Annotated in this window: 55 protein-coding genes, 3 tRNA genes and 2 pseudogenes (1 of these 60 only partly in view); 29 read left to right on the top strand and 31 right to left on the bottom strand. The window is 68.2% G+C overall.

Going from position 1 to position 55,989, the window contains the following annotated elements; all coding sequences use genetic code 11:
• Window positions 1-317: pseudogene (locus HQ312_RS20450) on the top strand (GDP-mannose 4,6-dehydratase); the annotation flags it as partial.
• Here HQ312_RS20450 and HQ312_RS20455 read toward each other — a convergent pair.
• The 5 genes from HQ312_RS20455 to HQ312_RS20475 are packed head-to-tail and all read right to left on the bottom strand — an operon-like array spanning window position 318 to window position 5,950.
• Entirely contained in the window at window positions 318-1,166 is an 849-nt protein-coding gene (locus tag HQ312_RS20455; protein WP_027506551.1) for a glycosyltransferase, read from the bottom strand.
• A gap of 1 nt (window position 1,167) precedes the next feature.
• Window positions 1,168-1,641, bottom strand: coding sequence for a GtrA family protein (locus HQ312_RS20460; RefSeq protein ID WP_231476428.1), 474 nt, complete (start codon window positions 1,639-1,641; stop codon window positions 1,168-1,170).
• Window positions 1,642-1,701: 60 nt separating this feature from the next.
• On the bottom strand, window positions 1,702-2,643 hold the full coding sequence (locus tag HQ312_RS20465; protein WP_222641187.1) for an NAD(P)-dependent oxidoreductase: 942 nt from the start codon (window positions 2,641-2,643) through the stop codon (window positions 1,702-1,704).
• Entirely contained in the window at window positions 2,640-3,665 is a 1,026-nt protein-coding gene (locus HQ312_RS20470; RefSeq protein ID WP_222641277.1) for a glycosyltransferase, read from the bottom strand. The genes HQ312_RS20465 and HQ312_RS20470 overlap by 4 nt, the downstream gene beginning before the upstream one ends.
• 38 nt (window positions 3,666-3,703) lie before the next feature.
• Window positions 3,704-5,950 carry a YfhO family protein gene (locus HQ312_RS20475; protein ID WP_222641189.1) on the bottom strand — a complete coding sequence of 749 codons (2,247 nt, stop codon included), beginning with the start codon at window positions 5,948-5,950 and terminating at the stop codon, window positions 3,704-3,706.
• 153 nt (window positions 5,951-6,103) lie between these two features.
• Here HQ312_RS20475 and HQ312_RS20480 point away from each other — a divergent pair, with 153 nt between their 5' ends.
• Window positions 6,104-7,978, top strand: coding sequence for a glycosyltransferase (locus HQ312_RS20480; protein WP_222641197.1), 1,875 nt, complete (start codon window positions 6,104-6,106; stop codon window positions 7,976-7,978).
• Here HQ312_RS20480 and HQ312_RS20485 read toward each other — a convergent pair.
• The 5 genes from HQ312_RS20485 to HQ312_RS20505 are packed head-to-tail and all read right to left on the bottom strand — an operon-like array spanning window position 7,971 to window position 12,051.
• The gene (locus HQ312_RS20485) at window positions 7,971-8,777 is read right to left on the bottom strand and encodes a class I SAM-dependent methyltransferase (RefSeq protein ID WP_222641199.1); all 807 of its coding nucleotides are present in this window, start codon (window positions 8,775-8,777) and stop codon (window positions 7,971-7,973) included. The two genes, HQ312_RS20480 and HQ312_RS20485, sit on opposite strands and share 8 nt — an antisense overlap.
• Before the next feature lie 39 nt (window positions 8,778-8,816).
• Window positions 8,817-9,704, bottom strand: a complete 888-nt coding sequence (locus HQ312_RS20490) for a glycosyltransferase (RefSeq protein ID WP_222641201.1) — start codon at window positions 9,702-9,704, stop codon at window positions 8,817-8,819.
• On the bottom strand, window positions 9,697-10,521 hold the full coding sequence (locus HQ312_RS20495) for an ABC transporter ATP-binding protein (RefSeq protein WP_056443150.1): 825 nt from the start codon (window positions 10,519-10,521) through the stop codon (window positions 9,697-9,699). Before HQ312_RS20495 ends, HQ312_RS20490 begins: the two co-directional genes overlap by 8 nt.
• A gap of 15 nt (window positions 10,522-10,536) precedes the next feature.
• A complete protein-coding gene (locus tag HQ312_RS20500; RefSeq protein ID WP_027506560.1) occupies window positions 10,537-11,412 on the bottom strand; it encodes an ABC transporter permease in 876 nt (291 codons plus the stop codon).
• A gap of 27 nt (window positions 11,413-11,439) precedes the next feature.
• On the bottom strand, window positions 11,440-12,051 hold the full coding sequence (locus HQ312_RS20505; RefSeq protein WP_051613544.1) for a bacterial proteasome activator family protein: 612 nt from the start codon (window positions 12,049-12,051) through the stop codon (window positions 11,440-11,442).
• Window positions 12,052-12,145: 94 nt separating this feature from the next.
• On the opposite strand from HQ312_RS20505, the gene HQ312_RS20510 reads away from it, so the two are divergent.
• Window positions 12,146-13,348, top strand: coding sequence for a cysteine desulfurase-like protein (locus HQ312_RS20510; protein WP_222641203.1), 1,203 nt, complete (start codon window positions 12,146-12,148; stop codon window positions 13,346-13,348).
• 10 nt (window positions 13,349-13,358) lie between these two features.
• Here the strand turns inward: HQ312_RS20510 and HQ312_RS20515 are convergent, their stop codons facing one another.
• Window positions 13,359-14,348, bottom strand: coding sequence for an NAD(P)H-quinone oxidoreductase (locus tag HQ312_RS20515; protein WP_222641205.1), 990 nt, complete (start codon window positions 14,346-14,348; stop codon window positions 13,359-13,361).
• A gap of 57 nt (window positions 14,349-14,405) precedes the next feature.
• Here HQ312_RS20515 and HQ312_RS20520 point away from each other — a divergent pair, with 57 nt between their 5' ends.
• On the top strand, window positions 14,406-17,654 hold the full coding sequence (locus HQ312_RS20520) for a BTAD domain-containing putative transcriptional regulator (protein ID WP_222641207.1): 3,249 nt from the start codon (window positions 14,406-14,408) through the stop codon (window positions 17,652-17,654).
• On the opposite strand, the gene HQ312_RS20525 is transcribed toward HQ312_RS20520, so the two are convergent.
• The 3 genes from HQ312_RS20525 to mgrA all read right to left on the bottom strand — a co-directional run bounded on the left by HQ312_RS20525 (window position 17,636) and on the right by mgrA (window position 20,538).
• On the bottom strand, window positions 17,636-18,463 hold the full coding sequence (locus tag HQ312_RS20525) for an ABC transporter permease (RefSeq protein WP_027506565.1): 828 nt from the start codon (window positions 18,461-18,463) through the stop codon (window positions 17,636-17,638). The two genes, HQ312_RS20520 and HQ312_RS20525, sit on opposite strands and share 19 nt — an antisense overlap.
• Window positions 18,460-19,428 (bottom strand): daunorubicin resistance protein DrrA family ABC transporter ATP-binding protein, encoded by a 969-nt coding sequence (locus HQ312_RS20530; RefSeq protein ID WP_037186508.1) that lies wholly within the window; start codon window positions 19,426-19,428, stop codon window positions 18,460-18,462. Before HQ312_RS20530 ends, HQ312_RS20525 begins: the two co-directional genes overlap by 4 nt.
• Before the next feature lie 63 nt (window positions 19,429-19,491).
• Window positions 19,492-20,538 carry an L-glyceraldehyde 3-phosphate reductase gene (gene mgrA, locus HQ312_RS20535; RefSeq protein ID WP_027506567.1) on the bottom strand — a complete coding sequence of 349 codons (1,047 nt, stop codon included), beginning with the start codon at window positions 20,536-20,538 and terminating at the stop codon, window positions 19,492-19,494.
• Between the two features lie 79 nt (window positions 20,539-20,617).
• Here mgrA and HQ312_RS20540 point away from each other — a divergent pair, with 79 nt between their 5' ends.
• The 3 genes from HQ312_RS20540 (at window position 20,618) to HQ312_RS20550 (ending at window position 22,450) form a co-directional block, all read left to right on the top strand.
• Window positions 20,618-21,793 carry an alpha-hydroxy-acid oxidizing protein gene (locus HQ312_RS20540; protein WP_308123949.1) on the top strand — a complete coding sequence of 392 codons (1,176 nt, stop codon included), beginning with the start codon at window positions 20,618-20,620 and terminating at the stop codon, window positions 21,791-21,793.
• Window positions 21,794-21,843: 50 nt separating this feature from the next.
• On the top strand, window positions 21,844-22,350 hold the full coding sequence (locus HQ312_RS20545; protein ID WP_051613546.1) for a MarR family winged helix-turn-helix transcriptional regulator: 507 nt from the start codon (window positions 21,844-21,846) through the stop codon (window positions 22,348-22,350).
• A 10-nt stretch (window positions 22,351-22,360) separates the two neighbouring features.
• A tRNA-Ser gene (locus HQ312_RS20550) sits at window positions 22,361-22,450 on the top strand.
• A 67-nt stretch (window positions 22,451-22,517) separates the two neighbouring features.
• Here HQ312_RS20550 and HQ312_RS20555 read toward each other — a convergent pair.
• Window positions 22,518-23,687 carry a CdaR family transcriptional regulator gene (locus HQ312_RS20555; protein WP_261770345.1) on the bottom strand — a complete coding sequence of 390 codons (1,170 nt, stop codon included), beginning with the start codon at window positions 23,685-23,687 and terminating at the stop codon, window positions 22,518-22,520.
• A gap of 631 nt (window positions 23,688-24,318) precedes the next feature.
• On the opposite strand from HQ312_RS20555, the gene HQ312_RS20560 reads away from it, so the two are divergent.
• A complete protein-coding gene (locus HQ312_RS20560; protein ID WP_222641215.1) occupies window positions 24,319-25,335 on the top strand; it encodes an alpha/beta hydrolase family protein in 1,017 nt (338 codons plus the stop codon).
• A gap of 254 nt (window positions 25,336-25,589) precedes the next feature.
• Here the strand turns inward: HQ312_RS20560 and hisC are convergent, their stop codons facing one another.
• Complete coding sequence (gene hisC / locus HQ312_RS20565) at window positions 25,590-26,654, bottom strand: histidinol-phosphate transaminase (RefSeq protein WP_222641217.1); 1,065 nt, start codon at window positions 26,652-26,654, stop codon at window positions 25,590-25,592.
• A gap of 92 nt (window positions 26,655-26,746) precedes the next feature.
• Between hisC and HQ312_RS20570 the strand changes: the two genes are divergently transcribed.
• The 7 genes and pseudogenes from HQ312_RS20570 to HQ312_RS20600 all read left to right on the top strand — a co-directional run bounded on the left by HQ312_RS20570 (window position 26,747) and on the right by HQ312_RS20600 (window position 30,908).
• A complete protein-coding gene (locus HQ312_RS20570; protein ID WP_027506573.1) occupies window positions 26,747-27,460 on the top strand; it encodes a dienelactone hydrolase family protein in 714 nt (237 codons plus the stop codon).
• Between the two features lie 94 nt (window positions 27,461-27,554).
• Window positions 27,555-27,644 (top strand) — tRNA-Ser (locus HQ312_RS20575).
• 43 nt (window positions 27,645-27,687) lie between these two features.
• Window positions 27,688-27,763, top strand: a tRNA-Arg gene (locus HQ312_RS20580).
• A 109-nt stretch (window positions 27,764-27,872) separates the two neighbouring features.
• Window positions 27,873-28,346: pseudogene (locus tag HQ312_RS20585) on the top strand (enoyl-CoA hydratase-related protein); the annotation flags it as partial.
• Window positions 28,347-28,380: 34 nt separating this feature from the next.
• Complete coding sequence (locus HQ312_RS20590) at window positions 28,381-28,719, top strand: DUF2834 domain-containing protein (protein WP_037186452.1); 339 nt, start codon at window positions 28,381-28,383, stop codon at window positions 28,717-28,719.
• Between the two features lie 34 nt (window positions 28,720-28,753).
• Window positions 28,754-29,392, top strand: a complete 639-nt coding sequence (locus HQ312_RS20595; protein ID WP_027506576.1) for a TetR/AcrR family transcriptional regulator — start codon at window positions 28,754-28,756, stop codon at window positions 29,390-29,392.
• 145 nt (window positions 29,393-29,537) lie between these two features.
• On the top strand, window positions 29,538-30,908 hold the full coding sequence (locus HQ312_RS20600; protein ID WP_222641222.1) for a lipase family protein: 1,371 nt from the start codon (window positions 29,538-29,540) through the stop codon (window positions 30,906-30,908).
• 31 nt (window positions 30,909-30,939) lie between these two features.
• On the opposite strand, the gene HQ312_RS20605 is transcribed toward HQ312_RS20600, so the two are convergent.
• The 3 genes from HQ312_RS20605 to HQ312_RS20615 all read right to left on the bottom strand — a co-directional run bounded on the left by HQ312_RS20605 (window position 30,940) and on the right by HQ312_RS20615 (window position 33,495).
• Complete coding sequence (locus HQ312_RS20605) at window positions 30,940-31,572, bottom strand: dihydrofolate reductase family protein (RefSeq protein WP_222641224.1); 633 nt, start codon at window positions 31,570-31,572, stop codon at window positions 30,940-30,942.
• Window positions 31,573-31,651: 79 nt separating this feature from the next.
• On the bottom strand, window positions 31,652-32,506 hold the full coding sequence (locus tag HQ312_RS20610) for an LLM class flavin-dependent oxidoreductase (protein ID WP_222641225.1): 855 nt from the start codon (window positions 32,504-32,506) through the stop codon (window positions 31,652-31,654).
• Complete coding sequence (locus HQ312_RS20615; RefSeq protein ID WP_222641227.1) at window positions 32,503-33,495, bottom strand: YafY family protein; 993 nt, start codon at window positions 33,493-33,495, stop codon at window positions 32,503-32,505. The genes HQ312_RS20610 and HQ312_RS20615 overlap by 4 nt, the downstream gene beginning before the upstream one ends.
• A 110-nt stretch (window positions 33,496-33,605) precedes the next feature.
• Between HQ312_RS20615 and HQ312_RS20620 the strand changes: the two genes are divergently transcribed.
• Window positions 33,606-34,016 (top strand): VOC family protein, encoded by a 411-nt coding sequence (locus HQ312_RS20620; RefSeq protein ID WP_027506581.1) that lies wholly within the window; start codon window positions 33,606-33,608, stop codon window positions 34,014-34,016.
• On the opposite strand, the gene HQ312_RS20625 is transcribed toward HQ312_RS20620, so the two are convergent.
• The gene (locus tag HQ312_RS20625) at window positions 33,994-34,887 is read right to left on the bottom strand and encodes an amidohydrolase family protein (protein ID WP_285189636.1); all 894 of its coding nucleotides are present in this window, start codon (window positions 34,885-34,887) and stop codon (window positions 33,994-33,996) included. The two genes, HQ312_RS20620 and HQ312_RS20625, sit on opposite strands and share 23 nt — an antisense overlap.
• Before the next feature lie 85 nt (window positions 34,888-34,972).
• On the opposite strand from HQ312_RS20625, the gene HQ312_RS20630 reads away from it, so the two are divergent.
• Entirely contained in the window at window positions 34,973-35,824 is an 852-nt protein-coding gene (locus HQ312_RS20630; RefSeq protein WP_222626243.1) for an SDR family oxidoreductase, read from the top strand.
• Here HQ312_RS20630 and HQ312_RS20635 read toward each other — a convergent pair.
• Complete coding sequence (locus HQ312_RS20635; protein ID WP_222626244.1) at window positions 35,821-36,432, bottom strand: TetR/AcrR family transcriptional regulator; 612 nt, start codon at window positions 36,430-36,432, stop codon at window positions 35,821-35,823. The genes HQ312_RS20630 and HQ312_RS20635 overlap by 4 nt on opposite strands.
• A 44-nt stretch (window positions 36,433-36,476) precedes the next feature.
• Here HQ312_RS20635 and HQ312_RS20640 point away from each other — a divergent pair, with 44 nt between their 5' ends.
• Genes HQ312_RS20640 through HQ312_RS20650 form a run of 3 tightly spaced genes read left to right on the top strand, consistent with a single transcriptional unit; the run spans window position 36,477 to window position 39,384 of the window.
• Complete coding sequence (locus HQ312_RS20640) at window positions 36,477-38,030, top strand: acetyl-CoA acetyltransferase (protein ID WP_222641231.1); 1,554 nt, start codon at window positions 36,477-36,479, stop codon at window positions 38,028-38,030.
• Complete coding sequence (locus tag HQ312_RS20645) at window positions 38,027-38,824, top strand: enoyl-CoA hydratase-related protein (protein WP_222641233.1); 798 nt, start codon at window positions 38,027-38,029, stop codon at window positions 38,822-38,824. Before HQ312_RS20640 ends, HQ312_RS20645 begins: the two co-directional genes overlap by 4 nt.
• Window positions 38,809-39,384: a DUF6518 family protein gene (locus tag HQ312_RS20650; protein ID WP_222641234.1), complete on the top strand. Its 576-nt coding sequence runs from the start codon at window positions 38,809-38,811 to the stop codon at window positions 39,382-39,384. Before HQ312_RS20645 ends, HQ312_RS20650 begins: the two co-directional genes overlap by 16 nt.
• 6 nt (window positions 39,385-39,390) lie before the next feature.
• Here HQ312_RS20650 and HQ312_RS20655 read toward each other — a convergent pair whose 3' ends face one another.
• From HQ312_RS20655 to HQ312_RS20670, 4 genes are all read right to left on the bottom strand, one after another.
• Window positions 39,391-40,089, bottom strand: coding sequence for an NADPH-dependent F420 reductase (locus tag HQ312_RS20655; protein ID WP_222641287.1), 699 nt, complete (start codon window positions 40,087-40,089; stop codon window positions 39,391-39,393).
• A 64-nt stretch (window positions 40,090-40,153) separates the two neighbouring features.
• The gene (modA, locus tag HQ312_RS20660) at window positions 40,154-40,912 is read right to left on the bottom strand and encodes a molybdate ABC transporter substrate-binding protein (RefSeq protein ID WP_222626248.1); all 759 of its coding nucleotides are present in this window, start codon (window positions 40,910-40,912) and stop codon (window positions 40,154-40,156) included.
• A gap of 66 nt (window positions 40,913-40,978) precedes the next feature.
• Complete coding sequence (locus tag HQ312_RS20665) at window positions 40,979-41,518, bottom strand: thioesterase family protein (RefSeq protein WP_051613550.1); 540 nt, start codon at window positions 41,516-41,518, stop codon at window positions 40,979-40,981.
• A 37-nt stretch (window positions 41,519-41,555) separates the two neighbouring features.
• A complete protein-coding gene (locus HQ312_RS20670) occupies window positions 41,556-41,996 on the bottom strand; it encodes a MarR family winged helix-turn-helix transcriptional regulator (RefSeq protein WP_027506590.1) in 441 nt (146 codons plus the stop codon).
• A gap of 77 nt (window positions 41,997-42,073) precedes the next feature.
• Here HQ312_RS20670 and HQ312_RS20675 point away from each other — a divergent pair, with 77 nt between their 5' ends.
• A complete protein-coding gene (locus tag HQ312_RS20675) occupies window positions 42,074-43,321 on the top strand; it encodes a multidrug effflux MFS transporter (protein WP_082544391.1) in 1,248 nt (415 codons plus the stop codon).
• Here HQ312_RS20675 and HQ312_RS20680 read toward each other — a convergent pair.
• Together HQ312_RS20680 and HQ312_RS22275 are read right to left on the bottom strand one after the other, a co-directional pair.
• Window positions 43,305-44,681 (bottom strand): ATP-binding protein, encoded by a 1,377-nt coding sequence (locus HQ312_RS20680; RefSeq protein WP_027506591.1) that lies wholly within the window; start codon window positions 44,679-44,681, stop codon window positions 43,305-43,307. The two genes, HQ312_RS20675 and HQ312_RS20680, sit on opposite strands and share 17 nt — an antisense overlap.
• Window positions 44,678-45,382 (bottom strand): response regulator transcription factor, encoded by a 705-nt coding sequence (locus tag HQ312_RS22275; protein WP_308123950.1) that lies wholly within the window; start codon window positions 45,380-45,382, stop codon window positions 44,678-44,680. Before HQ312_RS22275 ends, HQ312_RS20680 begins: the two co-directional genes overlap by 4 nt.
• 1,299 nt (window positions 45,383-46,681) lie before the next feature.
• Between HQ312_RS22275 and HQ312_RS20690 the strand changes: the two genes are divergently transcribed.
• From HQ312_RS20690 to HQ312_RS20720, 7 genes are all read left to right on the top strand, one after another.
• Entirely contained in the window at window positions 46,682-47,152 is a 471-nt protein-coding gene (locus HQ312_RS20690; RefSeq protein ID WP_027506593.1) for a MarR family winged helix-turn-helix transcriptional regulator, read from the top strand.
• The gene (locus tag HQ312_RS20695; protein ID WP_204869587.1) at window positions 47,149-47,526 is read left to right on the top strand and encodes a DUF5313 family protein; all 378 of its coding nucleotides are present in this window, start codon (window positions 47,149-47,151) and stop codon (window positions 47,524-47,526) included. Before HQ312_RS20690 ends, HQ312_RS20695 begins: the two co-directional genes overlap by 4 nt.
• A 45-nt stretch (window positions 47,527-47,571) precedes the next feature.
• Window positions 47,572-47,925: a YidH family protein gene (locus HQ312_RS20700; protein ID WP_231476430.1), complete on the top strand. Its 354-nt coding sequence runs from the start codon at window positions 47,572-47,574 to the stop codon at window positions 47,923-47,925.
• A complete protein-coding gene (locus tag HQ312_RS20705) occupies window positions 47,922-48,221 on the top strand; it encodes a DUF202 domain-containing protein (RefSeq protein WP_222641237.1) in 300 nt (99 codons plus the stop codon). Before HQ312_RS20700 ends, HQ312_RS20705 begins: the two co-directional genes overlap by 4 nt.
• 67 nt (window positions 48,222-48,288) lie before the next feature.
• Window positions 48,289-48,978 (top strand): ZIP family metal transporter, encoded by a 690-nt coding sequence (locus HQ312_RS20710; RefSeq protein ID WP_027506597.1) that lies wholly within the window; start codon window positions 48,289-48,291, stop codon window positions 48,976-48,978.
• Between the two features lie 108 nt (window positions 48,979-49,086).
• The gene (locus HQ312_RS20715; protein ID WP_027506598.1) at window positions 49,087-49,257 is read left to right on the top strand and encodes a CsbD family protein; all 171 of its coding nucleotides are present in this window, start codon (window positions 49,087-49,089) and stop codon (window positions 49,255-49,257) included.
• A 211-nt stretch (window positions 49,258-49,468) separates the two neighbouring features.
• Complete coding sequence (locus tag HQ312_RS20720) at window positions 49,469-49,732, top strand: lipopolysaccharide assembly protein LapA domain-containing protein (protein WP_222626254.1); 264 nt, start codon at window positions 49,469-49,471, stop codon at window positions 49,730-49,732.
• Between the two features lie 4 nt (window positions 49,733-49,736).
• Here HQ312_RS20720 and HQ312_RS20725 read toward each other — a convergent pair whose 3' ends face one another.
• The 3 genes from HQ312_RS20725 to HQ312_RS20735 all read right to left on the bottom strand — a co-directional run bounded on the left by HQ312_RS20725 (window position 49,737) and on the right by HQ312_RS20735 (window position 54,605).
• Window positions 49,737-51,932: an EAL domain-containing protein gene (locus HQ312_RS20725; RefSeq protein WP_222641246.1), complete on the bottom strand. Its 2,196-nt coding sequence runs from the start codon at window positions 51,930-51,932 to the stop codon at window positions 49,737-49,739.
• A gap of 121 nt (window positions 51,933-52,053) precedes the next feature.
• Window positions 52,054-53,469 (bottom strand): acyl-CoA desaturase, encoded by a 1,416-nt coding sequence (locus HQ312_RS20730; RefSeq protein ID WP_037186465.1) that lies wholly within the window; start codon window positions 53,467-53,469, stop codon window positions 52,054-52,056.
• Window positions 53,470-53,507: 38 nt separating this feature from the next.
• Window positions 53,508-54,605, bottom strand: coding sequence for a ferredoxin reductase (locus HQ312_RS20735; RefSeq protein WP_222641248.1), 1,098 nt, complete (start codon window positions 54,603-54,605; stop codon window positions 53,508-53,510).
• Between the two features lie 178 nt (window positions 54,606-54,783).
• Between HQ312_RS20735 and corA the strand changes: the two genes are divergently transcribed.
• Window positions 54,784-55,800: a magnesium/cobalt transporter CorA gene (gene corA, locus HQ312_RS20740; protein ID WP_056443220.1), complete on the top strand. Its 1,017-nt coding sequence runs from the start codon at window positions 54,784-54,786 to the stop codon at window positions 55,798-55,800.
• 11 nt (window positions 55,801-55,811) lie between these two features.
• On the opposite strand, the gene HQ312_RS20745 is transcribed toward corA, so the two are convergent.
• Window positions 55,812-55,989 carry the end of an FAD-binding oxidoreductase gene (locus HQ312_RS20745; RefSeq protein ID WP_222641250.1) on the bottom strand. The gene runs 965 nt beyond the window's last position, so only the last 178 of its 1,143 coding nucleotides appear in the window; its start codon lies beyond the right edge, outside the window; its stop codon occupies window positions 55,812-55,814.

Here is a 55,989-nt window from a genome sequence, read left to right on the forward strand (position 1 = left end):
GCGCCCTCGGCCAGACCTACCTCATCGGCGCCGACGGCGAGGTCGACAACCGCACCGTCGTCGAGACCATCCTCGAACTCTGCGGCCACGACAAGGCCGACTTCGACTTCGTCACCGACCGCCCCGGCCACGACCTGCGCTACGCCATCGACAGCACCCGCCTGCGCACCGAACTCGGCTGGACACCCCGCTACTCCGACTTCCGCAGCGGACTCGCCGCCACCATCGACTGGTACCGCGACAACGAATCCTGGTGGGCGCCGCAGAAAGCCGCGACCGAAGCGGCCTACGCATCGGCCGGCGAACGGACGCTCTGATCAGACGGGTTCCGGCGGCTGGTGCGTGATGCGCCGCCGCAGCAGCACGTACACCGCGCGGCGCAGGAACGACGTCACGAGCGCGCGAGCATTACCGATACGAACGTCGTTCTCGGACAGTAGGTCCGGGTAGGCCGCGCGCAGTTTCCGATGGAATCCCGCGGCCTGCCCCGCCTGTTCCCGCGCCAGGCGCACGCTCCACTGCCCGGCATTGATGCGGAACGCCGCGAGCGACGAGCGGATGGCCACCACGTCACCTTTGAGTGCGACCTCCGTGAAGGTCGCCTGATCGATGAGGAACGGGTGGTCGTTGTCCCACCAGCCGATGTCGGCGAGGGCGTCTCGTCGCATCAGGACGCATCCCGGCTCACCGAAGATGTTGGAGCCGGCGAGCACCGCGGTGCGTGCGGCCGTGCGTCCGTCGACGAGGCCGGACAACTTTCCCAGTCCACGCGTGGCGATGATGGTCTTGCCGGCGGCGTCGACGAGCGTGCGTTGCGACGCCACCAGGACGGCCGACGGGTGCGCGTCGAACGCGGCGACCTGGTCGGCGATCGACGTCTCGGTGATCGTGTCGTCGCCGCACACGAGTTTGATCAGTTCGCCCGTGGCCAGTCGACTCACTCTGTCCCAGTTGCGTTTCGCTCCGCCGCCGGCCTCGGTGTGCTCGACGCGGATGCGATCGTCGTCGTAGCGGGCGATGACGTCGAGGGTGGAGTCGGTCGACGCGTGATCGGCGATCACCAGCTCGAAGTCTCGGTAGGTCTGACTCAGGATCGACTCGATGGTCTCGCCGATGAAGTCGGCGTTGTTGTACGCCGGGACCACGATCGACACGCGGGGTGCCATGTCAGGAACCTTTCACCGAGGACGAGCGCTTGAACGAGAAGTCGCGGTAGCCGAAGAAGCTGATGCAGGCGGTGAGCAAGGTGATGACCAGCTGGGACGGGATGGGCGCGAATCCGAGTACCGAGACGGCCACGGTCATCGCGGCGAGGTTCACCGCGAAGGCCCCGGAGTTGACCACCACGAAGCGCCAGAAGTCGCGGAGCACGTGTCCCCGCACCCGGAAGACGAGGTAGCGATTCGTGCAGAAGGCAGTCAGCACGTTGCACAGGTAGCCGAGCACGATCGCGGCGTGATAGCCGAGCGTGTCACCGATCGCGAGCTGCCAGACGATGAACCAGACGGTGCCGAGCACCGTGTTGAAGCCGCCCACCAGGAGAAAGACGAGTCCTTGGTTGCCCATCAGGCGGAGGAGCGGGCCGACCGGCTGCGCGTCCACGACGACACGGTCGTCGTCGGCAGGTTGATCGGCGGTCACCACGGCAGTGTCTCAGCAGCGTTCACCGTGGCACAAACTCGCGGACCGGCTCCAGGTTCGTCACCCGCGGTGGCCGGCGAGGAGCGAGGACCGGATGGACTCCAGCGTCGAGGCGATGCCGGCGGGCAGCGTGCGGTGAGTCCTGCGATCGATCTCGGGCCAGACGGTGGATCGAAGACGCAGGTCACGGCCCTGGAGCGAGGACAACGGGGAGGCGGCCTGGACGACGAGCGGTCGCCGACGGAAGACGGACCTGCACGCGCCGAGAATGGCGCCGATGGTGACGGCATTCCCCGAGGCGAAGATCTTGGTGACGGGCTCCGTGCGCTCCCGCGCGGCGACGTCCAGGGCGTCGGCCACCATCTCTGCCGCATCGGAGATGTAGAGGTAGTCGCGCAGGGTGTCGATGGGCACGTAGATCGAGATGGGTGATGCCAGCAGGTACCCGCGGCACAGGTGGGAGATGAGTCCCTGCGGCTTCGACAGGTTCTGTCCCGGTCCGTACAGGTTGGCGAAGCGGCCGACCACCACCGACGCATCGGTGCGTCGACCGAAGTCCACCGCTCTCTGCTCGGCGCGTAGCTTCGCGTGGCCGTACTCGCCCAGCGGCGCGACCGCGCTCGACTCGTCGTGCGGTGCGTCGGGCGTGCCCGCGTAGACCCCACCGGCGGACGACGCATGGAAGACGGTGACAGGCTCCGGCCTCGGGACCGCATACGACTCGAGCTGTGCCAACGCGTGCGCGAACAGGTCGTTCTCCCGGTCGAAGGCCGCGCGCGGCGTGCCGTTGACGCCTGCGCCCGCACACCACACGACATTGACGCGACGTGCGTCGGAGGTGGCCACCGCTCGCGCGCGAGAGGTGATCACGATGCGCGCCGCGTCCTCGTCGAGCCACGGGATCGTCTCGGTCACCACCCGGTGCCCACGACGGGCGAGTTCGGCGGAGACGGCCGAGCCGAGAAGTCCGCCACTCCCGACGACCCAGGACAACGTCGTCACGAGAGGTCGGGGTTCTCGGCGTCCCGGTTCTCGGCGTCCGGGCTCGGGGACACCCGGTCGGCCCGACCCAGTGGCCCGGCAGCCGGATCGCCCACGATCAGATAGGGAGGCTTTCCCATCGCGGTCTTCACGTTGACGCCGACGTACTCGGCGACGACGCCGAGAGAGAACAGGGTGGCCCCGAATCCGAACAGCAGGACGACCATGGTGGACGCCCAGCCGCGGACCTCGGTGTCCGGGTCGAAGAACGTGTACACGACGAGGAGATAGGCGACCAGGACGAGACCGAGAACGGCGAACACCACCCCCAGCACGCTGACCAGACGCAAACCCTTGGTGCCGCTGGAGAGAACCATGCGCCAGAAGTGGGACAGCAGGGTCCGCAGGTTGTAGCCGGAAAGCCGTCCCTGTTCCTCGCGCAGCGTCACCGGGCTGGTGGTCACACTGCCGGCGATCCACCCGAGTGCGACGTCGAGGTACGCCTCGGATCCGGCGTAGGCGGCCACCGACCGTCCGACCTCGCCCACGACCATGCGGAAGCTGCTGTACTGCACGGTGTTCTCACCGGCCAACGCCTTGGCGATGAGCCACTTCGAACCCTTGCTCGTCGCGTTGCGCCACAGTCCGTGCGGGGCGGCGTTGGTACCGCGGGCGTAGACGACCGAGGCCTGCTCGTCGAGTGCGGTGTCGAGAAGTCCGCCGATGTCGGCGGGATCGTGCTGCCCGTCCTCGTCCATCGTGACGATCCACTCGCCGCCACTCGAGGCCATGCCCGCGAGCGTCGCGGGGTGCTGCCCGAAGTTGCGACTGAGCCAGATTCCGCGGACGAACGAGTGACGGTCCGCCAGGTCTCGGATGACGGCCGCGGATCCGTCCGGGCCGTGGTCGAACACCAACAGGACCTCCTCGACCACCGCGAGTCGGCGACCGGGGGTCAGAAAGGGCCGGGTGAGGGTCTCGAGCTCGTCGGTCAACGGGCCGAGGGTCCTCTCACCCTGGTAGACGGGAACGATGACCGAGATCCGGTGCGGAAGCTGATCGTCAGTCACGAGAGCCGACCCTATAACGCAGAGGGGCCGGTTGCCGACGAGCGAGCGGCCGACGACTGCGGTCGCGCGGAGAACCGTCGTCGGACGTCGAGCACGACGAGGCCCAGCAGAACGACGATTCCAGCGCCCATGGCAGCCAGTCCGAGCCGAAACCCGGGCGGGCGGAAAGTCAGCTCGAGATCGGCGTCGGTGGTACCCGGGGGCAGGTCGACGTAGAGGAAGGTGTCGCCCAGCCCCTTGGTCTGCAACGGCTGTCCGTTCAGCGTGGCCGTGTATCCGGGCCAGGCGAGCCTGGCGAAGACCACGCTGCCGCCGGCGGCGGAGCTCACCCGCAGGCTCTCGTCGACGTCGCTCGAGCGCACCGGCTCGACGTCGGCGTTCACCGTCGCGGACACGGTGCCCTCCTGCGTCGACACCGGCCCGTCGACCCGTTCGAGGACGGCGACCTGGTCGGACTGCGGTCGTGGGACGTCGACCCAGCGCCATCCGGGAGGAACCGGAAGCTGCCGCCACATCGGGTACTGCGCCTTCTGGACGACGACGCGGTCGAGCAACATCAGATCCGCCGTGGTCCGCCCGGTGTAGACGTCGGGACGGAACACGTTGCGGTACGCATCGGGGCAGGTGGTGCCCTCGTAGGCGACGCACAACAGTTCCGAGAACGCCTGGTGGCCGACCGGCGTGTAGGCGCTGACGTAGTTCAGGTCGAGCACCTTGGCGTAGTTGCCGTACACCTGCGCACGCCAGCGATCCGTGGCGTCCTCGGGCGATCTGTCGGACAGTGCCCGATCGCCCAGTTGCAGCGTGGTCCCGGTCCAGTCCGGGAACTCCGCACGCGCCTCCTGCTGGGACGACGGGAAGTTCCACTCGCTCAGAACGGGCCGGTAGTTGTGGATCTGGTACAGCGCGACGGGAATGACAGACACCATGAGCAGCGCGGTGGCGGCGGTCGCCCTGCGCGCGCGGAAGACGGCGACGACGAGCCCGCCGAGAACGACGACGAAGAGGACGGACAGCAGGTGTCGGCCGGCCAGTTGCGGTCCGGACGACAGCGCGCGGATCAGCAGGACGCCCGTGATGACGCCGGCGGCGGTCAGTCGGCCGCGCAGAGAGCGCAGGGTTCCGAAACGGCTCAGCAGAACTGCGGCGATGATGAGCAGGGCGGCAGCGACGAAGGGCAGCAGTCGTCCGGGCCAACGGATCGGCCCGATGTCGGACGGCCCCGCGGTGTACAGGAGCAGGGCGCCGAGAACGATGAGGGGACCGGACAGTTCGCGCACGACCGTCGGCACACGGCGCCAGTCGACGAATGCCACAGCCGGGACGAGGAACCAGGCGATGTAGGTGACCGGGGCCATGGTGGTCTCGCCACTCCACGACTCCATGCTGGTCACCGCCGACGGCAGGCTCGCGCTGAAGGTCTCCGACCAGGGGACCACGAGGAAGTTGTCGTTGAGGGTTCCCTCGGCGCCCGAGCGCCAGGTGACGCCCGAGGTGAGGACGCCGGGGAGGAACGTGACGGCGCCGCACAGGGCGGCGGCGATCGATACGGCCCCGAGTCGGATCACCGGCATCAGGACGCGCGCACGCAGGTACTCGCCGATCATCACCGCGCCCGCGGCGACTCCGGCCATGAGGGCCGCGTGGACGTACCCCACGCTGATGGCGAGGTAGAGAAACGCGAAGACCGGTAGCGGACCGGAGGTGCCGCGGGCATAGCGCACGGCACTCGCCCAGGCATTGATCACCCAGGCCATGCCGATCAGCGACGTCACCCAGGACGGCTGCTCGAAGAAGAGGGTGAATCCCGCGAACGGCGTGGCAGTCGCAGCGACCGCCGCCCAGGAGGGCCTGGATCCGTATTCGAGAGCCACGCGGTAGACGCCGATCGCCAGCACCACGGCGAAGAAGATCTTGACGACGGCAGCGAGCAGTGCCAGGTCGTCCACCGACGGTGAGATGAGGTTGACGATCATCTGCACGGGATTCCAGAGCCCACCCTGGCCCTCGACCGGGTAGTTGCCGGCCATCCACTGGGTGGTGACGAGGGGGAGGAACTGCCCTTCACGCAGCAGTCGGCCCAGAGCCAGCCAGTTGCCCACCGCGCCGGACTCGGTGTCGTCGAGGTAGAAGAAGCGATGGTCGCTCACGAGGATCGCGACGAACCCCAGCACCACCACCACACCGGATCCGAGACCCCAGGACCAGCGCTCTCGACGGGACGTCTCGACCGAGGTCACGACAGGCGTGTGCGTCACACCGTCCTCGCTTCCTGACCGACACGTCGTTCCCCGCAAGTGTCATGGACGCGACGGAACCCTCCCGGTTGTTATCGTAGGTCACAGACCGGTCTCATTTGTTACGGGGTGCGACGAGCACGCCTGTCTCTACTGTCAGGAGTTGGACAACCGATGCAGTCGACCGCGCCCGCGACGATTCCGCACAGCGGCCACGACAGGTTGGTCCTCCAGCGAGGCGTCTTCCTCGGCCCCTCCACCAGAGTGAATCCCGATCTGTACGTGCAGATCGAGAAGGGCAGCGGGGATCGCAGGCGCCACGACATGACGCTCGCGAAGAACTCTTTCGCTCACACCAACACGTACTTCGGGCGCTTCGCGGCGTCCTACTGGCAGCGGTGGACCACGGTCGGCGCGGTCACGGCGTCTCTGCGCATCGCGACGAGCGGCCGTGTCCGAGTGCGACTGCTGGCCTCGGACATCGCCGGTCACCGCCGCATCGTGTCGGTGCAGGAGACGCGGAGCGACGCCGTGCTGACATTCGAGGCTCCGCTCGACAAGTTCGTCGACGGGGGTGCCCTCTGGCTGGAGTTCGAGACGTTCGGCGAGTCCGCCGTCGTCGACTGCCTCGAGTGGACCCACGCCACCACGGTGCCGAGACGTCCGGTGGCCATCGCCATCTGCACGTTCAACCGCGCCACGGACTGTGCGCACACGGTGGCCGCACTGGCGTCCGACGACGTGGTGTTGTCGCTGATCGACACCGTGCACGTCGTGGATCAGGGCACCGACCTCGTGCAGGATCAGCCCGAGTTCGCCGATGCGCGGGCGCGGATGGGCGACACCCTGGTGTACCTCCGGCAGCCCAATCTCGGTGGTGCGGGCGGCTTCACACGCGGACTGTACGAGGTGACCGCGTCTCGGAGCGGTGTCGACGTCATCCTCATGGACGACGACATCCTGTGTGAGCCGGAGACGGTGCTGCGTCTGAGCGCCTTCGCCAACGTCACGGCGCAGCCGACCCTGGTCGGCGCGCAGATGCTGTTCCTGCTCAATCCCGACTACCTCAACGTCGGCGCGGAGGAGGTGGACTTCCTGCACCTGCAGCACGGCCGCACCGTCGGAAAGGCGTTGTCCAACAAGAGCATGATCAAGAAGAACCAGGAGCGCCGGGTCGATGCCGGCTACAACGCCTGGTGGACGTGCCTGATCCCGTCCGAGGTGGTCGAGGAGATCGGCCTCCCACTTCCCATGTTCTTCCAGTGGGACGACGTGGAGTACGGCGTACGCGCCGGTCGTGCTGGGTTCCCGACCGTGACGCTGCCCAACGCCGCCGTGTGGCACGCCGACTTCTACTGGAAGGATTTCGACGACTGGGCGCGGTACTTCAGTACGCGTAACTCGCTGATCGTCGGGTCTCTGCACAGCGACCTGAACACGACGGTGTTGTCGCGAATGTTCCTGCGCCACATCGCCGAGTACGTCGTCGGAATGCAGTACGGTCTCGCCCACACCACGTTGAAGGGTATCGAGGACTGGCTGTCGGGGCCGGACCATCTGGCCGACGGCGGCATGGCGGCGATGGCTCGTATCCGAGCCGACCGCAAGGAGTACCCGGAGACGATCATGCACCCGGCGGCCACCGCGCCGGTGCCCTCCGCGGAGGTGCGGGTCTCGCGAGCGGGCGGGGAGCCGAGCGCGATGCGAGCGGTGTTGGCCAAGCGCGGTGTCGACCAGTTCCTCGGACGCACGATCGGCGGTCTCGTCGGCGTCACGCGCGAGGACGCGCACTGGTGGCACATCGCCAGGTTCGACCACGTCGTGGTCACCGACGCATCGCAGGGCGGCGTTCGAATCCGCAAGCGGGACAAGGCACGCGGGGTCGCGCTGATGGTGCGTGCCGTCAAGGTGATGCGGCGTCTGCGGCGGGAGGCTCCTGCTCTGCAGGAGCAGTACCGCGCGGCCGGTGCCGAGCTCATCGCACGCGAGAACTGGGCCCGGCTCTACGGGATCGACGCCGACGCTCCGACCACCGAATCGGTCAGGTGAGCCGGACCGCCACCTGCTCGTTGTTGGACGTGTAGGCGAGGTACTCGAACGTCACCCCGGTGCGGTGGACGAACTCGGTCCACGCCTTGTACTCGTGCAGGGCCCAGCCAGGGAAGTTGAAGAACTCGTCGAACACGATGACGGTGCCCGGCACCAGTCGTGACTCGAGACGTCGCAGGACGAAGTCGGTCGACGAGTACAGGTCGGCGTCGAGGTGCAGGAACGCGACCGGGCCGCGGTTCTTCGACAGGAACGGCCCGAGGGTCTGCTGGAACATGCCCTTCACCAGGTGCGCTCCCGGAACGTCCGGTAGAGCATCCTGAGCGAAGGTCCCGGCCTCGAAGCCGGTGCGCCAGTCCTCCGGCAGGCCCTCGAAGGTGTCGAAGCCGGCGATGACTCCGACGTTGGCGGCGCGGCGCCACTCGTCGACGATGGTGCCGAGGGTGGTCCCGGTGGCGACCCCGAACTCGAGTGCCATGCCGTCGATGGAGACGGCTCTGAGCGCGTGTCGGAGCGTGAGGTCGGGGTGGGTGAAGGACGGCGTCATCGGGAGATGTGTCTCGGCGAAGTCGGCACTCGAGGCGGTGGCCTCGAGGTCCGAGGCGAACGGGATGTCGCGGCGCATCCGGAACTCCAGCGTGGTGATGGATTCCTGGAGGTCGGCGATCGTCTTCGCCTGACCCGTGATCAGGTCTATCAACTCACTGTGACGACGGTCGGCCTCGGGTGCCACGGCGTCCTGGACTGCCTGCACGACCTTGCCCCGCGCCGAGGCTCTGACGCGTCGGCTCCACCGCATCACCCGCACCGTCCACTCGTCATGGGGACATACCGTAGTTCAGGGTTTGCGGAAGTACTCATCCCGGCCGAGCTTGCGCAGACGCAACCACTCGCGCAGGCCGCGGAGGTCCCGTCGTGTGACCACGAAGTACCACCCGAAGCGCACCCATTCCTGCGGGAGAAGCTTGCGCATGCCGGGTTGAGCCATCAGGTATCCGCGGTTGCGGTAGGTGAAGTAGCGCTTGGTGGCGTCGTCCGGATACTGCGTGTGCATCCGGCCGCCGAGGATCGGCTTGAACTCGTCGGCGCCGTTCGGATGCAGGTACGCGGTCTGCAGGCACGTGCCGAAAGCCAGCCCCGAGCGTGTGAGGCGACGGTGGATCTCGACCTCGTCGCCGCGGACGAAGAGCCGGAGGTCGGGGACACCGACGGCGTCGATCGCAGCGGCCGAGAACAGCGCACCGTTGAACAACGACGCGTAGGACGGCAACAACTCGTCGTCACCGAGTTCGGACCGCCAGCGTCGCCACGCGGTGCCGCGTCGCAGCGGGAACGCGAGGTGATCGGGATCGTCGATGTCGCACACGACGGGGGAGACCTCGTCGAGGCCGTGTCGCACCGCGCAGTCGAGGAGCGTGGCGAGGACGTCCGGCCCCTCCGGCCTGCCGTCGTCGTCGGCGAGCCACACCCGCTCGGCACCGAGGGACAGCGCGTGCAGCATCCCCAGCGCGAAGCCGCCGGCCCCACCGAGGTTGTGCTTGCTCCCGAGGTAGGTGGTCGGCACGGCCGCGCTCTCGACGAGCTCGCGGACCGCGGTCTCGTTCGCGTTGTCCACCACGATCAGATGGTCGAGCGGACGGGTCTGCGACGTCAGGACGGCGAGGGACTGGGCCAGCAGCTCGCGGCGCCGGTGGGTGACCACCACGCCGACGATGAACTCAGGCATGCGGGTCGTGATCGGCCTGGCCACGATCCGCGGCCTCCAGCTCACGAATGACGTGCGCGACGTGGTCTCCCGCGTCGTCGCCCTCGTACGACCGCACGACCTCCTCGATACCGCCCTGCTGCCGCACGTGGCCGTGATCGATCCACATCGCCGAATCGCAGAGCTGGGCGAGGAACTCGTTGGAGTGCGAGGCGAAGACGAGGATGCCCGAGCGCTGCACGAGCTTCTGCAGACGAGTGCGCGCCTTCTTCATGAACTCGGCGTCGACCGCGCCGATGCCCTCGTCGAGCAGCAGGATCTCGGGGTCGATGCTCGTGACGACGCCCATGGCGATGCGCACGCGCATTCCCGTCGAGTAGGTGCGCAGCGGCATGTCGAGGTACTCGCCGAGCTCGGTGAAGTCGGCGATCTCGTCGATCTTCGACATCATCTGCTTGCGTGTCTGGCCGAGGAACAGGCCGCGGATGATGATGTTCTCGTAGCCGGAGATCTCCGGGTCCATGCCGACGCCCAGGTCGAAGACCGGCGCGACGCGACCCCGCACGACGGCACTGCCGCGGGTGGGTTCGTAGATGCCCGCCAGCAGGCGCAGGAGCGTCGACTTGCCCGCACCGTTGTGGCCGACCAGTCCGACGCGGTCGCCCTCCTTCAGTGAGAGCGTGATGTCGCGCAGCGCCTCCACGACGACGACGTCACTGCTGTTGCGTCCGATGGTGCCGCCGGCCTTGCCGAGGAACGCCTTCTTCAGCGACCGGGTCTTGGCGTCGAAGATGGGGAAGTCGACGCACGCGCCGTGCGTCTCGATGCTGACTGTCATGTGTGTCTCGTCCGATCAGACCCAGTAGGGCACGCGGGCCCGGAACGTACGCATCGCCACCATGGTGACGGCCAGGCCGACCACGGTGAACGCCAGCACGATGTACCAGTGGTACGCCTGCTGGTCCTCGCCGATCAGGGGCGCGCGCAGGATGTCGAGGTAGTGGAACAGCGGATTGATCTCCACCAGCCGCGCGCGGTCCGCCGCGGCCCCGCCCATCTTCTGCAGATTCGCCGTGGTCCACACGATCGGCGTCATGAAGAACAGCAGCGTGACGACGCTGCCGAGGATCGGGGCCAGGTCGCGGTAGCGGGTGGCGATGATGCCGAAGAGCAGTGACACCCACACCATGTTGACGACGATCAGACCGAACGCCGGGATCGCCATGACGATGGTCCAGTGCAGCTCTGGACGGAACACCGCGAGCATGATCAGGTAGATCAGCATGTTGTGGCCGAGGAGCAGCACCTGGCGCCACACGAGCCGATAGATGTGCACGCTCAGTGCCGACGGCAACTGCTTGATCAGGCCCTCGTTGGCCACGAAGACGTCGGCGCCCTCGAGGATCGACGCGCTGATGAGGTTCCAGATGATGAGCCCGACGGTGACGTGGGGCAGGAACGACTTCAGGTCGATGTCGAGGAGGACCGAGTACAGCAGACCCATCGCGACGGCCTGCACACCCGTGGCGATGGTGATCCAGAACGGGCCGATGACGGAACGCCGGTACCGCTGCTTGATGTCCTGCCACCCGAGGCTCAGCCACAGCTCACGCTGGGCGTAGCCCTGCCGGAGATCGCGGACGGCCCGGCGGAACGTCTGCGAATCGGACGCGGGTGCATCCCCGGAGTTCGAGTCCCCGGTGTTCGAGTCGATCGCTGGTGCTGCCACGACCGACGACCCTACAGACGAGAACCGTCAGAGGTACTGGCCGGTGCCCTGCCCGTGCTGGCCCTGACCGCCGCCGCCGATGGACACACCGGGCGGAAGTGCACCCTGGCGCATCTGCTCGAGCTGGGCGCGCGCCGCCATCTGCTGAGCGAAGAGTGCCGTCTGGATGCCGTGGAACAGTCCCTCCAGCCAGCCCACCAGTTGTGCCTGGGCGATGCGGAGCTCGGCGTCGGACGGCACCGCGTCCTCGCCGAAGGGCAACGCCAGGCGCTGGAGCTCGTCGCGCAACTCCGGCGCGAGTCCCTGCTCGAGCTCACGGATGGAGGAGGTGTGGATCTCCTTGAGGCGGGTGCGGCTGGCGTCGTCCAGCGGTGCCGCGCGCACCTCCTCGAGGAGCTGCTTGATCATGGTGCCGATGCGCATGACCTTGGCGGGTTGCTCGACCATGTCCGCCAGCGATTCCTGGTCGTCGCCGTCCGACGAGTCGCCGGCCCCGGTGACGTTCGCGCGGGCCGCGGCGGCCGCCGCCTCGCGGGGACTGAGCGCGATCGGCTGCCCGTCCGGACCGATGACGACGACGTGGTCGGCGCTGTCGTCCGCGCGGCCGCCGTCCGAGTTCTGCTCGTGTGAAGACGTCATGTCTCCATCTTGACCCGGGTCGCTCACCAGGGTGGGGTCCGGGGCGTGCCCGTGCGTGCCCGCCCTGTCGCCGTCGGCGCCTAGAGTGTGCGGCATGACCTACGACGTCGCCCGCGTACGAGGGCTGTTTCCCTCGCTCGGCGACGGCTGGATCCACCTCGATCCGCAGCTGGGCATGCAGATCCCCGACCGGGTGGCCACGGCCGTGTCCACCACCTTCCGCGGGACCGCATCGACGCACATCGGTCGGCACCCCTACGCGCAGCGCAGCGCGAAGGTCGCCGACGATGCTCGGCAGGCCGTCGCAGATCTGGTCGGTGGATCCCCCGAGGGCGTGGTCCTCGGTCCGGACCACGGCATCCTCCTGACCGCTCTCGCGGAAGCCCTCAGCACGCGTCTCGGCCTCGGTACGGGCATCGTCCTGTCCCGGCTGGACGACGAGGCGAACGTGGCACCGTGGCTGCGCATCGCCAATCGGTACGGCGCCCAGGTGCAGTGGGCCGAGGTGGACATCGAGACGTGCGAGCTCCCCAGTTGGCAGTTCGGGGAACTCATCGCGGCGAACACTCGGCTCGTCGCGCTGACCGCGGCGTCGACGGTGGTGGGGTCGGCCCCCGACGTCCGTGTCGCCGCCGACCTCGTGCACGACGCCGGCGGGTTGCTGGTCGTCGACGCGGTGGGTGCGGCCCCCTACGCGGTGCTCGACATCGAGGAACTCCGGGCGGACGTCGTCGCCGTCAACGCCGCGGCCTGGGGTGGGCCTCGCGTCGGAGCGCTGGTGTTCCGGGACCCCGAGCTGCTCGACCGGTTGCCGTCGCAGGCGCTCGACACCGATGCGAAGGGTCCGGCGCGGCTCGAGGTCGCCGGTCTGCACTACTCACTGCTCGCGGGGATGACCGCGTCCGTCGACTGTCTCGCCGCCCTCGACGAGAACGCGAGCGGGACACGCCGACAGCGTCTCGAGATGTCCATCGGCTCGCTGCAGGACTATCAGGATCGGCTCTTCGCGTACCTGCAGGAGCGCGTGGCGGCACTGACGCACGTCATGGCCATCGGTCAGGCGTCCAGCCGCATCCCGTGCCTGAGCATCAGCGTGGACGGCGTCGACTCCGACAAGGTGGCGGCGCGTCTGGCGGACAACAGGATCGACGTGGTCGGTGGCCTGCACGGCGGCAGCCGCCTGCTCGAGTCGCTGGGTGTCGCCGATGCCGGTGGCGCGATCACGGTGGGGCTGGCCCCGTACACGACGCGGCACGAGATCGACCAGCTCGTCACGGTTCTCGAGACGCTGACCTGATCCGCGCCCGTCAGCGGACGCGCAGGATCACCTTGCCCACCGTGGCGTGGTCGTCCAGCATGCGATGAGCCTGCGGTGCGTCCGACACCGGCACCTCCGCGTGCACGACGGGCACGACCGCACCGTCGGCGATAATCGGCCACACGTGCTCGCGGACCTGGCGCACGATGTCGGCCTTGCCGCCCGGGCCGGTGAGGGGGCGCGCCCGCAACCCGGCGCAGTGCACACTGCCGCGCTTGGCCATCAGCGCGCCGAAGTCGAACTCGGCCACCCGGCCGCCCTGCATGCCGATCGTGACCAGGCGGCCGTCCATCGCGAGCGCAGAGATGTTGGGAGAGAGGTACTTCGCGCCCATGTTGTCGAGAATGACGTCGGCTCCGTGCCCGTCCGTCGCGGACCGTAACTCCTCGGTGAAGTCCGAGGTCTTGTAGTCGATGAGGATGTCCGCGCCGAACGACCGGCAGATCTCGAGCTTCTCCGCCGAGCCGGCGGTCACCGCGACGCGCGCGCCGAGGGCCTTCGCCACCTGGATGGCGTGCGTGCCGATGCCGCTGCCACCGCCGTGGATCAACAACGTGTCCCCGGCGGACAAGCCGGCGTACATGACGACGTTGGACCACACCGTGCACGCGACCTCGGGCAGCGATGCGGCCACGTGCAGGTCGAGCCCGTCGGGAACGGGCAGCACCTGTCCGGCCGGCACCACCACCTGCTCGGCGTAGCCGCCACCCGCGAGCAGCGCGCAGACCCGATCGCCGACCTTCAATGCGGTGACGTCGTCGCCGACCTCCGCGATCACACCCGAACATTCGAGCCCGAGCACGTCGGAGGCGCCGGCGGGCGGCGGATAGTTGCCCTGCCGTTGCTGCAGATCGGCGCGGTTGACGGCGGACGCCGCGACGGAGATCAGGACTTCTCCCGGCCCCGGTACGGGATCGGGTACCTCGCTCCAGACCATGACATCGGGGTCGCCGTATTCGGTCAGTGTGATCGCATGCACAGGGTCGATGGTATGCCGCGGGGCGTGAGTTGCGACGAGGTCATACCATTCGACTCGGTGACCGGACGAGACGATGCGAACGACGTGCGGCCCGGCATCGGACAACCGGTGGTGGGCCTGCTGGGTGACGTCCGCATCCGCGTCGGTACGCAGTTCTCGGGTGTGCCGGGTCTGCGAGCGCGGACACTGCTGGCGCTTCTCGCGATGACTCCCGGCAAGTTCGTCTCGGTGTCGACGATCATCGACGAACTCTGGCCCGACGGCGGACCGGAGTCGCCGAAGTCCGCCGTGCAGACCCAGGTCTCGCGTCTGCGGTCGGTGGCACCGATGATCGAGACAGGACCGGCCGGGTACCGCCTCTCACTCGATTCGAACGACGTCGACCTGTGGCGAGCCCAGCTGCTCGCCGCGTCGGCATCGTCCCTGGAACCTGCGGAAGCACTCGACACGGTTGCCGACGCGGTCGCGCTGTGGCGAGGCGAGCCCGGAGGTGATCTGGGCGACAGCACCGTGGCGGCCGACGTCGCGAAGGCTGCGGCAGACATCCGCGACACGCTGGACTCGATCGCCGTGGCTGCGTCGTCGGATGTCGGTGACCACGCGTCCGCGATCGAGATCGCACGCCGACGCTGGCACCGCGACCGTGCCGACGAGACCGCGGCGTCGTCGATGATGAGTGCGCTGCACGCCGCGGGTCGCACGGCCGATGCGATCGCCGTGTTCGCCGAACTCCGTGAGCTGCTGGCAGATCGGTGGGGCATAGATCCGTCGCCGGTCGTCGCGGCACTGCATGCCGATCTGCTCGGCGCGACAGTTCCGGTCGAGCCGGTCGCGCTGTCGGGCTACCCGGTGGTGGGAGTCCGTCACGCCTCCACCGAGCTCGTGGGCCGGACGGACGACATCGCGGCGGTGGAGAGCCTGCTGTCCCGAGCGCGACTGGTGACCGTCACCGGTCCCGGCGGAAGTGGCAAGACGCGCCTGGCTCACGAGATCGGTCGTCGTGCGACACAACGGGTTCCGGTTGTCGTCGTCGAGTTGGCACCTCTGCGGAGTGGAGACGACGTGGTCGCCGCCATCAGTGGAACCCTGGGACTGAACGAGGCGGACGTCGTGATGGGGTCCTTGCCCATCGGTCCTGTCCATTCCGCGCGTGACCGGCTTCGGGACGTGCTGGCATCGCGTCCTCTGCTGATGATCCTGGACAACTGCGAACACGTGTCGACCGATGTGGCCGGCGTGGTGGACGAAGTGATCGGGGCGAGCGATCTGGTGCGCATCCTGACGACGTCTAGAACGCCGCTGGGTGTCGCTGCCGAGTCGATCTACCCTCTTCCGCCGTTGGTCGTCGATGCGGGCGGTTCACCGGCCACCGATCTGTTCATCGCCCGTGCGCGGGCGGTACGACCGACCGTTGTGATCGACCCGGACAGGATCGCACGGTTGTGCACCTGTCTCGACGGTCTGCCGTTGGCCATCGAATTGGCCGCGGCGCGTGCTCGGTCGATGAGCATCGAGGAGATCGACAACGCGGTGGCCGATCGATTCTCGTTGTTGCGCAGCAAGGATCGGACTCGACCGGAGCGGCATCGGACGCTGCATGCCGTCATCGACTGGAGTTGGCAACTGCTCGACGACGGTCAGCGCCGTGCGCTCCGACGGTTGTGCCGCTTTCCTGCCGGCATCACCTCGCATGCTGCGCGGGCGGTAGCCGAGTTCGAGCCGGGTGACCGCATCGACGACGCGGTGGACGGTCTGGTGGAGCACTCGTTGCTCACGGTGGACGAGTCGGACGGGATGAGATTCCACATGCTCGAGACCGTCCGCGAATTCGGCGAGGAGCACCTGGCACGCGACCCCGCCGAGCGCGACGCGGTCACCGACGCGATGGTCGCGTGGGCCTCGTCCGTCGCACGGCAGGCCCTCGAACTGCATCGGAACGGCAACCGCAACGCGGTCGTTCCGGCGATCGACGCCGAGCACGACAATCTGCTGGCAGTGCTCCGTATCGCGGCGGTCGAACAGCGCTGGTCCGACGTCTTCACGATCTTCCCCGCTCTTGCCTACCTGTGGTCTGTGCGGGGTGCGCACTCGGAAGTCGTCAATTGGTCGGTGCGCCTTCTCGATGCGACCGATGTCGATCCCCGCGGTGTCCCCGACGACATCGTCGTGTTCGCCTACGTCTTCATGGCGTCGCACCTGGGATACGGAGGCTCACCCCGGCAGGCGGCCCGCGCGCGCACCGCGTTGCGACGCGTTCTGCGGGCCAGACCGGGAACATCTCCGGCCCTGCGGTTCCCGGCAATGCTGCTCCTGCACCGCGCCGACGGCACAGGGCTGGCGAGGGTGCTCGCGGAGGCGGTCAGATCTGCAGACCCGGAGATTCGAGGTACCGCGCTGATGTTGCGCGGATCGCTGCGGGAGAACCGCGGTGACCTGTACGGCGCGGAACGCGATCTTCGCGCCGCGGCATCCATCTCGCACGATGCCGACGATCTGTGGGGCATGGCTCAGGCTGCTCAGTCACTGGGGAGTATCCACGGACAGACCGGGAGGCACGAGCAGGCCGCCGAGTTCTATCTCCACGGGGCGCAGTTGCTCTGGCGCGTCCACGCGTACGAGGAGAGTGTTCAGACGCGGACCTTCGCCGCTGCGTCTCTCGTCGCCGCGGACCGCGTCGGTGACGGGTTGGCTCTGCTGTCGGAGTTCGGGCACGGCGATCGCATCACCACGGGGCTTGCGGTGGTCGCGTCCGACGAGGCGATGAGGCATCAGACGCGAGCCACGGTTTTCGGAACTCGGGCCGAGGCGATGCTGCGTGGAGGAGATGTGTCCACCGGTCTGGCGCTGTATCGGGACGCCGCCGAGCAGTGCCGGTCGGGGTGGGACGACATCGGAGATCCGTACGCCGTGATGTTGGCCTGCGCCTGCGTGGATGCGCATGTGCTGCACGGCGATCATGGCAGGGTGGAGGATCTGGTTCGGTGGATCCGCACCCGCGTCTGCGCTCCCCGCAGTGCTCTGGCGCGAGGGGATCTTCCTCAGCTCGGTGCCGTGGCCTGCGCCGTGGGGTCGTATCTGATCGCCCGCGGGCGATCGCCCGAAGGACCGATTCTTCTGGCCGCTGCGACGTCCGTCGCGGCGCGACAGGACTTCCCGTCGATGACGATCGACCTGCATCTGGGTCTGGCGCGCCGGGTGCTCGGCATCGACGCGGTGGAGACGGCCCTGCTGCGGCGGCCCCGCACCCGGGCCGCCGCAGCGGAGTCGATCCTGGCCGCGCTGACGGATCAGGCCTTACGCATGTAGGTGCGCACGGTGAGTGGAGCGACGACCAGAACGATGATCGCCGCGCCCAGCAGCGACCACACCACATGGATTCCGGCGTGGCCGGTTCCGGCGAGTTCGCGCACCGCGGTGACCACCTGGGAAACCGGGTTCACGTTCACGAAGGCCTGAAGCCATCCGGGCATGGTGTCCACCGGGACGAAGGCGTTCGACAGGAAGGTCAACGGGAAGAGGATCAACATCGACACGCCCTGCACGGCGGACGCCTTGCTCATCAGGACACCCATCAAGGCGAAGATCCAGCTGATCGACCATGCGCACACGATCACCAGGCCGCCGGCGAGCGCAACTCCTACCGCACCGCCCTCGGGTCGGTAGCCCATGGCGAAACCTGTGGAGAACGTGATGACGGTGGCGATGACGTACCGGACGACGTCGGCGAGCAGTGCGCCCGCCAGCGGTGAGATACGTGCGATCGGAAGGGCTTTGAACCGGTCGAAGACACCCTTGTCCATGTCCTCACGGAGTTGCGTGCCGGTGACGATCGACGTGGTGATGACCGTCTGGACCAGGATTCCGGGAATGATGACCGGCAGGTAGCTCGCGATGTCGCCGGAGATGGCACCGCCGAAGATGTAGGTGAACATCAAGGTGAAGACGACCGGAACGAAGACGACGTCGAACAGTTGCTCCGGGTTGTGCTTCAGCTTGAGCAGACCTCGATACGCCATCGTGACGGTGTGGCGAGCGGACATCGAGACGGAGATCCGCTCGACCGGGGCGTCGACGAAGCTGGGCGCCGAGGTGGGGCTGGTCAGGGTGGTGGTCATGCGGCGTTCTCCTCGGATGTGGCGGCCGCGGAGTCGGGCCGACCGGTGATGGACATGAAGACCTCGTCGAGGCTGGGTTTGGCGACGGTGATCTCGGCGACGTCGATCCCGATGTCCCGCAACGAGATCAGAATGTCCGGTGTCGCCGAGGCATCCTTCATTGGCGCCGTGACGCGGCCCGATCCGGTGGCCGCGGACGCGTCGAGACCGAGGCGGGTGCTGACCAGGACACGTGCCTCCTCGGTGCGTCCGGGGTCGGCGATCACCAGAGTCATCGTGGACGTTCCCACCGACGCCTTCAGACTGTCGGCCGTGCCGTCGGCGATGACGCGTCCCCGGTCGATGACGGCGATGCGGTCGCACAGCTGATCGGCCTCGTCGAGGTACTGGGTGGTCAGCAGGACCGTCGTGCCCTCGGACACGAGTCGGCGGATGGTGTCCCACATCTGTACGCGCGTGCGAGGGTCGAGGCCGGTGGTGGGTTCGTCCAGGAACAGCAGCGGAGGTGTCGAGATGAGGCTCGCGGCCAGGTCGAGTCGCCGCCGCATTCCTCCGGAGAAATTCTTCAACGGCTTCGACGCGGCCTCGGTGAGGGCGAACTCCTCGAGAAGGTCGTTCGCACGTCGTCGGCTCTCGGCACGGCCGAGGCCGAGCAGTCGGGAGAACACGACGAGATTTTCCGTTGCGGTGAGGTCTTCGTCGACCGACGCGTACTGGCCCGTCACGCCGACCAGGGAACGCACGGCCGTGGGCTCCGCGACGACGTCGTGGCCGAACACCCGTGCGCTGCCGCCGTCCGGGCGCAGCAGGGTGGCGAGCATGCGGACCGTGGTGGTCTTTCCCGCTCCGTTGGGTCCGAGAACTCCGTAGACCGCGCCGCGGGGAACGGTCAGGCTGACGCCGTCCACCGCGCGCTGTCGGCCGAAGTTCTTGACGAGGTTGTCTGCTTCGATGGCTGGTTGCATGCGCTCAGCGTGCACCGCCCCGCTGTCACGGCACTGTCGTGCCGGTGTCGTGCCGGTGTCGGATCAGATCCGTGACGGCTCTTCCCACAGGTTGATGCCGGACTCCTTGGCGTGCTCGTCGATGCGGCTCAGTTCGTCGTCGTCGAAGCGGAGTCGCGCGAGTGCACCCACATTGTCGTCGAGCTGCTCGACGGACGAGGCGCCGATCAGCACCGTCGTGACCCGCGGGTCGCGCAGCGCCCAGGCCAACGACATCTGGGCGAGCGACTGCCCCCGCGCCGCGGCGATGTCGTTCAGCGCGTTCAGATGCCCGCGCATGTCCTCGGTCAGCCACTCGGGATCGAACGACTTCCCCTGTGCCGCGCGCGACTCGTCGGGGATTCCGCCGAGGTACTTGTCGGTCAGCATGCCCTGCGCGAGAGGGGAGAACGCGATCACTCCGACTCCCAGCTCGTCGACGGCCGGCAGCAGATCGGACTCGATCCAGCGATTGAGCATCGAGTAACTCGGCTGGTGGATCAGCAGTGGCACTCCCGCATCGGACAGCAGTGCCGCCATCTGGCGGGTGCGCGCCGCCGAGTACGAGCTGATGCCCACGTAGCGCGCCTTGCCCTGCTCGACGGCACTGACCAGCGCGCCCGCGGTCTCCTCGACGGGTGTGTCCTTGTCGGGGCGGTGGCTGTAGAAGATGTCGACGCTGTCGAGCCCCATGCGCTCGAGTGAGCGGTCCAGTGAGCTCAGCAGGTACTTGCGCGACCCGCCGAAGCCGTACGGGCCCGGCCACATGTCCCACCCCGCCTTCGTCGAGATGACCAGCTCGTCGCGGTACGGCCCGAAGTCCTCCCGCAGGATGCGGCCGAAGTTGATCTCCGCGCTGCCGTACGGCGGCCCGTAGTTGTTGGCGAGATCGAAGTGGGTGATGCCGAGGTCGAACGCCCGGCGGAGGACGGCGCGCTGGGTGGCGAGCGGCACGTCGTCACCGAAGTTGTGCCACAGCCCCAGCGAGATGGCGGGCAGCTTCAGTCCGCTCTCACCGGTACGGCGGTAGGGCATCGCGGTCGGGCGGTCGGTGTCGTAGCGGTCGGGGGAGGCGACATAGGGATCCGGCATGGCGCCATCCTGCCGGACATGTGACGCTCACCAGCGTGAAATCGTGTTGCCGGGCGTGCGCGTTCGCTAGCGTTTGCGTGTGAGCACTTTCGGCAACTTCCAGAACGAGATCTACCTGACCGGGCTCGGCGGCACGACCCCCGACCTGCCGATGACGGCCGACGGTCTCGAGGAGCGGGCGCGCGAGACGCTGTCCGCGGCCGCCTTCGCGTACATCGCCGGGAGTGCGTCCACGGAACGTACGGCGCGTGGGAACGTCGACGCGTTCGGCTCCCGCAGGATCGTTCCCCGGATGTGGCGCGGGGCCAGCGCACCGGACGCCCGCGACCTGTCGGTGACCGTGCTGGGGACCACCCTCGCCGCACCGGTGCTCACCGCGCCGATCGGCGTCCTCGGCATGGTGCACCCCGCGGCGGAACCCGCCGTCGGGTCGGCCGCCGCCGAGCTGGGGATCGGCTCGGTGCTGTCCACCGCGTCGTCCACTCCGCTCGAGGACGTCGCGGCGGAGTCCGGCGAGAACTGGTGGTACCAGCTGTACTGGCCGTCGGACGACGGCGTCGCGGAGTCACTGGTGCGTCGTGCCACCGCGGCGGGAGCGAAGGTCATCGTCGTCACGGCGGACACCCCCGGCATCGGGTGGCGTCCGCGCGATCTCACGCTCGGTCATCTGCCCTTCCTCCGCGCCGAGGGCATCGCGAACTACCTGTCCGATCCGGTCTTTCGCTCACGCCTGGTGTCGCCTCCCGAGGAGAGTGCCGAGGCGCTGCAGATCGCGGTGCTCACCTGGGTCGGCATGTTCGGCAACCACACGCTCCGCCCGTCCGACGTCGCGCGGGTGCGTGAGTGGACGCATCTGCCCGTTGTGGTCAAGGGGATCCTGCATCCCGACGATGCCCGTGCCGTCGTCGACGCGGGTGCCGACGGCGTCGTCGTCTCCAATCACGGTGGGCGACAGGTGGACAACTCGATCGCCGCGCTCGACGCGCTCGAACCCGTCGCCGCGGCCGTCGGGGATCACGCGACCGTGCTGCTCGATTCCGGTGTCCGCTCCGGCGCCGACGTGGTGGTCGCGCTGGCCCTCGGCGCCGACGCGGTGTTCTACGGGCGGCCCTGGGTGTACGGCCTGGGACTCGCGGGCCGGGAGGGTGTCGTCCATGCGCTGCGGTGCCTGCTGGGCGACCTCGACATCACCATGGGACTGGCCGGGCTGTCGTCGGTCACCGAGGTGGACGGGTCGATTCTGTACCGGTCCTGAAGATGCGCAGGTCGGCACGCGCGGGGGTCACCTCGGTCTAGCCTTCCGTCATGGTCGTTCACAGTGCGCGTCCCGAGGAGTCACAGACCGCGGCCCCGCCGGTGGCCTGGTTGAACGAGGCGGAGGCCCGCGCGTGGCGCGCGTTCATCGATGCCGACTACCGCCTCATGGACACCCTGAACCGGGACCTGCACACGCGAGAAGGTCTGACCCTGGCCGAGTACCGGATCCTGGTGCGACTGAGCGAGGCTCCCGACGGTTCGCTGCGGATGAGTCTGCTCGCCGACGGCGTGCTCTCGTCGAGGAGCCGGCTCACGCACCAGATCCGCCGAATGCAGGAGCAGGGCTTGGTCGTTCGAGACACCTGCGACGAGGACGGGCGTGGTGTCCTGGCCGTCATCACGGACGACGGACGCGCCCGCCTGGCGGCAGCGGCACCGTCGCACGTCGCTGCGGTACGGCGATGCCTGATCGATCTGCTCACGGCCGACGAACTCGCGACGATGGCCGAGGTGTTCGAGAAGGTCGATCGACGACTGCTCGCGGGAGACCACTAGTATCGATCGCGGAAGCGTGGCAGAGCGGCCCAATGCACTCGCCTTGAAAGCGAGAGACGTGTGAAAGCGTCCGGGGGTTCAAATCCCTCCGCTTCCGCCAGTGCGATGTGATCGACGACGAACGCCCCCTCCGTCCGGAGGGGGCGTTCGTGTCGGTCGGTGCCGCGTTACTTCTGCTTCGCGGCGGCGAGTCCGCGGGCCACGATGGCGGCCTGCAGGTAGCGCAGTCCCGAGGGCACGCTGGGATCGATGCCGGTGAGCTGGCCGATGCGCTTGAGGCGGTAGTCGACGGTGTTGGCGTGCACGAACAGGTGCCGCGCGGTGCGCTGGCGGTTGAGTTCGTGACCGATGTACGACGTCAGCGTGTCGAGCAGCTCGGGCGCGTCGTCGAGGGGCTTCAGAGCGCGGAGCAGCTGCTCCCGGCCGCGGCCCGGACGGGTGAGCTGGTACTCGAGCACCAGGTCCTCGGTGCGGTACATCCCGGCCGGTCGGCCGAGTTGCCGTGTGAGCGAGAGCAGTTCGTAGACGTGCTCGGCAGCACCGGGGATGTCCTCGCGCTCGGCCGACGTCATCGTGGCGGTGATCGGGATCTCGCCGGCGCGGGAGAGTCGCTCGACGAGGGTGTCCACCCACTCGCGTTCGCGCGGTGCGGGCAGGAGCACGGTGCCGCCGTCGGTGCTGAGCAGGGCCAGCGGCGACTTGCCGCACATGGTCGCGAGTTCCGCCTGGATGCGGCGCAGCTTGCGCCGTGCGGACACGGTGCGATCGACGACGGGGTTCGCCTCGTCGGGATGCTGCGGGAAGTGCAGCGCGATGACGAGGTACTCGTCGGCGAGGTCGATACCGCACTGCTGCGCGGTGGACAGGGCGTTCTGCCCGCCGCTGAGCAACGTGGTCACCAGAGTGTGCGTGGCGGTGTGGTGCTCGGACGCGACGGAGCGGTACTCCTCCACGTACGCCATGGACACCTCGGTGGTGACGGCCTCGAGGAGGCTCACCAGGACGAGCGAGTTGTCGGTGACGTTCTCGATGTTCTGAGCCTTGGCGTCCCGGCTGACGAGAGTGAGACCGAAGCGGAATCCGTCGTGATAGGCGCGCAGGATCGAGCGCAGCGGCACCCCCTCGCGAGCCCAGCGAGCGGCCGCGTCGTGGACGTTGGCGAGGTCCTTGTCCGACGGCGTCTTGCCCGATTCGAGCATGCGGACGGCGAGACCCAGGCACTTGACGGTGACCTCGGTGACGTCGCCGTGCAGGAGCTCGCCGGGGAGCGTTCCGCAGGGGGTGTTGGCCTGGAAGTGATCGACCAGATGACGCGCCACCCCTCGCAGATCGCTCATCGCCAGAGAGTTTGTACGGGTGCCGGCGATCAGGCCCGCTTCCATGTGTCCCGGAAGCGGCTTCGGAGCTGTCTTCGGTGTGGTCATCGATCCCCCCATGACTGTGTAGTTCATGTCAGTCGTGCATGTTCTCGGGGTACCGTAACAATCATTAACGGGTCCCTAGATTGTTTCGAGATACCTATTCGAGAGCCACGGTATGCGCTCAGGCCCACTGCGGTGTCTGTTCCCGTTGTCAGGCCAACCGCTGTGACCTGCGATGACACCCCTGCATGACGTCTGTTGAGGCAAAACAAGTCGCGTTTTCACCTAGTTCCATCTTGCTTTCACACAATTGACGGTGACCCACTTCATGAAATGTCACACACGTGGGTGATGCCTCCAAGTCCGGTTCACGTGTCGTCCACCGTCTCGCGGTACGCTTTCGGCACGGTTCCCGGTCTCGGTGTCCTCGTCGCCGGTTCTTGTGACCGCAGACAGGACGTCGAGCAGTCCTTTGGACCTGAAGGTGGCGTACCTACCGGCAAGTAAGTTGGTACGCGTTCCCCCGGGCGCGCGGGACGTTCCGCGCGTCGTGTCTCTCTGTTCACCGGTGGCTCCGCGCGAGCCACATCGGACGAAAGGTCTGTCGATGCGACGTCCCGCTCTGCTCGCCGCGGGGTGCCTCACCGCGCTGACGCTTCTCGGCTCCGCGCCGGTGGCGGGTGCGCAGCCGGGCGTCCCGACGCCGGCCGTGGACGCGTCGTCAACCACTCGCGTCGTCTCGGTGACCATGGCGACCGATCGCCGGGCCGTCATGTCGGTGTTCTCCTCGTCGATGAACCGCGAGATCCAGGTGCAGGTGTTGCTGCCCGCCGATCGATCGGTACCGCGTCCGTCGCTGTACATGCTGGACGGGGTCAGTGCGGGCGAGGAGTCCGGCTACACGGAGAGCACGTGGACGCAGAAGACGGACGCGGTCTCGTTCTTCTCGGACAAGGCCGCCAACATCGTCCTTCCCGTCGGGGGACGCGGTGCCTACTACGCCGACTGGGCCCAGCCCGATCCCGTGCTCGGAGTCAACAAGTGGGAGACGTTCCTGACGTCGGAACTGCCCCCGTTGATCGATGCCCGCTTCGACGGCAACGGCGTCAATGCGCTGATGGGTCTGTCGATGGGCGCACAGGGCGCGATGAACCTGCTGACCAAGCATCCCGATCTGTACACGGGCATCGCCGGATTCAGCGGTTGTTACGACAACCGCTCCAACGAGACGAAGAACGCGGTGCGTGCCACCGTCGGGTCCACCGGGGGCGACGCCACCAACATGTGGGGTACGAACGCGGATCCGCTGTGGGCCGAGAACGATCCGAGTACCCGCGTCGAGACGCTCCGCGGCAAGCAGGTGTACCTGTCGACGGGCAACGGATTCCCCGGACCGTACGAGGCGGGTGGCGGTTTCGGTGAGGAGATCATCGACGCGCTGACCGTCGGCGGCCCCCTCGAGGCCGCCGCGAACATCTGCACCACCGGCTTCGCCGACACGCTGCGCGCGGCGGGTGTCCCGGCGACCATCGTGTTCAAGCCGTACGGCACGCACTCCTGGCGCTACTGGCAGGACGAGATGCACAACTCGTGGCCCGTCGTGGCCAGGGCGCTCGGCTTGTAGCTGCCGGGGGTGTGCACACCCTCTGTGTCGACCAGACACCCCTTCCTGCCGGCTGCTGACGGTGTTCACTCACCGCCAGGGGTGTGCACACACTCCCTGGTGCGCCGCCGCGAACGTCTCGCGGCGCGGGCCCGAGTGGTGCGCGTCGACCCACCCGGCCGCCGGGGGTGTGCACACCCTCTGCGTCGACCGCACACCCTTTCCTGCCGGCTGCTGAGGGTGTTCACTCACCGCCAGGGGTGTGCACACACTCCTCAGTGCGCCGCCGCGAACGTCTCGGCGGCCGACGCGGCGAACGCGAGGAACGCGTCGTTCTCGTGCGGGTCGCCCACCGACACGCGCACTCCGTCGTCTCCGTAGGCGCGGACGATGACACCGGCCTCGGTGGACGCTGCGGAGAAGTCTCCCGACTCCGCCCCCAGCGGGATCCACACGAAGTTCGCGGACGACTCGGGCACCTGGAACCCCATGCCGCGCAACGAGTCCCGTAACCGCGACCGCTCGGCCGTCACGACCGCCGTACGTGCGAGGAGTTCGTCCGAGGCCGCGAGAGATGCGACGGCGCCACTCTGCGCGACACTGCTCACGCTGAACGCGGTGTGCACCTTCTTCATCGACGTGATGATCGACGGTGCTCCGACGGCGTACCCCACCCGTAGTCCGGCGAGGCCGTAGGCCTTCGAGAACGTCCGCAGCACCACGACGTTGGGTCGGGTTCGTCCGATCTCCACGCCGTCGATCGCGCGGTCGGTGTACTCGAAGTAGGCCTCGTCCAGCACCACGACGATGTGGTCGGGGATCGCGTCGAGGAACCGTTCGAGGTCGGCGGGGTCCACCACGGTGCCCGTCGGGTTGTTCGGGTTGCACACGAACATGAGACGGGTCTTGTCCGTCACCGCTGCGGCCATCGCGTCGAGGTCGTGCACGTCGTCGTGAGTGAGCGGCACACGCACGGCGGTGGCGCCGGCGACGAGCGTGACGATGGGGTAGGCCTCGAACGAGCGCCAGCCGAAGACGACCTCGTCCCCGGAGTTGCAGGTGACCTGGACCAGCTCCTGGCACAGCGCGACCGATCCGCAGCCGACGGCGATGGTGGTGGCCGGGACGTCGAGGAAGTCCGCGAGCGCCTCGACCAGGACTGTCGACTGGTTGTCGGGATAGCGGTTCACTCCGGCCGCCGCCTCGGCGATGGCCTCGCGAACGCTGGGCAGCGGGCCGGCCGTGGTCTCGTTGCTGGCGAGTTTGATCGCGCCCGGGAACGAACGACCGGGTAGGTAACCGGGGATGGCATCGAGGTCGGGGCGCGTGCGTGGGGTCACGATCACCGATTATGCGCGGCGGTCGGACACAGTGTGGTCGCGGCTCTCGCTCGACCCTCGCTTTCGCCATTGTGTGCCATTACCGTGGAGCCATGTCGGGTCTCATCGAGGACACTGCGCCCATCCGCCCCCGCGACGAGGGTGCGGACACCGCCACGCTCGATCGCGTGCCGCTCACCGCGTTCGAGCCTGACAGCAGGGCTCGCGGCGGCATCGTGGTGTTGCACGAGGCGCGCGAGCTCCCGCAGGCCCTGCTCGAGTTCATGCGGTCCCTCGCCGCCGACGGCTGGTTGGTTGCGGCGCCGCACCTGTTCCACCGGGCAGCGGGCGACGACGAGGTGTTCGGCACGCCGTTGTTCGAGGACTTCGACGCCACCGTCGACTGGCTGCAGAGCCGGGGCGTCCCGACGGACTGCATCGGCGTCATCGGATTCGACGACGCCGGAACCGCAGCCGCCCTGGTGGCCACCGATCGAGCCATCGGTGCGGCGGTGAGTGTCGCTGCTCCCGGCATCGTCGAGGCGCTGACCACGGATGCGCTCGCTCTCGTCGACGCGGCGGCATCCCTCAAGGCGCCCTGGCTCGGTCTCTACGGACGCGACGACGTCCGCACTCCCGTGGAGCACGTGGAGCAGTTGCAGGAGGCCGTGTCGAAGGCGTCCGTCGCCACGCTCGTCGTCAGTTACGCCGGTGTCGAGCATCGTGCGGACGAGGAATCCGCCGTGTCGGAGGAGTCGGCCGGCGAGGAGGCGATCGTCGACGCCCAGCGTCGCATCTTCGACTGGTTCGACAGTCATCTCCGATAAGACCGCCCCACCAGCCGTTTTGCGTCTACTCCGGGGCGTGTGTAATCTTCCTTCTCGGCGGTTCGCAAGGACCGGTGCCCTCGAAAGAGGTCCAGGAGGCGTGCCAGAGCGGCCGAATGGGAGTCACTGCTAATGACTTGACCCTTCACCGGGTCCGGAGGTTCAAATCCTCTCGCCTCCGCCACTTTCGACTTCGGTCGGAGGACAACTGAACAGCACCACAGCATGCGCCCGTAGCTCAACGGATAGAGCACCTGACTACGGATCAGGAGGTTAGGGGTTCGAATCCCTTCGGGCGCACCACAGAGAGCCGGTACCAGAATCATCCTGGTACCGGCTTTCTGCATGTACGGGTTCGACACCCCTGTGTACTATGCGATAAAACATAGAACCGGGTTCCGGCCCGCCGCAGGGGGAGTGCATGACGCTCGGCATCGAATTGCTGCTGGCGTCCGACATCCGGGTCGCCGCAGCCGGAACTCGTTTCTCCCAGATGGAAGTTCAGCGCGGTATCTATCCCTTCGGCGGGGCGACCCTGCGCTTCCCTCGCGAGACCGGCTGGGGGAACGCGATGCGGTGGATGCTCACCGGCGACGAGTTCGACTCCGAGGAGGCTCATCGCATCGGGCTCGTGCAGGAGGTCTGCGCGGATCCCGCGGCGACGATCGAGCGCGCGATCGAGCTCGCTCACCGCATCGCGGAGACCGCTGCGCCACTCGGTGTGCGGGCCACGCTCGAGTCCGCGCATCGCAGCCTGATCGAGGGGGACGCGGCCGCGGCTGCGCAGCTGCTCCCCGACATCCGGGCACTGTTCTCGACGTCCGATGCGGCCGAGGGGATGCTGTCGTTCGTCGAGAGACGGCAGGCCACCTTCACCGGCAGGTGATACTCATCAGATCCACACCACGAACGGAGCATCGGTGACGACGTCGGACGAACGCAGACTCATGGCCCTCGCGGCAGTGGCGGGTGTCGCGCAGAACGCGATCGCCCTGCCCTACGTCCGGAAGCACGGGACACGATCCGCCGCCGACTTCTTCGTCGGGAAGATCTGGTCCACCGTGCCCGGACGGTTCGCGATGGTGGATCTGATCCTGGTGGTGATCGCCTTCCACGTCTGGGCGTTGCCGGAGGCGCGGCGACTCGGCATCGTCCGGTGGTGGCTGGTCACGGTGCTCCTCACCTTCGGCGTGGGCATCGGCTCCGCCATCCCGTTCTTCCTCGCCGTGCGCGCGCGGACGGTCCGTCTCGCGGGCTGACGATCGACGAGAGCCTCTTGGATAGGGTTCTCGCGTGGCAGAGGACGTGGATCGCGTCTACGGCGGACGGTCGATGACGGATCGACGTGCCGACCGGCGACGACGGTTCCTGCAGGCCGGCATCGAGGTGATCGGCGACAAGGGGTACGCCGCGACGTCCGTCGCCGACATCTGCTCGGCCGCGGGTCTGGCACGCAGCCAGTTCTACAGCGAGTTCGCCAATCGCGAGACGCTGCTCGTCGCCGTGTACGACCTCGTGCAGGACGATGCCCTCGCCGCGGTCGTCGCTGCGCTCGCCGACGCGACGGACCGCACCCGACGAGCGCTCGTCGTCGCCGCGATGACCGCGCTGATCGAGTCGTTGGGACGGGACCCACGTCGGGCACGCATCTCGTACCTCGAGATGGTCGGGGTGAGTGACGACGTCGAGCAGCACCGCAGCAGGCGCCGCGCGACCTGGGCCGAGTTCATCGAGGCGACGCTCCGTGCCGAGATCGGCGCCGACTTCGTCCCGCCGGGCGGTCACCGGCTCGCCGCCACCGCCTTCCTCGGGGCGCTCACCGAGTTGGTGTCGGACTGGTCGCGCACCCCGCCGCCCCGGCCACGCGTGGACGGGATCGTCCAGACGATGATCGCCGTCCTCGGCGCGTTCGTTCCTGACCTCGATCGATAGCGGGGATTGTTATCCAGCCCACAACGCTCTACAGTCCTGAACACAATCATGGACACGCGTGTCCAACATGTTGAATGTGCTGAACACTGTTGCCGGGCGCACATGCGACTGCTGTCGAGGCTCGGCGCGAGAAAGAGTGAGATCGATGTCCGCTCGTCGGTTCCGTCCTTCGTACGCACTCGCGGTGGTGGTGGCCGCTGTGGCTGTGTCCGCGACGGTGGTCACGCCCGTGTCCGCGGCGCCCACCTTCCCTGCGATCCCTGAGTTCGACACCGACTTCTACCTGCCGCCCGACGCCGTGGTCGCCGCCGCCGCACCGGGAGAGATCATCGCCGCGCGTCCCGTGGACCTGGCCACGCTGAATCTGATCCCGACGCAGGTCGACGCCTGGCAGTTGTCGTACCGGTCGAACAACGGCCGGGGCGAGCCGATCCCGGCGGTGACCACCGTCATCACCCCGCGCGGCGCCGCCTCGGCTCCGCGTCCGCTGCTCTCGGTGCAGATGGCCGAGGACTCACTGGCCGCGTACTGCGCGCCGTCGTACGTCATGCGCCAGGGTGCGATCCCGTGGCCTCTGACGGGTGCCGTGACGTCCGGCGTGCAGTTCCTCGAAGTGCAGGCAGCGCTGGCCCAGGGCTGGGCGGTGTCGGTTCCGGACCATCAGGGGCCGAACAACGCGTTCGCCGCCGGGCCGGTCGCCGGACCCATCACGCTCGACGGCATCCGGGCGGCGGAGAGTTTCGCTCCGATGGGACTGTCCGGGGTGGACACGAAGGTCGGGATGAGCGGCTACTCGGGCGGAGCGATCGCCACCGGACACGCCGCCGAACTCGCCGGGACCTACGCCCCGGAGCTGAGCATCGTCGGCACCACGGAGGGCGGCACCCCCGCCGAGCTCGCCGCCCTGGTGAACAACGCGAACAACGCGCTCGGATCCGGCATCGTTGCGGCCGGCATCATCGGCGCCAGCCGTGAGGACCCCGACTTGGCGCAATTCGTGGACGAACACATCGATCCCGCGGGTCGGGCCCTCTTCGCGGCCAAGGACAACCTGTGTGTGGGGTACACCTCTGCCCTGCTGCCGTTCCTGAACCTGAAGGGTTTCCTGCGGACCGAGGGGGATCCGTTGGAGCAGCCGGTGGTGAAGAAGTCCCTGGACGCGCTGAACCTCGGTGGCACGACGCCGACCATGCCGGTCTACGTCTACCACTCGAACCCGGACTGGTTGGTTCCCGTCGGGCCGGTGAACGGGATGGTCGACGCGTACTGCAGTCGGCCCGGAGCGAACGTCACCTACACCCGCGACCACTTCAGCGAACACCTGTCGCTGGAGGTGATCGCGTTCCCGAGTGCCGTTCTGTGGATGCGTGATCGGTTCGCCGGTGTACCTGTGGAGCCCGGTTGCCGTACCGCCGACGTCGGGTCCATGGCACTGGACGAGCGCACCTATCCCGTCTGGGTCGATGCTGTGGGCGAGATCGTCGCGGGTCTGTTCGGGAAGCCGATCGGGGGATGAGGCATCTCGTGTGACGCCCGCGACGGGCCGGTCAGAGTCCCCGGTCCGGAGCGCCCATGTCACCGGTCGTCGGCGTGCCGTCCGTCAGCGCGTACTGCAGGAGCACGGTGCCACCGGGGCTCGCCTGCGGTGGGGCCACGAGGGCGAGGCTCGTCGGCAGAGCGCCGGTGTCGAACACCGTCTTGCCGACACCCAGCACGATGGGGTGCAGCCACAGGTCGAGGCGGTCGAACAACCGCTCCCGCAGCAGCGTCTGCACCAGGTCCAGACTGCCCACGACCTTGATGTCCTGATGCCGCTCTCGGATCTCGCGCACTGCGGTCGGTAGATCCGGGCCCAGTACCAAGGATCCGGCCCAGTCGAGCGTGCGCGGATCGCGCGAGGCGACGTACTTGGGAATCCCGTTGAAGAGACTCGCGATGCCGTCGTCCGGTCCGCCCTGCCGATGCGGCCAGTACGACGCGAAGATGTCGTACGTCCGTCGCCCGAGCAGTAGCGCATCGGTGCCGCGGTAGGCCGCATCGATCTGCGCGCCGGTGACGTCGTCGATCAGCGGCGCCTGCCAGCCGCCGAACGGGAACCCGTCCGGGTCCTCGTCGGGTCCGCCGGGAGCTTGCCCGACGAGGTCGAGCGTCGCGAACATCTCGATGGTGATCGTTCCCATGGCGTCACTCCTCGGTTGCGTGTGACGAGATGGACCACCGAGCGGTTCGGAAGTCATCGCGGAGGGCTGTGGCGACCGGCTACCGGAGTGCTGCAGCCGTCTGACCGAGCACCTCGATCAACCCCTCGAGATCGGGCTCGTCGTCGGTGGGGTGGGCGACGACCGTCGTGATGCCGAGGTGCCCCAGGCGGGCGACCTCGTCCGCCACCTCCGCCGCGCCGCCGGTGACCGCGAGCCCGCTCGTATCGGACTTCCCCCAGCGCGCGACCTCGTCGCGAATGCGGTCGTCCGCGCCGGCGCCCACCGCCACCAGTCGAGGCGCGATGACGCGGTGGTCGGCGGAGCGCCGCGCTGCGCTCACCTCGGCACACGAGGCGGCCAGCTCGTCGTCCGACATCGCGGCCGCGAACAAGGTGCCGTCCGAGTGGGATGCCGCGTAGCGCAGCGTCTTCGGACCGGTACCGCCGAGAAAGAACGGTTCGTCGGGCGCCGGCCACTGCAGCTGCACGGCATCGAGGGTGACGTACCGGCCGTCGACGGTGACCTCCTCCCCGCGCAGCAGCGCCTGCAGAGCGGTCGAGTACTCGTCCAGCAGCGTCATCGGAGACGCGACGCGGGCGCCGACCTGCCCCATCCAGTGCTGCACGCCGTGTCCGGCACCGGCGAGGAACCGGCCGGGGAACAGTCGATGCAGCGACGCGACCTCCATGGCGCACAGCGCGACGTTGCGCAGCGGCGCGGGCATGAGTCCGAGGCCGACCTGGATGCGCTCGGTGCTCGCCAGTACTGTGGCCGCGGTCGTCAGCCCACCGTGGCTGAAACAGTCCTCCCACAGCCAGAACTCGTGGAGTCCCGCCTTTTCCGCGGCGCGTGCGGCCGCGATGAGCCGGGCAGGGTCGTGGGCGGGGGTGAACACGATGCCGAGTCTCGTCACGAGTCAGTCGTAGCAGATCGAGCGCTCGCCGGGGGCGCGTCGGTTCGTTCGGGGCCGAGACGTGCCGCGACCGTGGCCATCGCCGTCACGAGATCGGGCGGGGAGACGTCCTCGAGGTCCGCGTCGAACCGTGCGAGGGACGCGGCCACGGCGACCCACGACCACGAGCCGACCGTCACGCGGCACCGCTCTGCGTCGACGTGTTCCACGGACTCGTCCGACTCGGTGAGGAACGGCCGCAGCGCCTCGGCCGGCAGACGGACGACCGCCTCGCCGACGCAGGGCCAGGTACCCGTCTCCGATCCGCGGAGTCGCGCCTGGAGCAGGCGACCGGCGGATCCGCCCGGGACGGGCCGCGGTGTGAAGCGTCGGCCGGTCGGTGGGCGCAGCTCCATGCGATCGAGTCGGAAGATGCGCCACTCGTCGCGCGCCAGATCCCATGCCACCAGGTACCACCGCGCCCGCGCGGTCACGACGCCGTAGGGCTCGACGTGTCGCGACGAGGGTTCGGACGAGGGGGACGTGTACGCGAACCGCAGTGCCTCGGTGCCGACCGCACCGGCGACCGCCAGCAGTGTTCGGCTGTCGACCATAGGCGCGGACTCGGGCGGAGGCGTCGTCGCCACGCGGTCGAGTCTGTGGCGCAACCTGCTCGGGAGCACCTGACGCACGGTGGCGAGAGCTCGGGCGGCAGGCTCGGCCACGTCCACGCCGAGTGACGTGGCACCGCCGAGGGCGACGGCGAGTGCCACCGCCTGGTCGTCGTCGAAGAGCAGAGGCGGAAGGTCGGCGCCCGCGTCCAGGCGATAGCCCCCGTCAGGCCCCTTCGCGGACGACACCGCGTACCCCAGCTCGCGGAGCCGGTCGACGTCCCTCCGGACGGTGCGCGGACTCACCTCGAGTCGCCGAGCCAGTTCCTCGCCCGGCCAGTCCCGTCGGTGCTGCAGCAACGACAGCAGCGTGAGCATGCGTGACGAGGGTGCGGGCATGCCGCCGATACTGCCCGAAGTAGCGGACAGAAACTGGCCGCTTCGACCGACACAGTGGGTCTGCAGGCGGTGATCGCCGCCCGCGAGAGACCACCCACGAGGAGAACCCCATGACCGTGACCAGCACCCTGCATCTGAACTTCGACGGCCACGCGCGCGCCGCGCTCGAGTACTACCACTCGGTGTTCGGCGGCGATCTCGTCGTGGTCCCGTACGGCGACACGAGCCCAGATCAGGCCGACCAGGTGGTGTGGGGCCAGGTCTCCTCGCCGGACGGCTTCCACGTGATGGCCTACGACGTGCAGCACGACCTCGTGCGGGACGCGGGCCGCAACGCCTTCTACTTCTCGTTGCGCAGCACCGACGCCGACGCGATCACCGGCTACTGGACGGCGCTCGCTGCGGGGTCGACCGTCGAGGTGGAACTCGGTCCGTCGGTGTTCTCCCCGCTGTACGGCAAACTCACCGACCGCTTCGGTGTCGTCTGGATCATCGACGTCATGGTGCCGTACGGCGGCTGAACCGTGCCCAGTTGTCGTGCAGCACAGCGCGGGACCAGTCGTCACCGAGTCCGAGGCCGACCACGCTCTCGACCGCGTGCGCGTACGAGTAGGGGATGTTGGGGAAGTCGCTGCCGAACACGATCTTGTCCTGCAGGTCGCGCAGGCGCGGCAACGCCGATCGCGGGTAGGGCGCGAGCTGTTCGGTGAAATCGGTGAACACCATCGTGGTGTCGAGCCCGACGTTGTCGAACGTCTCGGCCAGGGTGAGGAAGTCCTCGTACTCGGGCATGCCCATGTGTGCGATCAGCAGGGTGAGTGTCGGAAAGCGGTGCAGTAGTGCGCGGATCGGGTCCGGTCCGGTGTGGCGACCGGGTTCGGGTCCCGATCCGCAGTGGATGACGACGGGTACGGCGGCGTCGTCGAGAACCGCCCACACGTCGTCCAGGTACGGATCGTGGACGTCGATGTTCCCCACCTGCACATGGCATTTCATCACTCCGACCCCGTCCTCGACGGCGGCACGGACGTACCGAGCAGCGTCCGGTTCGGGGTGAAAGGTGGCGGTGCGTACACAGTCGGGTGTTCGGTCCGCGAACTCCGCTGCCCACCCGTTCAACCACTCCGCCATGCCGGGCTTGTGCGGGTACAGCAGGGACGTGAACGTCCCTACCCGGTACCTGCGCAACAGGTCGGTGCGTTCGTCCTCGTCCACGCGGTACTCGATCGGCCACGCGGTACCGAGGCGGTCGTCCACGGAGTCGAAGTAGTTCCACACCTTGGCCAGAACGCTGTGCGGCATGAAATGCGTGTGCACGTCCACCAGTGACTCGAGGCGGAGGTCGTCGAGCACTCGGTGGACCCGGCGGATGTCGTCGTCACGGTTCTGCACGGGATCGATCCTCGCATCGCCGGCGCGTCCGCGACGGCACTCCGGACCCTTGACTTTGCGGACACTGCGTGTCTGTAATAAGACGATGACGGGATCACTGCAGGGACGAGTCATCGCCATCACCGGTGGCGCACGGGGAATCGGCCTCGCGACGGCGCGCGCGCTGGTCGCCGCCGGCGCCAGGGTGGCGATCGGAGACGTGGACGCGGACGCCCTCGCCGCCGGGGCCGAGTCCGCGCGGGTGCACCTGCACGGAGCACTGGACGTCACGGACCCGGCGTCCTTCGACGCCTTCCTCGACCGCGTCGAGCGTGAGCTGGGCCCCGTCGACGTCCTGGTCAACAACGCCGGGATCATGCCGGTCGGGGCTCTGACGGACGAGCCGGACGCGGTGGCACGCCGGATCATGGACGTGAACGTGCACGGCGTCATCATCGGCACCAAGTCGGCGCTGCACCGCATGGTGCCGAGACGGCGCGGACACGTCGTCTCCATCGCCTCGATGGCGGGCGAGACGGTGGCGCCAGGCCTGGCCACCTACTGCGCCAGCAAGTCTGCGGTCATCGCGTTCACCGAGGCGGCGAGGGTGGAGTACCGATCCTCTGGCGTCGAGTTCTCCCTGGTTCTGCCGTGGTTCGTCAACACCGAACTCACAGCGGGAACGAGAGACGTGCCCTTCATGAAGAAAGCCGAACCCGAGGACATCGCACAGGCGGTGGTCCGGCTCGTCGAGAAGCCGCGACCCAAGGTGCGCATCCCGGCCTCCGCCGGCGCGATCGTCGTCAGCCAGCGCTTCATGCCGCGCCGACTCGGTGAGTTCGTCAGTCGCCGTTTCGGATCCGAGCAGATCTTCCTCGGCGACGTGGACGCGGAACGGCGTCGCGCGTACGAGGACAGGGCGCGCGGGCAGTCGTCCGCTCCCGAGTCGACGCGCTAGCGGCGCACGCTCGCCAGCACCGCGTCGACCAGTCCGTCGATGTACGTGTCGTCCGCGGTGGCGGCGGACGGCGCCTCGGTCGCATCGTGTGCGAACAACACTCGGCTCAGAACGGCGCCCGTGAGCATCTCGAGCAGCAGTGTGGTCCGCACGTGTTCCGGTAACTCGCCGCGGGACACGGCGCGGCGGACGATGTCTCGGGTCGCGACGAATCTGCTCGTGCTGATGGTGGCGGTCAGCGCCTCGAGGAGATCGGGATACACGCGGGCGTCGAGGGCCACGCGTACGGCGATGAGCCCCGAGGAGTCTCGATAGCCCCGCAGGAGTTGACGAGCCAGCTCCGTGAGATCGCCTGTCAAGGTGCCGGTGTCGATGGGGTCGACGAGGGGGAGCACGGTCTCCAGGGCCCCGGTGAGGAGTGCCTCCTTGGTGGGCCACCGACGGTAGATCGCCGCGCGGCCCACGCCACCGCTCTTGGCGACGGCATCGATGGTGAATCCCGCCCACCCGGTGCGCCAGTACACGTCCACGACGGCGTCGTACACCCGCGATTCCATGGCGGGGTCGCGTGGCCGCCCCCGTCGCGCCGTGCCGTCGGTCGACTCCATGCCATCAGATTACAGACAACTGGTGTCTGTAATAAGGTGATCCCATGTCACAGGAAGCAGACCGCATTCCGGTCGTCGTGGGTGTGGGCGATGTCGTGTCCGGCAGCGCCGGCGCTGCGGCCGACCCCGTGGAGCCGATGGAGCTCGTGCTGCGCGCGGTCCGTGCTGCGCTCGACGACAGCGGAACGTCGGCGCTCGGCGCCGCGGTGGACGCGATCCACGCCGTGCGCACGACGAGCTGGAACTACGACGATCTCCCGGCTCTGATCGCCGCACGGCTGGGGGCGTCCGCCCGGACGCGGTCCACCAGCACCATCGGCGGTCACCACCCCGCGCGCCTGATGGACCGAGTGGGGCACGACATCGCCGCCGGTCGCAGCTCCGTGGCACTCGTCGTCGGCGGCGAGACGCAGGCATCCGTGCGAGCACTGACGAAAGCCGGAACGGATCCCGTCGAGCTCGGCTGGGCCGTCGCACCGGGCGGCCCGCCGACCTTCGCACCGGACGACCTCGGCAGCGCCGAGATGCAGCGAGCGGGCATCCTCGCCCCCGTCCAGATCTATCCGCTGTTCGACCGCGCTCGGGCCGACCGTCTCGGTCTGCGACCCAGCGAGTCACTGACGGCGTCGGCAGAGCTGTACTCGCAGTTCTCCGCTGTCGCGGCGCGACATCCGGTCGCGTGGAGTCCGGTCGAGCGGTCGCCCGACGACATCGCCGGCGTGGACGCGTCGAACCGCGCGGTGTCCGACTGCTATCCCCTCGCCATGAACGCCATGCCGTTCGTCGACCAGGCCGCCGCGGTGCTGGTGTGTTCGCTGGCGGCAGCGCGCGCGGCCGGGGTGGACGAGGACCGCATCGTGTACCTGTGGGGCGGCGCCGGTGCGTCCGATGCCCCGGACATCATGGCGCGCAGCACCTTCGATCATTCACCGGCGCTCCGAGCTGCGGTGCGCACCACCCTCGCCGCGGCGGGTGTCGCGGGTGCCGATCTCACCTTCGTCGATGCCTACAGCTGCTTTCCCGTCGTCCCTCTCCTGTTGATGGACGAGCTGGGACTGTCGTCGGATGCCACTCCCACGGTCCTGGGCGGCCACTCGTTCTTCGGTGGGCCGCTCAGCAGCTACTCGTTGCACGCGGTCGCGGAATCGACCCGGCTGCTGCGACAGTCCCGCGGCGGACGCGCTCCGGCGATCGCGATGGTGCATGCGAACGGCGGCTACCTCACCCACCAGCACACCATCCTGTTGTCGACCGATCCGCACGAGGCCGGATACGTCGGGAACCCCGATGCGGTGAGCGTGTCGGCGACAGCGGTACCCGTGACGCACGGCCACAGCGGTCGCGCGATCGTCGAGACGGCGACTGTCATGTTCGGGCGCGGCGGGGAACCGGAACAGGCGCTCGTCATCGCCCGCACACCCGAGGGTGACCGCATCGCCGGTCGTACCGGGGCGGACGCCGCGGCGGCGCTTCATCGAGTGGTCACCGACCGCGACGTCTCACCGGTCGGCCTCACGATCGACGTGGTGGACGAGGGCGGGAACCTGGACATCACCCTCGACTCGATCACGGCGAACGGCAGGGGAGTACGGGCATGAGCGATCAGGACGTGGTTCTCACGGAACGCCGCGGACACGTGCTGCTGGTGACGTTGAACCGCCCCGCCGCGGCCAACAGCGTGAACGCAGAGGTGCACGCCCTGCTGGGCGAGGCGTGGGAACTGGCGGACGGCGACGAGTCGATCCGTGCCGTCGTCCTCACGGCGGCGGGCTCCGGCACCTTCTGCGGCGGAGCCGATCTGAAGGCACTCGGCACGCGGGGTCCCGACGGCGTGACCCCTCCGGAGACGGCACACTGGGGCTTCGCCGGCGTCACCAGGCACCCGATCTCCACGCCGATCGTCGTCGCGGTCACCGGGAACGCACTCGGCGGTGGGACCGAGATCGCACTGTCCGGTGATGTCGTGATCGCCTCCACCACTGCACGATTCGGGCTTCCCGAGGTGCATCGCGGGCTGATCGCGGGAGCGGGCGGACTCTTCCGGCTGGTCGACGCGATCCCGCGAGCGATCGCGATGGAACTGATCCTCACCGGTGAGCCCATGAGTGCGGACGACGCGGCGCGGTGGGGACTCGTCAATCGTGTGGTGGAACCGGACGCCGTTCTCGACACGGCGCTTCGGTTGGCGGAGACCATCGCGGCGGGAGCGCCTCTCGCGATCCGCGCCAGCAAGGTCATCGCCCGGGGCATCGTCGATGGGCGCATCCCGTCCGAAGGGGCCGCATGGGAGGAGACCGACCGCGCGCTCGCGCAGTTGTCCACGTCCTCCGACACGGTCGAGGGGATCATGGCGTTCATGGAGAAGCGCGAACCCCGGTGGACGGGGCGCTGATCGGCGCACGACGTCTCGTCGCGGCGGCCGCGCTCGGGTCCGCTGCGGGTGTGGCCCTCGTGGTTCTGTTCACCATCGTGCCGCCGCCGTGGGATGCGCTCGTGAACACGAGTGCGCTGTGGGGCTTGGTGCCGTTCGCGGTGGCGGCCCGGTCGCCGCACGGACGCGGTGTGGCAGTCGGAGTCGCGTCGATGCTCGCGCTCGTCCTCGTGTGGATCCTGCTGTTGCCGAACGTGATCACCGTGCGGGAAGTGCTGGTCTTCGTCCTCGTCGGACTCGGTGCGGGGGCGGTGTGCGGCGCAGCCGGTGCTGCTGTCGGGCGTGACCGCCGTGTGAGCGGGACGGTGGTCGTGGCGGGGATCGTGCTCGGTGAGGCCGTGTACGGGACCGTCGTGGTCGGCGGTCCGCACTGGTTCGTGGAAGCCGCGCTGGCGGGCATCCTTGTGCCGGCGTGTTGCCGCACCGCGGCGACACGAGTCCGTGCGGGACTCGGTGCCGCCGCGGTGGCGGGTGCGCTGTTCGGCGCCTACTGGGCCTACGACGCGGTGCTCACCACCTGAGGGGTGTCAGGCCTTCCACTCCGCGGTGCGTTCCGGGGTCGCCTGCGCCAGCGCATCGACCGTCGCGTCGACTCCGAAGTCCTTGCCGTACACGGGTGTACCCGGCTGCTGGCGCCAGGAGTCGGCCAACGATCCGGCGTCGACGACGTCGAAGCCGATCTCGTCGATGACGGCGGACACGATCTTCTTGGCGTCGGCATCGTCGCCGGCGATCGGCAGCGCGATGCGGCCCTCGGTGCCGGCCGGGACGCCCTTGTTCAGGAGGTGCTTCCACCAGATTCCGTTGAATGCCTTCACGACCGGCTCGCCCAGCAGTTCCGAGACCCACACGCTCTCCGGTGTGCCGTCCTCGATCGCGTCGATCTTGCCGTCCCGCTGCTGCGGGTAGTAGTTGTTCGTCTCGATCACCGGAGCACCGGGCTTGCGGGCCGAGAGGATGCCGGACGCGAGGTCCGGCGTGTTCTTCTGCGGGATGCTGACGATGACGAGATCCGCGTCGGTCGCGGCGTCCTTCGCCCAGACCGCGGTGGCGCCGGTCTCGGACGCCAGATCCGCGAGGGTCTCCGGATCCCGAGAGTTGGCGACGGCAACCTCGTGGCCCACGGCGCGCAGCCGTCGGGTCAGGGTTCCGCCGATGTCGCCTGCTCCGATGATGCCGATCTTCACGTGCTTCTCCTTCGGTCGTGCAACGAACGTCTCGTTCAGCCAACCCCGTCCGCGCGGGAATGATTCCCCCGTGGCGGCGGATCCTCGGCGCACCGGCGGTCTCTCAGGGCGCGCCGAACCCGGCGTCGGCCAGCACCTTCCGTCCGTCGGGACCGGAGACGAAGTCGACGAAGGCGCTCGCGATGTCCGGTGCGCCGGAGTCGGCCAGTGCGGCGATGGGATAGGAGTTCACCGCGCCCGACGCCTCCGGGAACGGCACGGTGACGACGGCGTCACCGGCGCCGGCCGCGTCGGTGACGTAGACCAGGCCGGCATCGGCCTGACCGGACGTGACCTTGCCCAGAACGTCCGTCACGGACGATTCCTCGCTGGCAGGGGTGAGGCTCACCCCGGCGGCCGTCTCGATCTTCTCGGTGGCGGCACCGCACGGAACCTGCGGCGCGCACACGACGACCGTGGCCCCGGACGTCGCCAGGTCCGAGAACGAGCCGATCCCGGCGGGGTTGCCCGGCGGAGTGACGATCGTCAGAGTGTTGGTCGCGAACGTGACCGGGTCACCGTCGATCAACTCGGCGTCCCGTGCCTTGTCCATGGTGATCGTGTCCGCCGAGGCCAGAACGTCCCCGGGCGCACCCTGCGACAACTGGGACACCAGATCGGACGACCCCGCGAACGTGAACGTCACGGTGGTACCCGGGCGGGTCTGCTCGAACTGCTCACCCAGCTCGGTGAACGACGCCTTCAGCGACGCGGCAGCGAACACGGTGATGCCGTCTTCGGCCGGTCCGGGCGAGGAGCACCCCGTGAGCGACAGTGCCACCACCGCCGCGCACCCCAGCACTGCGATCCTCGTCGTCACCATGTCGGCTCCTTTCGCCGCAGATGCGGTTCGAAGGAGACCATATAGGAGCATGCGCGCCCGGAAGGGTCAGACGTCCTCGAATGCGGCGACCACGAGATGCTGAGTGCGTCGGCCGAGCGGAATCTCTGCGTCCGGGCGGCGAAGTGGGGCTGCATCGCCGTCGAACAGGGCGACGATGTCGTCGGTCGGTACCGAGGATCCGCTGTCGTCGAGAAACCTGAGGGCGACGATCGCGGTCGCGTGGACACGTCCGTCGACGTCGAAGATCTGTTCGAGATAGGCGTTCTTCGCGTCGACACCGAGGAAGCGGGTGGACACCGAGAACTTCGTCCACAGGGTGAGGGAGCGGACGTACGTGATGGTCTGTGACGCGACGACGGGATGCCACCCGCGTCCACGCAGGGCTCGCCACAGGCCACCGCGCACGAACATGTCGACTCGACCCGCGTCGAGTACGGACAGGTATCGACCGTTGTTCATGTGCATCAGCACGTCCAGATCGGACGGTGCGACGCGGAACCACGTACGGGTCGGGTCGACCCGTACCGGCCCGCGTCCCGTGCGCCACGGCGCCATCTGTCGGAGCAGGCGGAGCGACATCAGCATGGCGTCACTATGACGGTTCGGTCGCCCCGCGGAGTCGTCAGGGTTCGGTCGGCATGGACGTGAGGTGCGCGAGGAGCGGCGCGGCACGGGTGAGCAGAGCCGCATCCTCCGCTGACATGGCCGCGAGTCGGCGTCCGACGGCGTCGATCCACACGTCGTCGATCATCTCACCGTGTCGACGTGCCGTGGCGGTGGAATGCAGCCGACTCGACCGTCTGTCACCGGGATCGGTGTCCCGCGCGAGCAGCCCCTTGTCGATCAGACGTCGCACCGTCGTGCTGACGTTGCTGCTGTGCAGGCCCAGCATGCGGGCGACGTCCGAGACGGTGGTCCCTTCGTGGCTGACCACCACACGCAGAACCTCGAGTTCGGAATGGGGGAGGGCGGGCAGTCCGGACTGTCGTTCGCCGAATCGGCGCAGCGACCACACGAGAGCCCGCACCTCGCGGGCGATGTCGATCACATCGGACTCGCTCACTGGACTTCCAGACGCCATGACTGACATTCTACTCATGTGAGTATGTATAAAGTTATATCCAATACGGAGGCCACCCGATGAGCGTCGACACTCGGTCCGGCGACACCGTCGACTCGACCGCCGCGCGGCCGGTGGCGTCCGGCGTGATCGCGATGCTGGCGCTCCTTGCCGCCGTCGCGCCCCTGTCCATCGACATGTATCTGCCGGCATTCCCCCGCATGGCCGAGGAGTTCGGTGTCAGCGCCACGGCGATCCAGCTGACCCTCACGACGTTCCTCGTCGGTCTCGCGATCGGCAACCTGGTGATCGGGCCGCTGTCCGACCGCTTCGGTCGTCGCCCCTTGCTCCTCGTGGGCACTTTCGTGTCCATCATCGCGACCATCCTGTGCGCGTGGTCTCCGACGGTCGAGTGGCTCACCGTGTTCCGGTTCTTCCAGGGCTTCACCGGCGCCGCCGGCGTCGTTCTCTCCCGCGCCGTCATCAGTGACCGTGCACGCGGCGCGGCGGCCGCGAAACTGTTCAGCCTCCTCGTGCTGGTCAACGGAGTCGCTCCCGTCATCGCCCCGCTGCTCGGCGGTGCGGTCATCGGTCTGACAGGGTGGCGCGGCGTCTTCTGGGTGCTCGCCGGTGTGTCCGTCCTGATGTTCGTGGGTGTGCTCGCACTCCTGCCGGAGAGTCATCCCGCCGAGCTCCGCAGCACGGGCGGCCTCTCCACCATGATCGCGGACGCACGGGAGGTGCTGTCCAACAAGCGATTCCTGGGCTATGCGGGCGCGTTCGCCTTCGGCTTCGGCGTCATGTTCGCCTACATCTCTGCATCGCCCTTCGTGCTGCAGGAGGTGCACGGGCTTTCGACGACGTGGTACTCCATCGCCTTCACGGCCAACGCACTCGGCATCGTCGTCACCAGTGGTGCCAACGCCAAGCTCGTCGACCGCGTCCGTCCGGAAGCGCTGTTGCGCATCGGTCTCGTCTCGATGGTCGCGTTCTCGGCACTGCTCGTCGTCGACGCGGTGGTCGGGCCCTACCTGTGGGCGACCCTGGTACTGCTGTGGTTCGCCGTCGCCAGCCTGGGTCTGGTGATCGCCAACGCGACGACTCTCGCACTGGGAGAGGCGCGCCGGGCCGCGGGCACGGGATCGGCCGTCATGGGCGCGGCCCAGTTCGGCCTCGCCGCGGTCATCTCGCCGCTGGTGGGACTCGGCGGCGAAGGCACCGCGGTGCCGATGGCCGTCACCATGCTCGTCAGCGCGATCATCGGCCTCGGCGGGGTGGTGCTCGGAACCCGTTCCCCCACAGAGCAGTCGGTCACCGAGGCACACTGAGGACGAAGGCGGTGCCGTCGTACACGACGTCGCCGCCGTGGGCCCGCGCGTAGGTTCGGGCGATGGTGAGGCCGAGTCCCGATCCCTCCGAGGTGCGAGCGCTGTCCAGCCGCACCATCCGGTCGAAGATCCGCTCGCGATCCTGAGCGCCGATGCCCGGTCCTTCGTCGGACACCCGGATCGTCGCGGTGGTACCGGCGTCGCGCACGTCGACGGTGACGACGCCGTCCGGCGGTCCGTGGCGCAACGCGTTGTCGGTGAGGTTGGCCAGGATTCGAGCGAGTCGTGCGGCGTCGACCGGCGCGACCACGCTCTCGCCGGTCACCACGACGGTCGAGTCCGGTGCGAGCAGCCGCGCCCGGTCGGCGTCGGCACGGGCCAGAGCGAGAAGGTCGTGGTCATGCCGATCCAACTCCACGTCGTCGTCGGTGCGCGCCGACATCAGCAGATCGTCGATCAGCCGGGATGCGCGGCGTGATTCACGAATCATCGACGCCAGCAGTCGTTCCCGCACGTCGCGCTCGGTGTCGACGCCGCCCCGCAGCAGCGTCTCGGCGGCGGCGGAGATCCCGGCGACCGGCGTTCTCAGATCGTGAGCAGCATCGTCGACGAACTGCCGTGTGCGATCGGCGGTGGCACGCTCGCGCGCCTCGGCTCCTTCGAGCTCGTCGAGCATCTCGTCGAATGCCGTTGCGGTCTCACCCAGCTCGGTGTCCGACCGGGTGGGAGCGAGTCGATCACCGCGATTACCCCGGGTGATCGAGCGGGCCAGTGCCGTCATGCTGCGCAACGGTCGGAGCGATGCTCCGACGACCACCGCCATGAGCAGTGCCGCCACCGCCGACGCGACGAGCACCAACGGAATCAGCACCACGAGCAGCTGCCGCTGCACCGCGTCGATCGAGGACGTGTCGACGGCGACCGTGAGAACCGATCCGTCGGTCAGGGTCGTCGTCGAGACCCGCGTCGGCCTCGTCTCCTCCGGGCCCGGTGGGGGTCCCGGCGGGGGACCGTCTCCCGGCGTCGTCGGGGGGCGTAGTGCGGGCGGCGGTGTCGTCGCTCGGAGCGCGAGGTCGCCGACGATACGGCCGTCCGTCGTCACCAGTTGCGCCGCCACGTTCTCTCCCTGTGTGGCGGAGACGATCTCGGTGGGATCGGCACCGTTGTCCAGCAGTTGCTGCGCGGTGGCGGTGCGGCCGGCGAGGCTGTCTCCCGCCGAGGCCTCGAGCTGGCGTTGCAGCAACACCGTCGTCGCCACGACGATACCGACGAGCAGGACGAGCACCACCGACATCACCGACACCAGCAATCGCAGGCGCAGAGATCCGGTGCGGAGACCGCGACGGGGTGGGGTCGTCATGCCGTCGGACTCACGGTGTCGGCGGCCAACACGTAGCCGATGCCGCGCCGGGTGTGGAGGATGCGGGGGCCGAACTCCTCGAGCTTGCGACGCAGCGCGCTGATGTGGACCTCGACGAGGTTCTCGTCGTATGCGTCGTACCCCCACACCTGCGTCAGGATCTGGGTCTTGGACACCGTTCGCCCGCGCTGAGCGGCGAGGTAGGACAACAGCTTCCACTCCGTGGCCGTCAGGTTGAGGGCGTTGCCGCCCCGACTGGCGTCACCCGATTCGGTGTCCACCGACACGTCTCCGCACTCGATCGAGGTGGCGACCGCGCCGTGTCGTCGGAGCACCGCGGTGACGCGGGCGAGGAGCTCCGCCATCGCGAACGGTTTCACCAGATAGTCGTCTGCACCGGCGGTGAGCCCGGTGACGCGGTCGGACACCGAGTCCCGCGCCGTGAGAATCAGCACCGCCGCGTCGCTGCTGCGGCGCGCGACCCGCAGGAGCTCGAGTCCGTCCCGGCCGGGAAGCATGATGTCCAGGACCACGAGGTGGGGTCGATGGTTCGCGAGCGCGGCCTCGAACGCGGAACCGTCCGCGTCGGACCGGACGTCGGCACCCAGGTCCGCGATCGCGGTGGACACGGACAGCCGCAACGTCTCGTTGTCCTCGATCACGAGGATTCTCGGGGTCGCTGCGGGTCGCCGTTCGGTCACGACACCACTATGCGGGTCCCGAGCTGAAGACTTGCTGAAGACGAGGCCCTGATCGCCGCGACTTCAGGCAGGCTTCAGGTCCACGATCGAGTGTCGACCTCACGAACGGCGCCGCCCGGTGCCGACGAGAGATGAGGACGACAATGTCGACAAGAGTCATGCGTGTCAGGACAGGCCGACTGATCGCCGGAGCAGTGCTCGCCGGTGGGCTGCTCCTCGGAGCGGTGGGAACCGCGTCCGCCGACGGCCCGGGCGAGGCGCCCCCGGTCTCCGAGAGCGCGGCGCCCGACGCCTCGGCGCCCGCACCCGACGCTGCGGCACCCGACGCCGGTGCGACGTGCGCGACGCCTCCGGCCCCGCCCGAGGGTGCACCGACTCCGCCCGAGGGTGCGCCAACCCCGCTTGAGGGTGCTCCGACTCCGCCCGAGGGTGCTCCGACCCCGCCTGCTGCGGGTGAGGATGCTCCGACTCCGCCCGAGGATGCTCCCACTCCGCCTGCTGCGGGTGAGGATGCTCCGACTCCTCCCGAGGGCGCCCCGACCCCGCCTGAGGGTGCACCGGCTGCCCCCGAGGGCGCGCCGGCTCCGCCTGCGCCCGGTTGCGGTCCTGACGGTGGCCCGGCGGGCCCCGGCCATGGTGGTCCGGCCGGTCACGGGCCTGCAGGTAAGGGTCCGGGCGCAGCTCCGGGCGCTCCGGCGCCCGAGGGTGCTCCCGCACCGGCCGAGTGCGAGGCCCCCACGCCCTGATCGTCTCGCGTGGTGTCGGCACGCGTTGCCGGCACCACGCGCACGGGTTCCAGCGCCGTACACCCCGTACAGCCGGCCGGAGTGGGTGTGCACCTGCAGGAAGGGGTGCACATTGCCCGGTGCCCAACCCATCCGCCCGAATCGTGGACTTCTGCCACCGCTCTGCGGGGGTGACCGTCCACGATCACCGCCGTCCTTCGACCCGCACGGGTTCCAGCGCCGTACACCCCGTCCAACCGGCCGCAGTAAGTGTTCGCCTGCAGTAAGGGGTGCACATCGCCCGGTGCCCAACCCATCCGCCCGAATCGTGGCTTCCCTCTCAGGGGCTGCGCCTCTGCGATCAGCGCCGCACCCGACCCGCACAGGCCCCAGCGCCGTGCGCCCCGTTCAGTCGGCCGGAGTGGGTGTTCACCTGCAGTAAGGGGTGCGCATCGCCTACCGCATCGCCTACCGCATAGCCCACAGCGCCCACCCCCCGACCGACAGCACCCCGCCCAGCCAACCGTGAGCTATCGAACAGTACGTACTCTCACTATCAGCGTACGATGGACCCGTGACCACCACCGACCCCCTCGCGCTCGACCGTCAGGTGTGTTTCGCCCTGGCCGTCACCAACCGCGCGGTGCTCTCGGTCTATCGGCCGATTCTCGAACCGCTCGGACTGACGCACCCGCAGTACCTCGTCATGCTCGCCCTCTGGGAGCGGGCACCGATGTCGGCGGGGGAGATCGCGTCGGCTCTGCAACTCGAACCCGCCTCGCTGACGCCGCTGCTCAAGCGGCTCGACGCCGACGGTCTGCTGACCCGGCGCCGGAGCGACACCGACGAGCGCAGGCTGGTGATCGACCTGACCGACGAGGGGCGACAGTTGCGAGGTTCGGCGGAGTCCATACCGGGCACCGTCATCGAATCTCTGGGTGTCGACGTGAGCGAGCTCGAACAACTTCACGCGGTGCTCACCCGGATCAACACCGCGGCCATCGCGGCCGGTGCACTGTCGACCGAGCGGAGGAGCACACGATGAGCAGGACTCGCCCGGGGCCGCTGCAGTGGATCGGTTATTCGTTCGGCCGCACGTTGCCCCTGTCCATGCAGGCCTGGGTGCGTGAGGACCTGATCGGTGATCGTGCGGTTCCGCGTCATCTGCTGCGCAGCATGGTGCCGTTTCTCCCCATCTTCGCGGCGTTCCTGCTGTTCCCCGGTGAGTTGTGGCTGCGCGGCGCGATGATACTGCTGGCGGTACTGCTCGCGCTGTTCTACGCCGCCGCGTACATGGAACCCAACCGTCGCCGTCGTCTCAAAGCGCACGGGTTGTCGCCGGACCTGCAGAACCCGAAGAAGGTCGCGCGGGACGAGGCGGAACGCCGCGCCTACGAGCGCTGGCACCCCAACCGCTGACACCCGCTGTGGCACTGCGGGCCGTCGCCGACGAGAGTGGGTGCGGTGCGACTGTGGCCGACCGGACTGCGCGACGGCAGTGACCCCGATCCGAGATTCACGCTCGCGAACGAGCGGACGTTCCTGGCGTGGATCAGGACGTCACTCGGCCTCGTGGCCACGGCCGCGGCACTCGAGGCGTTCGGCGGGGATCTGCTGCCTCCGTGGCTGAGAACCACCCTCGTGCTGGGGCTGCTCACTCTCGCGGCGGTTCTGGCCGTCGGGTCGTTCGTGCGCTGGATCCGTATCGAGACGGCCATGCGTCGGCGGGCGTCACTGCCTCTCCCCGCTGCGGCGGCGCTGCTCGCGGGGGGTCTGGTGATCGCCGTGGTGGCGTTCGCGGTGGGGCTGTACCTGTGACGGAGGCACCGGGCCTGCAGGCCGAGCGCACCACGCTCGCGCGGGTGCGGACCGCACTGGCCATGGCGGTCACGGTCCTGATCGTCGCGCGTGCGGTGCGGGATCATCCACCGCTGGTGGCACTCGCAGTGCTGTGTGCCGTGCTCCCCGTGACGACCGTCGCCTTCTCGACGAGGACCCATTCCCGACTCGTCGACGGCATGGACCGGGACGTGCTCCCCGGTGCCGCAGGCCGGCTCGTCGTCCTGCCCGTCGTCGTCGTCCTGCTGGCAGTGGTCACCGCGCTGGGTCTGTGAGAGCAGGTCATCGGATGACTCGACGACGCGGACCGGGGTACTCCCCGCCGGTGACGAGACGATCGAGATGCTGACCGCCGCCCTGTACGGCATCGGCACGGCGCTTCCCCTGGTGATCGGTGCGGCGATCGGGCTGCGGTGGACACTGCCGAAGCGGGTGTTGGCCGGTCTCATGGCCTTCGGTGCCGGGACGATGATCGCCGCCGTGTCGTCGGAACTGTTCGAGCCGGCGTTCCGTCAGGCCGGCATCCTCGTCGCGGGCGCGGCGCTGTTCCTGGGCGCGGGTGTGTACGTCGTGGCCAGCCATCTGATCGAGAACAAGCTCGGGCCCGCAGCGATCGGGTGGGCACTGATGCTCGGCACGATCCTCGACGGAGTCCCGGAGAACACCGCGCTGGGTGTCTCCCTGACGTCCGGTGGCGGGCTGGTGCTGCTGGTGGCGGTCGCGGTGGGCAACGTTCCGGAGGCTGTCGGTGGTGCATCGTTGATGCGGGACCGACACGACTTCTCCGCGGCTCGGGCGATGACCCTGTGGACGGCCACGGCGGTCGTGCTCGTGGTGGTCACCGTACTGGGCCACCAGTTGTCCGACGCCGTCCCGGAGGTCGGCATCTCGACGGTCCAAGCGTTCGCGGGCGGTGCCACTCTCGCCGTGCTCGCGGACTCCCTGATGCCCGAGGCCTACAAGGACGGCGGCTGGTGGGTGGGCATGTCCACCGCGCTCGGCTTTCTCGTGGCGTTCGCACTCGGCGGGTAGCTGTGACCGGGATCACTCTGCATGGACGTGCGCTTTCCGCGCCGGGCCTCGACTTACCTTTCAGAACGCGATGGTCACCCGCCGTCGCTCCGAACGAAAGGTTTCATCATGGGAATCGTCGACAAGGCAAAGAACGCAGCAGAAGACGCCATCGGCAAGGCCAAGGAAGTTGTCGGTGACGCCACCAACAACAAGGACCTCGAGGCCGAGGGCAAGAAGGACCAGGGTTCGGCCGGCGTGAAGAAGGTCGGCGAGAACGTCAAGGACACCTTCAAGTAAGACTGCACCACTCCACACCCGGGCGGCGCCGGACCCTCAGCGGGTCCATCGCCGCCCGTGGTGTGTCCGGACACTGTCGGGTTCGACGCACACCTCGCTCGAACCGACCGAACGGACATGTTTCTTCCGCGGGTCCGCGGACCATCACTCCTTCGAGCATCCGCTCACTCGATCGCCGGCCAGGACCGGCGACATCGCGAAAGGCACCACCATGACCGACACCACCACCCACGCACACACCGGACGTCGCCGTGCCGGAGGCTTCGTCTCGAAGCTGTCTCTCCTGATCGCGCTGCTCCTCACGATCGCACTGGTGATCTTCATCCTGCAGAACACCGTGCACACGACCATCAACTTCATCGGGTGGAACTTCGATCTGGCACAGGGTGTCGCACTCCTCGGTGCCGCTGTCATCGGTGCCGTCATCGCCTGGACCATCTCGGGCGCGATCCGGGTACGCCGCGCCGTCAAGTGACGCGTCACCGCGGCGATCGAACGCCCTCCAGCAGGAGTCGTCCGATCGCCGCGGCGGGCATCGGTCGCGCCAGGTGAAAGCCCTGTGCGAGGCGGCCGCCGCATGCGCGGTACGCCTCGACCTGTTCGGCGGTCTCGATGCCCTCACCGACCACGTCCACTCCGAATGCAGTGCCCAGCAACACGATCGCGGCCACGATGGCGTGTGGTCTCGCCCCGGGAAGCGCGTTGACGTACGACCCGTCGATCTCGAGACAATCGAAGATCGGATAGCGGTCCAGGTACGCGATGCTGCTGTGGCCGGTTCCCAGATCGTCGAGTGCCAACGACACCCCCATCGCGTGCAGCGCGTCGAGAGTGGTGGCCACGCGCGCGTTCTCCTTCACCCACACCGTCTCGGTGATCTCCAACCCGAGACGCGTCGTCGGCAGTCCGGTCCTGTCGAGCGTGCGTCGGACCGACTGCACGAACTCCGGATCGTTGAGTTGGTGAGCGCTCACGTTCACGCGCACCGAGACGTCCTCGGGCCAGCGCACCGCGTCCGTGCACGCGGTCTCGAGCGCCCACAGACCCAGCTGCCCGACCACGCCGGTGCGTTCCGCGACCGCGACGAACTCACGCGGTGGCACGCTGCCGAGTGTCGGGTGATCCCAGCGCGCCAGGGCCTCCACGGCGATGATCGTGCCCGTCGCGAGGTCCACGATCGGCTGGTAGACGAGCCGCAGTTCACCGTCGACGAGTGATCGCCGGAGGTCCGCGGCGAGCCGGAACACGCGATCGGCCTCGTAGCGGTCGCGCACGTCGTACACGTCCGTGGTCCCCGGTGCCGTGCCCTTGGCGCGATACATGGCCAGATCCGCTCGGCGCACCATCTCCTGTGCGGAGGGCTCGTCGTCACCGGCCACGGCGATCCCGATGCTCGCACTGAACGGGATGGGCTGATCGCCCTGCGGATCGATCGTGGCCAACGCTGTCGAGATGCGCGCTGCCCGGCTCCGTGCATCGGCCTCGTCCTCCACGTGGTCGCACACGACCAGGAATTCGTCGCCGCCCAGCCGTGCGACCGTGTCGCCGACCGCCACCGTGCGTTCGAGCTTGCGCGCCAATGTGATCAGCGCCGCGTCTCCACTCATGTGTCCGAGGCTGTCGTTGACGGTCGTGAAGTCGTCCAGATCGGCCAGCAGGACCGCGACGGTGGTCTCGCTGTCCGCGGCGCGAGCCACGGCCTCGTCGATACGTCGGTACGCGAGCGCTCGATTGGCCAGACCGGTGAGCGGATCGTGGAGTGATCGGTACCGCAGTTCGTTCTCGAGCTCGATACGCCGGATCGCCGCGACCAGGATGTCCGTGGCCGTCCGCAGGAACGTCACGTCCCGATCCGTGTACTCCCGCGGAGCCGCGCTGTGCGCGGCCAGCACCCCGGGCCGAGGCGTGGAGTCGAACGGGACGCAGACGGCGCTGAGCAGTCCGCGCGAGCGCATCGTCGTGGTGTCGAATCGCGACTCGGTCCGCGCGTCGGAACAGATGACCACCGAGCCGGAGGAGAGGGCGAGGCCCGGAGCCGAGCGGGTACCGGTTCCGAACACCTCGGGCCGCTCGCTCACCCCGCTGTAGGCGACGACGCGCAACGCGGTGCGGGTGTCGTCGAGGCGTGCGATCGACGCGCACTCCGTACCCATCAACGACGAGGCGGCGCTGGTAGTCGCGTCCAGAATGGTTGTCAGATCACCGTCGACCGCGAGCCGCCCCAACAGGCCGACAGCACTCTGCTCGCGAGCCCGGTGGGCGGCCGATTCCAGGACGTCGGTGAGGGCGCTCTCGTGACTGGTTCGCAGCCGTCGATCACGCATGATCGACGCGATCACCGGCTCGTCGCGCTCACCCGCGGGAACCAGGAACGTCGAGATGGAGACCGGTACGGGTTCTCCGGTGTCGAGCCGCCGGAGTTCGCCGACACCCTGCCAGTGGCCGGTGGTGTGCAGCGATCGTTCCACGTCGGGCGCAGCGAGCAGACCGACGTCGGAGAAGAAGTTCGCCGTGGTCAGGCGGAGCACGGCGTCGAGTGACGGTGCGCCGACGAGCGCGAGGCCCGCCGGGTTCAGGTGGAGTATGCGGCCGTCCCGTGCGGACAGGGACACCAGCTCGGGCGCGTTCTCGAACACACCCGTCAGAAGGGCGGGGTCTAGGCCGTCGAGCGCCACGAACCACCTCCGAAATGGGAAACGACCGGCGTCTCCGGCCCGATTCACTCGGGTATCCAGAGAACGCCGGTCGACACCACTCGTTCGTCAGATCAGTGCTGCCGTCACCGGCAGCGCGTCGTCACTCCCCGCGCGGAGGAAGCTTCGCCTCGACGCCGCCACCGTTGTGCTCGGGGCCCGAGTCGGGATGACCCGCCGGCACGCGGTTGCGGAAACGAGCCGCCTCGCTGGGCTTCGACGAGGAACCCCCGACGCGCTCGCCGCGGTACGGTCCGGGCTTCGGGGCCATCTTGCCGCCGGGGAAGGCGAGTCGAATGATGGTGCGCTGCACCGATCCCCACTGCTTCATCAAGGGGCCCGAGTTGTACGGAAGCTGGTAGCGCTCGCAGATGTCCTTGATCTTCGGCGCGACTTCCTTGTACCGGGTGCTGGGCATGTCCGGGTACAGGTGGTGCTCGACCTGGTAGCTGAGGTTGCCACTCATCAGGTGGAACAGCGACGAGCCCTCGATGTTGGCCGCTCCGACGAGCTGGCGGACGTACCAGCCGCCGCGGGTCTCGTTCTCGGTCTCTTCCTTGCTGAACGTGTACGCCTGGTCCGGGAAGTGACCGCAGAAGATGATGCCGTGCGACCACAGGTTGCGGATGATGTTGGCGACGAAGTCCGCCGTCACCGTGGCGACGAAGGTGCGTTCGATGCCGGCACCGTGCTTGTCCAGAACCTTGGCCACGGAGTTGGTCGCCTTCGACGAGCTCAGAGAGCGCAACCGCGCACCCAGCTTCGACTTGCCGGCGCCCGAGACGCGTCCACCCGAGACGACCTGCACCGCGCCGTAGGCGAGCGCACTGACCGCGGGCCAGCCGATGTAGTCCTTGACGATCTGACGGCGCGCCTTGGTCCCGATACCGCGCAGATCGGTGAGCAGGTCCTTCATGGGCTTCTCGCCCTTGCGGATGGCCTCGATGTCGAGGTCGTGGAGCGCGACGCCCCACTCGAAGAAGGCCATCAGCAGCAGGTTGTAGAACGGCTGCGCGAGGTAGACGGGCGACCACGGCTGGTTCGGGTCGATCCGCATGATCTCGTAGCCGAGATCCTTGTCCTTGCCGCGGATGTTGGTGTACGTGTGGTGCACGTAGTTGTGCGAGTGCTTCCAGGCCTCGGCGGTGGACGCGGTGTCCCAGTCCCACACCGACGAGTGGATGTCCGGATCGTTCATCCAGTCCCACTGGCCGTGCATGACGTTGTGGCCGATCTCCATGTTCTCGAGAATCTTGGCCACACCCAGGCAGGCCGTTCCGGCCACCCAGGCGGTGCGGCTCTTGGAGCCGAAGAGGATCACGCGCCCCGCGACAGCGAGCTGGCGCTGCGCCGCGATGACCGTGGTGATGTAGTTGCGATCGCGCTCACCGAGGTCGGCGTAGACCTCGTCGTGAATGGCGTCGAATTCCTTGGCAAGCTGTTCGATGGTCTCTTCGCTGAGATGTGCGAGCGGACTCTCGATGGACACTTCGGTCTTTTTCCCGGTGTCGATACTCATGACGAACCCTCCCTGTTACTGCATGTGAATCGGTCTCGTCAGAGATCGATTTCGATATCTCCCTCGGCGGTGTTCACGCAGATGCGTACCGCCTGCCCCGTAGGCTCGGAGACTTCCCCATTACGTAGATCTCTCAAACGTCCCTTCTTCAGGGTTCCGGTGCAGGTGTGGCAGATGCCGATCCTGCAACCGAACTTGAGATCCAGCCCCGCTTCCTCCCCGGCCGCGAGAATGGGTGTGCCTCCGTCGCATTCGACGTCGGTGTCGCTACGGATGAAGCGGACAGTGCCGCCCTCTCCTTCTTCGTCACCGCCACCGATGACGGGTTGGAAACTTTCGTAGTGGAATTTCTCCGGGTCACCCTCGGATTTCCAGTAGTCGCGCAGATCGTCCAACAGGTCGCCTGGACCGGAGCAGAATGCCTCGCGCTCACGCCAGTCGGGGCACAACTCGTCCAGATCGGTGGCTTTCATCCGACCTCGCTCCTCGGTCACCCGAAGGTCGAGACGCAGCGACGAGTGCTTGCGATCGAGGCGCTCGAGGGTCTCGGAGAACATCGTCTGGTCGCGACTGTGCACGGAGTGGATGACCACGACGTCGTGCATGGCGTCGAGGTGGTCGAGTTCGCGCAACATGCTCATGATCGGCGTGATGCCACTGCCCGCGCTGATGTAGAGCAGTTTGGCGGGCACGGGATCGGGGAGGGTGAAGACTCCCTCGATCTCGCTCAGTCGCACGATGTCGCCCGGCTTGATGCCCCGCACCAGGTACGGGGACACCGTGCCCTCGGGAACCAGCTTGGGGCTGACGGAGATCAGGCCGTGGTCGCCGTGCGGATCGGAGGTGATCGAGTAGGCGCGCCAGTGATAGCGGCCGTCGATGACCACGCCCAGTCGGAGGTACTGGCCGGGCTGGTGCCCACCCCAATCGTACCCGGGCCTGATGAACACCGACACCGCGTCGGTGCCTTCCCTCTCGACCCGGTCGACCTTCCCGCGGAGCTCCTGGGTGGTCCACAACGGATTGATCATCTCGAAGTAGTCGTCCGGCCTCAGCGGGTTCGACAGATGTTTGAATGCCTTGAGCATGGTTCGGCGGAATACCGAAACCTGGGGTCGTGCGCCGCGTTCTGCCACAGGTCACACGCTATCGCCACGGCGCGGATCCGCGTCCGTAAACGGACGATTGTGGACAGAAACGAGTCCGTTTCGCTTCCGTCGTCGCGGTGGACGAAGATTCGTGTCCGAGGTTTGGATGCGAGCGTCCTGGTAGCCGCCCGACGGGCGGCGGACGTGCGACGACGAGGGGTGAACTGTGCCGATCGTGGACAACGCCGTGTACGTGCACGGGGCGCGTACCGACGAGCCGGAGAGTCTGGATCGCACGTACGAGCTCCTGCGGGCGTGCGGCGGCATGGCGTGGATCGGGCTGTATCGTCCCGACAAGACCGAGATCGACTCGGTGGCAACCGAATTCGGGCTGCACCGATTGGCGGTCGAGGATGCCGTCCAAGCGCACCAGCGGCCCAAGCTCGAACGCTACGGCGATCAGTTGTTCGTCGTCCTGCACCCCGCGCGCTACATCGACGAGACCGAGAAGGTGGAGTTCGGCGAGCTCCACGTGTTCTGCGGTCCCGATTTCGTCGTCACCATCCGCCATGCCGAGTCACCCGACCTGGGCGTGGTCCGTAAACGGCTCGAAGGTGCGCCGAAGCTGCTCGAACTGGGAACCGAGGCCGTGCTGTACGCGATCCTCGATCAGGTGGTCGACGAGTACGAACCGGTCGTCGCCGGTCTGGAGAACGACATCGACGAGATCGACGACCAGCTGTTCACCGGCGATCCCGACGTCTCCCGTCGCATCTACGAGCTCTCCCGCGAGGTGATCGAGTTCCAGCGCGCGACCCACCCGCTGGTGTCGATGATCGAGGCCCTCGGCCGCGGATCGGAGAAGTACAACGTGGACATCGAGCTGCGGCGCAACCTGCGCGACGTGCTCGACCACGCGATCCGCATCACCGAGCGCGTCGACTCGTTCCGCGCCAACCTGCAGAACGCCCTGTCGGTGCACACCACCCTGGTGGGTCAGCGGCAGAACGACGAGATGCGTGCGATGACCCAGGTGAGTCTGGAACAGAACGAGCAGGTCAAGCGGATCTCGTCCTGGGGCGCCATCCTCTTCGCGCCGACTCTCATCGCCGGCATCTACGGCATGAACTTCGAGCACATGCCGGAGCTGAGCTGGACGTTCGGCTATCCGGCGGCTGTCAGCGCGATGCTGGCCGCGTCGTGCGTGCTGTACATCGTGTTCCGGAGACAGAAGTGGCTCTAGCCCCGTGCGGCTCAGCGCAGCCGGCCCGGCGCCAGGTCCTCCGCGGTGACGCCCCGGTCGGTCACATCGGCCGGTAGCGGCTCGCCGCGGACCAGCGCCGCACCGACGCGCGCCAGTGCCGCGCACGTCTGAATGCCGTACCCACCCTGACCCGCGCACCAGAAGAAGCCCTCCACGCTCGGGTCGAAC

Source organism: Rhodococcus sp. BP-316 (assembly GCF_019836105.1).
In the GTDB taxonomy this organism is placed as follows: Bacteria; Actinomycetota; Actinomycetes; order Mycobacteriales; family Mycobacteriaceae; genus Rhodococcoides.

Excerpts from the sequence above, each read along its gene's own strand:
- HQ312_RS20455 (WP_027506551.1), bottom strand. The coding sequence starts at position 1,166 with ATGGCACCCCGCGTGTCGATCGTGGTCCCGGCGTACAACAACGCCGAC.
- HQ312_RS20480 (WP_222641197.1), top strand. The coding sequence starts at position 6,104 with ATGCAGTCGACCGCGCCCGCGACGATTCCGCACAGCGGCCACGACAGG.
- HQ312_RS20485 (WP_222641199.1), bottom strand. The coding sequence starts at position 8,777 with ATGCGGTGGAGCCGACGCGTCAGAGCCTCGGCGCGGGGCAAGGTCGTG.
- HQ312_RS20490 (WP_222641201.1), bottom strand. The coding sequence starts at position 9,704 with ATGCCTGAGTTCATCGTCGGCGTGGTGGTCACCCACCGGCGCCGCGAG.
- HQ312_RS20495 (WP_056443150.1), bottom strand. The coding sequence starts at position 10,521 with ATGACAGTCAGCATCGAGACGCACGGCGCGTGCGTCGACTTCCCCATC.
- HQ312_RS20505 (WP_051613544.1), bottom strand. The coding sequence starts at position 12,051 with ATGACGTCTTCACACGAGCAGAACTCGGACGGCGGCCGCGCGGACGAC.
- HQ312_RS20510 (WP_222641203.1), top strand. The coding sequence starts at position 12,146 with ATGACCTACGACGTCGCCCGCGTACGAGGGCTGTTTCCCTCGCTCGGC.
- HQ312_RS20525 (WP_027506565.1), bottom strand. The coding sequence starts at position 18,463 with ATGACCACCACCCTGACCAGCCCCACCTCGGCGCCCAGCTTCGTCGAC.
- HQ312_RS20530 (WP_037186508.1), bottom strand. The coding sequence starts at position 19,428 with ATGCAACCAGCCATCGAAGCAGACAACCTCGTCAAGAACTTCGGCCGA.
- mgrA (WP_027506567.1), bottom strand. The coding sequence starts at position 20,538 with ATGCCGGATCCCTATGTCGCCTCCCCCGACCGCTACGACACCGACCGC.
- HQ312_RS20545 (WP_051613546.1), top strand. The coding sequence starts at position 21,844 with ATGGTCGTTCACAGTGCGCGTCCCGAGGAGTCACAGACCGCGGCCCCG.
- HQ312_RS20555 (WP_261770345.1), bottom strand. The coding sequence starts at position 23,687 with ATGAGCGATCTGCGAGGGGTGGCGCGTCATCTGGTCGATCACTTCCAG.
- HQ312_RS20560 (WP_222641215.1), top strand. The coding sequence starts at position 24,319 with ATGCGACGTCCCGCTCTGCTCGCCGCGGGGTGCCTCACCGCGCTGACG.
- HQ312_RS20570 (WP_027506573.1), top strand. The coding sequence starts at position 26,747 with ATGTCGGGTCTCATCGAGGACACTGCGCCCATCCGCCCCCGCGACGAG.
- HQ312_RS20600 (WP_222641222.1), top strand. The coding sequence starts at position 29,538 with ATGTCCGCTCGTCGGTTCCGTCCTTCGTACGCACTCGCGGTGGTGGTG.
- HQ312_RS20605 (WP_222641224.1), bottom strand. The coding sequence starts at position 31,572 with ATGGGAACGATCACCATCGAGATGTTCGCGACGCTCGACCTCGTCGGG.
- HQ312_RS20615 (WP_222641227.1), bottom strand. The coding sequence starts at position 33,495 with ATGCCCGCACCCTCGTCACGCATGCTCACGCTGCTGTCGTTGCTGCAG.
- HQ312_RS20620 (WP_027506581.1), top strand. The coding sequence starts at position 33,606 with ATGACCGTGACCAGCACCCTGCATCTGAACTTCGACGGCCACGCGCGC.
- HQ312_RS20630 (WP_222626243.1), top strand. The coding sequence starts at position 34,973 with ATGACGGGATCACTGCAGGGACGAGTCATCGCCATCACCGGTGGCGCA.
- HQ312_RS20635 (WP_222626244.1), bottom strand. The coding sequence starts at position 36,432 with ATGGAGTCGACCGACGGCACGGCGCGACGGGGGCGGCCACGCGACCCC.
- HQ312_RS20640 (WP_222641231.1), top strand. The coding sequence starts at position 36,477 with ATGTCACAGGAAGCAGACCGCATTCCGGTCGTCGTGGGTGTGGGCGAT.
- HQ312_RS20645 (WP_222641233.1), top strand. The coding sequence starts at position 38,027 with ATGAGCGATCAGGACGTGGTTCTCACGGAACGCCGCGGACACGTGCTG.
- modA (WP_222626248.1), bottom strand. The coding sequence starts at position 40,912 with ATGGTGACGACGAGGATCGCAGTGCTGGGGTGCGCGGCGGTGGTGGCA.
- HQ312_RS20665 (WP_051613550.1), bottom strand. The coding sequence starts at position 41,518 with ATGCTGATGTCGCTCCGCCTGCTCCGACAGATGGCGCCGTGGCGCACG.
- HQ312_RS20675 (WP_082544391.1), top strand. The coding sequence starts at position 42,074 with ATGAGCGTCGACACTCGGTCCGGCGACACCGTCGACTCGACCGCCGCG.
- HQ312_RS20680 (WP_027506591.1), bottom strand. The coding sequence starts at position 44,681 with ATGACGACCCCACCCCGTCGCGGTCTCCGCACCGGATCTCTGCGCCTG.
- HQ312_RS20695 (WP_204869587.1), top strand. The coding sequence starts at position 47,149 with ATGAGCAGGACTCGCCCGGGGCCGCTGCAGTGGATCGGTTATTCGTTC.
- HQ312_RS20710 (WP_027506597.1), top strand. The coding sequence starts at position 48,289 with ATGCTGACCGCCGCCCTGTACGGCATCGGCACGGCGCTTCCCCTGGTG.
- HQ312_RS20715 (WP_027506598.1), top strand. The coding sequence starts at position 49,087 with ATGGGAATCGTCGACAAGGCAAAGAACGCAGCAGAAGACGCCATCGGC.
- HQ312_RS20720 (WP_222626254.1), top strand. The coding sequence starts at position 49,469 with ATGACCGACACCACCACCCACGCACACACCGGACGTCGCCGTGCCGGA.
- HQ312_RS20730 (WP_037186465.1), bottom strand. The coding sequence starts at position 53,469 with ATGAGTATCGACACCGGGAAAAAGACCGAAGTGTCCATCGAGAGTCCG.